Origin of the sequence: Microbacterium mcarthurae, from assembly GCF_046064585.1 — a bacterium.
Taxonomy (GTDB): domain Bacteria; phylum Actinomycetota; class Actinomycetes; order Actinomycetales; family Microbacteriaceae; genus Microbacterium; species Microbacterium mcarthurae.
In genome coordinates this window covers 230,686-287,055 of record NZ_JAROCE010000002.1, presented here as the reverse complement: position 1 = coordinate 287,055, position 56,370 = coordinate 230,686, and the positions used below count along the sequence as shown (strand labels likewise).

The 56,370-nt window shown below is 71.0% G+C and carries 58 protein-coding genes (2 of these 58 cut by a window edge); 19 read left to right on the top strand and 39 right to left on the bottom strand.

Features of this window, described 5'->3' with window-relative positions:
- Window positions 1–667 carry the 3' portion of a hypothetical protein gene (locus tag P5G46_RS07960; RefSeq protein ID WP_239275522.1) on the top strand. Its footprint begins 29 nt before the window's first position, so the window shows 667 of its 696 coding nt (coding positions 30–696); the start codon falls outside the window, past its left edge; the stop codon is at window positions 665–667.
- Between the two features lie 92 nt (window positions 668–759).
- Here P5G46_RS07960 and P5G46_RS07955 read toward each other — a convergent pair whose 3' ends face one another.
- The 4 genes from P5G46_RS07955 to P5G46_RS07940 form a co-directional block, all read right to left on the bottom strand.
- Window positions 760–1,887, bottom strand: coding sequence for an ABC transporter permease (locus tag P5G46_RS07955; RefSeq protein ID WP_239275524.1), 1,128 nt, complete (start codon window positions 1,885–1,887; stop codon window positions 760–762).
- The gene (locus P5G46_RS07950; RefSeq protein WP_239275526.1) at window positions 1,884–2,768 is read right to left on the bottom strand and encodes an ABC transporter ATP-binding protein; all 885 of its coding nucleotides are present in this window, start codon (window positions 2,766–2,768) and stop codon (window positions 1,884–1,886) included. The genes P5G46_RS07955 and P5G46_RS07950 overlap by 4 nt, the downstream gene beginning before the upstream one ends.
- A 157-nt stretch (window positions 2,769–2,925) precedes the next feature.
- Entirely contained in the window at window positions 2,926–3,612 is a 687-nt protein-coding gene (locus P5G46_RS07945; RefSeq protein WP_375095086.1) for a response regulator, read from the bottom strand.
- Complete coding sequence (locus P5G46_RS07940) at window positions 3,605–4,876, bottom strand: sensor histidine kinase (RefSeq protein WP_239275530.1); 1,272 nt, start codon at window positions 4,874–4,876, stop codon at window positions 3,605–3,607. The genes P5G46_RS07945 and P5G46_RS07940 overlap by 8 nt, the downstream gene beginning before the upstream one ends.
- Window positions 4,877–5,019: 143 nt before the next feature.
- On the opposite strand from P5G46_RS07940, the gene P5G46_RS07935 reads away from it, so the two are divergent.
- On the top strand, window positions 5,020–5,592 hold the full coding sequence (locus P5G46_RS07935) for an NADPH-dependent FMN reductase (RefSeq protein ID WP_239275532.1): 573 nt from the start codon (window positions 5,020–5,022) through the stop codon (window positions 5,590–5,592).
- A 258-nt stretch (window positions 5,593–5,850) separates the two neighbouring features.
- Here the strand turns inward: P5G46_RS07935 and P5G46_RS07930 are convergent, their stop codons facing one another.
- On the bottom strand, window positions 5,851–6,696 hold the full coding sequence (locus P5G46_RS07930) for an exodeoxyribonuclease III (protein ID WP_408905410.1): 846 nt from the start codon (window positions 6,694–6,696) through the stop codon (window positions 5,851–5,853).
- A 79-nt stretch (window positions 6,697–6,775) separates the two neighbouring features.
- Between P5G46_RS07930 and pyrE the strand changes: the two genes are divergently transcribed.
- Window positions 6,776–7,354, top strand: coding sequence for an orotate phosphoribosyltransferase (gene pyrE / locus P5G46_RS07925; protein WP_239275540.1), 579 nt, complete (start codon window positions 6,776–6,778; stop codon window positions 7,352–7,354).
- Window positions 7,355–7,535: 181 nt separating this feature from the next.
- Here the strand turns inward: pyrE and P5G46_RS07920 are convergent, their stop codons facing one another.
- From P5G46_RS07920 to P5G46_RS07905, 4 genes are all read right to left on the bottom strand, one after another.
- Window positions 7,536–7,676, bottom strand: a complete 141-nt coding sequence (locus P5G46_RS07920; RefSeq protein WP_239275542.1) for a hypothetical protein — start codon at window positions 7,674–7,676, stop codon at window positions 7,536–7,538.
- A 17-nt stretch (window positions 7,677–7,693) separates the two neighbouring features.
- Entirely contained in the window at window positions 7,694–8,266 is a 573-nt protein-coding gene (locus tag P5G46_RS07915; RefSeq protein WP_239275544.1) for a YdeI/OmpD-associated family protein, read from the bottom strand.
- Window position 8,267: 1 nt separating this feature from the next.
- On the bottom strand, window positions 8,268–9,098 hold the full coding sequence (locus P5G46_RS07910) for an HAD-IIA family hydrolase (RefSeq protein ID WP_239275546.1): 831 nt from the start codon (window positions 9,096–9,098) through the stop codon (window positions 8,268–8,270).
- Window positions 9,099–9,191: 93 nt separating this feature from the next.
- On the bottom strand, window positions 9,192–9,362 hold the full coding sequence (locus P5G46_RS07905; RefSeq protein ID WP_239275548.1) for a CsbD family protein: 171 nt from the start codon (window positions 9,360–9,362) through the stop codon (window positions 9,192–9,194).
- 190 nt (window positions 9,363–9,552) lie between these two features.
- Between P5G46_RS07905 and P5G46_RS07900 the strand changes: the two genes are divergently transcribed.
- A complete protein-coding gene (locus tag P5G46_RS07900; RefSeq protein WP_375095089.1) occupies window positions 9,553–10,500 on the top strand; it encodes an SDR family NAD(P)-dependent oxidoreductase in 948 nt (315 codons plus the stop codon).
- Between the two features lie 41 nt (window positions 10,501–10,541).
- The gene (locus P5G46_RS07895; RefSeq protein WP_375095090.1) at window positions 10,542–13,037 is read left to right on the top strand and encodes an HAD-IC family P-type ATPase; all 2,496 of its coding nucleotides are present in this window, start codon (window positions 10,542–10,544) and stop codon (window positions 13,035–13,037) included.
- On the opposite strand, the gene P5G46_RS07890 is transcribed toward P5G46_RS07895, so the two are convergent.
- From P5G46_RS07890 to P5G46_RS07875, 4 genes are all read right to left on the bottom strand, one after another.
- Window positions 12,986–13,417, bottom strand: coding sequence for a hypothetical protein (locus P5G46_RS07890; RefSeq protein WP_239275554.1), 432 nt, complete (start codon window positions 13,415–13,417; stop codon window positions 12,986–12,988). The two genes, P5G46_RS07895 and P5G46_RS07890, sit on opposite strands and share 52 nt — an antisense overlap.
- Window positions 13,418–13,513: 96 nt before the next feature.
- Complete coding sequence (locus P5G46_RS07885; protein WP_239275556.1) at window positions 13,514–14,149, bottom strand: metal-dependent transcriptional regulator; 636 nt, start codon at window positions 14,147–14,149, stop codon at window positions 13,514–13,516.
- Window positions 14,150–14,158: 9 nt separating this feature from the next.
- Window positions 14,159–15,436, bottom strand: coding sequence for an Nramp family divalent metal transporter (locus P5G46_RS07880; protein ID WP_375095091.1), 1,278 nt, complete (start codon window positions 15,434–15,436; stop codon window positions 14,159–14,161).
- A gap of 146 nt (window positions 15,437–15,582) precedes the next feature.
- On the bottom strand, window positions 15,583–16,635 hold the full coding sequence (locus P5G46_RS07875; protein ID WP_239275560.1) for a TerC family protein: 1,053 nt from the start codon (window positions 16,633–16,635) through the stop codon (window positions 15,583–15,585).
- Window positions 16,636–16,914: 279 nt separating this feature from the next.
- Here P5G46_RS07875 and P5G46_RS07870 point away from each other — a divergent pair, with 279 nt between their 5' ends.
- A complete protein-coding gene (locus P5G46_RS07870) occupies window positions 16,915–17,541 on the top strand; it encodes a TrmH family RNA methyltransferase (protein ID WP_239275701.1) in 627 nt (208 codons plus the stop codon).
- On the opposite strand, the gene P5G46_RS07865 is transcribed toward P5G46_RS07870, so the two are convergent.
- From P5G46_RS07865 to P5G46_RS07855, 3 genes are all read right to left on the bottom strand, one after another.
- Window positions 17,494–17,835, bottom strand: a complete 342-nt coding sequence (locus P5G46_RS07865; protein WP_408905409.1) for a hypothetical protein — start codon at window positions 17,833–17,835, stop codon at window positions 17,494–17,496. The two genes, P5G46_RS07870 and P5G46_RS07865, sit on opposite strands and share 48 nt — an antisense overlap.
- A 51-nt stretch (window positions 17,836–17,886) precedes the next feature.
- Window positions 17,887–18,429, bottom strand: coding sequence for a hypothetical protein (locus tag P5G46_RS07860; protein WP_408905408.1), 543 nt, complete (start codon window positions 18,427–18,429; stop codon window positions 17,887–17,889).
- Window positions 18,430–18,494: 65 nt separating this feature from the next.
- Window positions 18,495–19,820 (bottom strand): MATE family efflux transporter, encoded by a 1,326-nt coding sequence (locus tag P5G46_RS07855; RefSeq protein WP_408905407.1) that lies wholly within the window; start codon window positions 19,818–19,820, stop codon window positions 18,495–18,497.
- A gap of 100 nt (window positions 19,821–19,920) precedes the next feature.
- Between P5G46_RS07855 and P5G46_RS07850 the strand changes: the two genes are divergently transcribed.
- The 4 genes from P5G46_RS07850 (at window position 19,921) to P5G46_RS07835 (ending at window position 24,223) form a co-directional block, all read left to right on the top strand.
- Window positions 19,921–21,894, top strand: coding sequence for a M13 family metallopeptidase (locus tag P5G46_RS07850; RefSeq protein ID WP_239275568.1), 1,974 nt, complete (start codon window positions 19,921–19,923; stop codon window positions 21,892–21,894).
- 48 nt (window positions 21,895–21,942) lie between these two features.
- Window positions 21,943–22,905 carry a serine hydrolase gene (locus P5G46_RS07845; protein ID WP_275438037.1) on the top strand — a complete coding sequence of 321 codons (963 nt, stop codon included), beginning with the start codon at window positions 21,943–21,945 and terminating at the stop codon, window positions 22,903–22,905.
- A gap of 140 nt (window positions 22,906–23,045) precedes the next feature.
- On the top strand, window positions 23,046–23,321 hold the full coding sequence (locus tag P5G46_RS07840; protein ID WP_239275571.1) for a hypothetical protein: 276 nt from the start codon (window positions 23,046–23,048) through the stop codon (window positions 23,319–23,321).
- A 14-nt stretch (window positions 23,322–23,335) separates the two neighbouring features.
- Window positions 23,336–24,223, top strand: coding sequence for an FHA domain-containing protein (locus tag P5G46_RS07835; RefSeq protein ID WP_375095094.1), 888 nt, complete (start codon window positions 23,336–23,338; stop codon window positions 24,221–24,223).
- Window positions 24,224–24,319: 96 nt separating this feature from the next.
- Here P5G46_RS07835 and purU read toward each other — a convergent pair whose 3' ends face one another.
- Window positions 24,320–25,207 (bottom strand): formyltetrahydrofolate deformylase, encoded by an 888-nt coding sequence (purU, locus tag P5G46_RS07830; RefSeq protein WP_408905406.1) that lies wholly within the window; start codon window positions 25,205–25,207, stop codon window positions 24,320–24,322.
- Between the two features lie 193 nt (window positions 25,208–25,400).
- Between purU and P5G46_RS07825 the strand changes: the two genes are divergently transcribed.
- Entirely contained in the window at window positions 25,401–26,711 is a 1,311-nt protein-coding gene (locus P5G46_RS07825) for an MFS transporter (protein WP_408905620.1), read from the top strand.
- 145 nt (window positions 26,712–26,856) lie between these two features.
- The gene (locus P5G46_RS07820) at window positions 26,857–27,543 is read left to right on the top strand and encodes a GNAT family N-acetyltransferase (RefSeq protein WP_408905405.1); all 687 of its coding nucleotides are present in this window, start codon (window positions 26,857–26,859) and stop codon (window positions 27,541–27,543) included.
- A gap of 2 nt (window positions 27,544–27,545) precedes the next feature.
- Here the strand turns inward: P5G46_RS07820 and P5G46_RS07815 are convergent, their stop codons facing one another.
- Window positions 27,546–27,755, bottom strand: coding sequence for a multidrug transporter (locus tag P5G46_RS07815; protein WP_408905404.1), 210 nt, complete (start codon window positions 27,753–27,755; stop codon window positions 27,546–27,548).
- 7 nt (window positions 27,756–27,762) lie between these two features.
- Entirely contained in the window at window positions 27,763–28,569 is an 807-nt protein-coding gene (locus P5G46_RS07810) for an SDR family oxidoreductase (RefSeq protein ID WP_239275583.1), read from the bottom strand.
- 717 nt (window positions 28,570–29,286) lie between these two features.
- Between P5G46_RS07810 and menC the strand changes: the two genes are divergently transcribed.
- The 4 genes from menC to P5G46_RS07790 all read left to right on the top strand — a co-directional run bounded on the left by menC (window position 29,287) and on the right by P5G46_RS07790 (window position 34,662).
- Window positions 29,287–30,420: an o-succinylbenzoate synthase gene (gene menC, locus P5G46_RS07805; RefSeq protein WP_408905403.1), complete on the top strand. Its 1,134-nt coding sequence runs from the start codon at window positions 29,287–29,289 to the stop codon at window positions 30,418–30,420.
- Window positions 30,421–30,497: 77 nt separating this feature from the next.
- Window positions 30,498–31,886 (top strand): glycine--tRNA ligase, encoded by a 1,389-nt coding sequence (locus P5G46_RS07800; RefSeq protein WP_408905402.1) that lies wholly within the window; start codon window positions 30,498–30,500, stop codon window positions 31,884–31,886.
- Window positions 31,887–31,939: 53 nt separating this feature from the next.
- Window positions 31,940–32,974, top strand: coding sequence for an agmatine deiminase family protein (locus tag P5G46_RS07795; RefSeq protein WP_239275587.1), 1,035 nt, complete (start codon window positions 31,940–31,942; stop codon window positions 32,972–32,974).
- Window positions 32,971–34,662, top strand: a complete 1,692-nt coding sequence (locus P5G46_RS07790) for an amidase (RefSeq protein ID WP_408905401.1) — start codon at window positions 32,971–32,973, stop codon at window positions 34,660–34,662. Before P5G46_RS07795 ends, P5G46_RS07790 begins: the two co-directional genes overlap by 4 nt.
- A gap of 93 nt (window positions 34,663–34,755) precedes the next feature.
- On the opposite strand, the gene P5G46_RS07785 is transcribed toward P5G46_RS07790, so the two are convergent.
- The 20 genes from P5G46_RS07785 to P5G46_RS07690 all read right to left on the bottom strand — a co-directional run bounded on the left by P5G46_RS07785 (window position 34,756) and on the right by P5G46_RS07690 (window position 53,463).
- A complete protein-coding gene (locus tag P5G46_RS07785; protein ID WP_239275591.1) occupies window positions 34,756–35,118 on the bottom strand; it encodes a hypothetical protein in 363 nt (120 codons plus the stop codon).
- On the bottom strand, window positions 35,108–39,196 hold the full coding sequence (eccCa, locus tag P5G46_RS07780; RefSeq protein ID WP_408905400.1) for a type VII secretion protein EccCa: 4,089 nt from the start codon (window positions 39,194–39,196) through the stop codon (window positions 35,108–35,110). Before eccCa ends, P5G46_RS07785 begins: the two co-directional genes overlap by 11 nt.
- Complete coding sequence (locus P5G46_RS07775; RefSeq protein WP_239275595.1) at window positions 39,193–39,987, bottom strand: P-loop NTPase family protein; 795 nt, start codon at window positions 39,985–39,987, stop codon at window positions 39,193–39,195. Before P5G46_RS07775 ends, eccCa begins: the two co-directional genes overlap by 4 nt.
- Window positions 39,984–41,321 carry a ubiquitin family protein gene (locus tag P5G46_RS07770; RefSeq protein WP_239275597.1) on the bottom strand — a complete coding sequence of 446 codons (1,338 nt, stop codon included), beginning with the start codon at window positions 41,319–41,321 and terminating at the stop codon, window positions 39,984–39,986. The genes P5G46_RS07775 and P5G46_RS07770 overlap by 4 nt, the downstream gene beginning before the upstream one ends.
- A complete protein-coding gene (locus tag P5G46_RS07765; protein WP_239275599.1) occupies window positions 41,318–41,578 on the bottom strand; it encodes a hypothetical protein in 261 nt (86 codons plus the stop codon). The genes P5G46_RS07770 and P5G46_RS07765 overlap by 4 nt, the downstream gene beginning before the upstream one ends.
- Complete coding sequence (locus tag P5G46_RS07760) at window positions 41,578–42,651, bottom strand: DUF6177 family protein (protein WP_375095095.1); 1,074 nt, start codon at window positions 42,649–42,651, stop codon at window positions 41,578–41,580. The genes P5G46_RS07765 and P5G46_RS07760 overlap by 1 nt, the downstream gene beginning before the upstream one ends.
- Window positions 42,648–43,418 (bottom strand): FHA domain-containing protein, encoded by a 771-nt coding sequence (locus tag P5G46_RS07755; RefSeq protein ID WP_239275603.1) that lies wholly within the window; start codon window positions 43,416–43,418, stop codon window positions 42,648–42,650. Before P5G46_RS07755 ends, P5G46_RS07760 begins: the two co-directional genes overlap by 4 nt.
- Window positions 43,419–43,521: 103 nt before the next feature.
- On the bottom strand, window positions 43,522–43,695 hold the full coding sequence (locus P5G46_RS07750) for a hypothetical protein (protein WP_408905399.1): 174 nt from the start codon (window positions 43,693–43,695) through the stop codon (window positions 43,522–43,524).
- A 539-nt stretch (window positions 43,696–44,234) separates the two neighbouring features.
- Entirely contained in the window at window positions 44,235–44,378 is a 144-nt protein-coding gene (locus P5G46_RS07745; protein ID WP_239275607.1) for a hypothetical protein, read from the bottom strand.
- A 433-nt stretch (window positions 44,379–44,811) separates the two neighbouring features.
- A complete protein-coding gene (locus tag P5G46_RS07740; protein ID WP_239275609.1) occupies window positions 44,812–45,162 on the bottom strand; it encodes a hypothetical protein in 351 nt (116 codons plus the stop codon).
- 13 nt (window positions 45,163–45,175) lie between these two features.
- Window positions 45,176–45,817 (bottom strand): SseB family protein, encoded by a 642-nt coding sequence (locus P5G46_RS07735; protein ID WP_239275611.1) that lies wholly within the window; start codon window positions 45,815–45,817, stop codon window positions 45,176–45,178.
- Window positions 45,818–45,822: 5 nt separating this feature from the next.
- The gene (locus P5G46_RS07730; protein ID WP_408905398.1) at window positions 45,823–46,671 is read right to left on the bottom strand and encodes a hypothetical protein; all 849 of its coding nucleotides are present in this window, start codon (window positions 46,669–46,671) and stop codon (window positions 45,823–45,825) included.
- A 5-nt stretch (window positions 46,672–46,676) separates the two neighbouring features.
- Complete coding sequence (locus tag P5G46_RS07725) at window positions 46,677–47,168, bottom strand: hypothetical protein (protein WP_239275614.1); 492 nt, start codon at window positions 47,166–47,168, stop codon at window positions 46,677–46,679.
- The gene (locus P5G46_RS07720) at window positions 47,168–50,005 is read right to left on the bottom strand and encodes a hypothetical protein (RefSeq protein WP_408905397.1); all 2,838 of its coding nucleotides are present in this window, start codon (window positions 50,003–50,005) and stop codon (window positions 47,168–47,170) included. Before P5G46_RS07720 ends, P5G46_RS07725 begins: the two co-directional genes overlap by 1 nt.
- Window positions 50,005–50,349, bottom strand: a complete 345-nt coding sequence (locus P5G46_RS07715) for a DUF6507 family protein (RefSeq protein WP_239275618.1) — start codon at window positions 50,347–50,349, stop codon at window positions 50,005–50,007. The genes P5G46_RS07720 and P5G46_RS07715 overlap by 1 nt, the downstream gene beginning before the upstream one ends.
- A 103-nt stretch (window positions 50,350–50,452) precedes the next feature.
- Window positions 50,453–50,764 (bottom strand): pore-forming ESAT-6 family protein, encoded by a 312-nt coding sequence (locus P5G46_RS07710; protein WP_228161668.1) that lies wholly within the window; start codon window positions 50,762–50,764, stop codon window positions 50,453–50,455.
- A 20-nt stretch (window positions 50,765–50,784) separates the two neighbouring features.
- The gene (locus tag P5G46_RS07705) at window positions 50,785–51,117 is read right to left on the bottom strand and encodes a hypothetical protein (protein ID WP_408905396.1); all 333 of its coding nucleotides are present in this window, start codon (window positions 51,115–51,117) and stop codon (window positions 50,785–50,787) included.
- A 122-nt stretch (window positions 51,118–51,239) separates the two neighbouring features.
- Window positions 51,240–51,812, bottom strand: coding sequence for an HhH-GPD-type base excision DNA repair protein (locus tag P5G46_RS07700; RefSeq protein WP_239275622.1), 573 nt, complete (start codon window positions 51,810–51,812; stop codon window positions 51,240–51,242).
- A gap of 19 nt (window positions 51,813–51,831) precedes the next feature.
- Window positions 51,832–52,113 carry a hypothetical protein gene (locus P5G46_RS07695; RefSeq protein ID WP_239275624.1) on the bottom strand — a complete coding sequence of 94 codons (282 nt, stop codon included), beginning with the start codon at window positions 52,111–52,113 and terminating at the stop codon, window positions 51,832–51,834.
- Between the two features lie 24 nt (window positions 52,114–52,137).
- Window positions 52,138–53,463, bottom strand: coding sequence for a glutamyl-tRNA reductase (locus P5G46_RS07690; protein WP_239275626.1), 1,326 nt, complete (start codon window positions 53,461–53,463; stop codon window positions 52,138–52,140).
- A gap of 100 nt (window positions 53,464–53,563) precedes the next feature.
- Between P5G46_RS07690 and hemE the strand changes: the two genes are divergently transcribed.
- The 3 genes from hemE to P5G46_RS07675 form a co-directional block, all read left to right on the top strand.
- On the top strand, window positions 53,564–54,601 hold the full coding sequence (gene hemE, locus P5G46_RS07685) for a uroporphyrinogen decarboxylase (RefSeq protein ID WP_408905395.1): 1,038 nt from the start codon (window positions 53,564–53,566) through the stop codon (window positions 54,599–54,601).
- Window positions 54,598–56,106 (top strand): protoporphyrinogen/coproporphyrinogen oxidase, encoded by a 1,509-nt coding sequence (locus P5G46_RS07680; RefSeq protein ID WP_408905394.1) that lies wholly within the window; start codon window positions 54,598–54,600, stop codon window positions 56,104–56,106. Before hemE ends, P5G46_RS07680 begins: the two co-directional genes overlap by 4 nt.
- 116 nt (window positions 56,107–56,222) lie before the next feature.
- A protein-coding gene (locus P5G46_RS07675; protein WP_408905393.1) for a hypothetical protein crosses the window boundary here: on the top strand, window positions 56,223–56,370 show its 5' end (the start). Its footprint extends 254 nt past the window's final position; the window shows 148 of its 402 coding nt (coding positions 1–148); the start codon lies at window positions 56,223–56,225; the stop codon falls past the right edge of the window.

The following is a 56,370-nucleotide window of genomic DNA, read 5'->3' as shown; positions in this document are numbered from 1 at the left end:
CCTGCGCGAGCGCGTCTACGGCGACACCGGAGCACCGGCCACCCCGGGTGAGATCGCGCGCCTGGCCGAGCTGGAGGAGATGGTCCGAGCGCGGCGGACCCCGGACCGGGTCGCCCCGCCCGCTGCCACCGCACCGGACCCGACCGCGGAACCCGAGGACGAGCCGGACACCCCCGCGCCCCGCCATCACCGCGGAGTTGTCGTCCTCGCGGCGCTCGCGGGAGCGGGCGTCCTGCTCGGGGCGGGCTTCGCCGCCGGTGTCGCCTCGCCCGCCTTCCTCGCCGCCTCGCCGACGCCGTCTCCCACCTCGTCGGAGCCCTACCCGGAGCTGGTCCTGCCGCAGACCGACGACGACGTGATCTCCGCGAGCCTCATCGACGACAGCGGTATCGATCGCGCCACCACCCGTTACATCGCGGTCATGCGGGGCTTCCGCGTGTTCCTGGCTCAACCCGAACGCGGAGACGGCGTCTGCGTCGTCACGTTCATCGTCGTGAACGACCAGCCCTGGTCGGCGGGGTGCACGACCGGGAGCCCCTTCGACGACGGTGCCGTCTTCGGCATCGACCAGCACTTGAGCATCGCGCTCGGCGACACGTCGCGGATGTCGATCCGGGGGACGCCGGTGCGCCTGTCCGACTCGGTGACGGCCTACGTCACCGAGTGAGCGACCCCGCGGCCCTCACGGAACGACACGAGAAGCGGGATGGATGCCAGAAGCCGTGGCATCCATCCCGCCGGTGACCGGGCCCGAGCCGGTCAGCCCCGCAGCGCCTCCGCCAGCTTGACGCGGGCCCCCATGCGCAGCAGGGAGTTCTGGTAGATCCGGGCCGCGATGGCGATCGCCGCGACGCACGAGGCGATGAGGATCAGGAGCGACAGCACGGGCTCCCACCACTGCGCGTCGCCCAGGTACATCCGCAGCGGCATCCCGACCGGGGCCGAGAACGGCACGTACGACATGATCGTCAGAACGACGGGGTTGTCGTTGAAGAAGATCACGAGGAAGTACGGCGCCATGACGAGCATCGTGATGGGCGTTGTGGTGGCCCCGATGTCCTCCTGGCGCGAAACCATCGCCGCGGCCGCCGCGAACAGGGATGCCAGCAGCACGAAGCCGAAGAGGAAGAAGATCGCGAACCACGCGATCGGGGCGCCGAGCGCCCCGAGCACTCCGATCTGATCCGTCACGGCCAGACCCACCACCGCCACCGCTGCCAGGAGAAGGATCTGCGCCATCGCGAGGATCGTGTTGCCGAGCACCTTGCCGGCCAGCAGCGCCCGCACCGGGATCGCCGAGATCAGGATCTCCACGACGCGGGTCTGCTTCTCCTCGACGACGCTCTGGGCGATCGTGCCGCCGAACGTGCTCGCGGCGATGAGGAAGACCACGCCGAAACCGAGCGCGATGAAGTAGCGGAGCACGTCGGCGGCACCGGCGCCGGGTTCGAGCGACTCCACGGGGGGCGTCTCACTCAGCATCTGCAGCAGAGTGCCCGGCACCCCGTCCTTCACCACGACGGTGTAGTCGAACGCGGGGTTCGACGACCCCGATACCAGGGCGGCATCCACGGTGTCGTCTTCGACGAGGGCTCGCGCGGCGTCGTCGGAATCGGCGACCGTCGCTTCGATGCCCTCGAGACCCGAGAGCGCCGACTGCGTCTGGCTCGTCACGGCGACCGGGATGCCGCTGCCGACCGCATCGCGTGCGGCGAAACCGCCCCACAGGACCGACGCCAGCGCGGCGACGACGAGGATCGCGGTCGAGATGACGAAGGCTTTGCTGCGCAGCTTGGAGCCGATCTCGCGCTCGGCGACGAGCCACACGCTCTGCAGCTCGCCGGGCGCGCCGGGCGTCGACCGGCGCGGCGTCGTTACGGTGCTCACTGGATGACCTCCTTGAAGATGTCCGCGAGAGTCGGACGCTGCGGCGCGAAGCTGGCGACGTCGCCGCGGGCGACGGCCGCCCGCAGCACGGCCTGTGCCGTGTCGTCGTCGGCGGCGTCGAAGACGGCGTATCCGCCGTCGAAGTCCCTTACCGTGATTCCGGGCTGTTCGCGCAACCAGCCGGCATCCCCACCCGAGAGCAGCTCGTAGCGGTGCGTCGCGTGCTCGGCGCGGAGGGCCTCACGGCTACCGGCCGCACGGATCGTGCCACCCGCGATGATGACGAGGTCGTCGCACAGACGCTCCACGACGTCGAGCTGGTGCGAGGAGAACAGCACGGCGGTGCCGGTGGACGCCTTCTCCTGCAGGACGCCGGCGACGACGTCGACCGCGAGCGGGTCCAGACCCGAGAACGGCTCGTCGAGGATGAGCACATCGGGCTCGTGGACGAGTGCGGCGGCGATCTGCGCGCGCTGCTGGTTGCCGAGCGACAGGGTCTCGACGAGGTCTCCCAGGCGCTCACCGAGGCCGAGCCGCTCGAGGAGCGCCGTGGCCTTGGCCGTGGCTTCGGCCTTGCCGAAGCCGTGCAGCCGCGCGAGGTAGGCGATGTGCTCGACGACCTTCATCTTCGGGTACAGGCCGCGCTCCTCGGGCATGTAGCCGAAGCGTCGCCGGTCGGCGGCGGTCAGGGCCGCGCCGTCGATCGCGACGGTGCCGGCGTCCTTGGCGAGCACGCCCAGCGCGATGCGCATGGTCGTCGTCTTCCCGGCGCCGTTCCCGCCGACGAAGCCGGTGAGCCGGCCGGGGGCCACGGTGAAGCTCACGTCGTCGAGCACACGGCGACCGCCGTAGCTCTTGGTGATGCCGTCCAGTTCGAGCACGGTCCACCCCTTTCTGGTGATGGCTCCACGCTACGGATGGCGCGCGGCAGCGGCATCCGCCTCGGGGAGGGTTTGCGCTCCTCCCCCGTGCGGGGGAGACGTCTAAAGCGGACGCGACGCGGGAGGACCGGCGCCCGGGTCGCGGCAGGTGGGGGACCTACGTCAGGCCGTGGCGGTGGGCGAGCACGACCGCCTGCACGCGGTCGCGCGCCCCAAGCTTCTGCAGCACGTTCGACACATGCGTCTTCACCGTGGCCTCGCCGATGTAGAGGCGCGCGGCGATCTCGGCGTTGCTGAGCGCCTGCGCGACGAGGCGGAGCACTTCGGCTTCGCGTTCGGTGAGAGGCTCGGCCAACCCGAGAGGCTCGGCCGTGGCCGCGCGCGGGGCGGGTGTGGATGCCACCGCCTCGGCGCCGGCACCCGCGAACCGCGCGATCACCCGACGCGTGACCTCGGGCGCGAGCAGCGCGTCGCCCGCTCCGACCACCCGCACGGCGGCCACCAGCTCCTCGGGACCGGCGTTCTTCAACAGGAAACCGCTGGCCCCCGCCGCGAGCGCGTCGAACAGGTAGTCGTCGCGGTCGAACGTCGTGACGATGAGGACGGCGGCGTGCGAAGCGGGGTCGGCGACGATGCGGCGCGTCGCCTCGAGACCGTCCATATCGGGCATCTGCACGTCCATGCAGATCACGTCCGGCTGCAGCTCCGCGGCCGCGCTGATGGCCTCGACGCCCGTGCCCGCTTCTCCGACGACCGTGATGTCGGCCTCGAGGGACAGGATCGTCCGGAAGCCAGCCCGCATCATCGCGTGGTCGTCGACGAGTAGCACCCGCAGTTCAGACATGCGAGACCCCCGCGTCCACCAGGGGCACGCGGACCCGTACGAGATACCCTCCGCGCGCCCGCGGCCCTATCTCGATGCTGCCGCCCGAGACCGCGGCGCGTTCGCGCATGCCCCGCTGGCCCAGCCCCGGCGCGGCGGAGCCGCCGCGGCCGGTGTTGGTGACTTCGAGTTCGACGCTGGTGTCGTCGTAACGCACGCGCACGTCGGCGGTCGCGTCAGGTCCCGCGTGGCGGCGGGCGTTCGTGAGCGCCTCCTGAGCGATACGGAACAGATTCACCTGCACGAGCGGTGGCGGCTCCACGGGCGGGTCGCCGATGACGGCGAACGTCGTCGGCAGCCCCGCGGCCGACGCCTCCGCGACGAGCGACGGGATGGATGCCAAGCCGTGCGTGGTCGGGGCGGTGTCGGTGCCGGGTACGTCTCCCTCGATGGCATCCGGGGTCCGCAGGGTTTCGAGGAGGTGGCGGAGCTCGCGCAGCGACGTGCGCGCGGACTCCTCGACACCGCTGAGCACCTCGCGTGCTTTATCGGCGTCGCGGTCCATGACGGAACGGGCGACGCCGGCCTGCACACCCATGAGCGACACGTGATGGGCGACGACGTCGTGCAACTCACGGGCGATGCGGACGCGGTCGAGGGCCACCGCCTGTGCGGCCGTGATCTCGCGCTCGGCCTCGAGCTCGGCGGTGCGTTCCTCGAGGGCCGCGCGCTGCATCCGCTGCTGATGCGAGCGCTCGCCGAAGTAGTACGCGCCTCCGAAGAAAAGGGCATTGAGTCCGAGCGCCAGCAACTGTGACGCAACGAAGGGCGAGAACGCGCCCGTCCGGGAGGGGAACCCCTCGGGCACTTGATCCACGGGCACCGTCGCGTCCTGGAACATCGTCACGAACAGCCAGGCGAACATCGCGAGGGTGATGGCCACGCGGACGATCGTCGCCCGGCGTCGGTCGGTCGACCACGCCCCCACGGTGTAGATCGCGATGAAGATGGCGATGTTGCCCGCGTACACCTCGGGGATGCGCAGCGTCACGGCGAAGAAGTACGCCAGCGACACGATCACCGCCACGACCGACGGCCACCGGCGGCGGAACGCGAGCGGGACCGACAGGACGGCGACGTACACGACGGCGAGCACGAACTCGGACTGGCGGTCGCCGTAGATTCCGGCGACGGAGGACAGCACCGCGCTCAGCAGACCGCCGACGAAGAGCACAGCCGCGAGCACGATGTCGTTGCGCCACTGCGCTCGCGAGAGGTTCGGCATCCTTCCACGTTATGGGCACGCCCGGCGTTCGGCATCCCCCTCCGGGCGGAGTCAACCCCCGGGGGGAATAGGGCCGAGGAAGAAAAGCTTGCAAGTGAATGCACCGGGCGTTTCCCGCCCTCGTCGTCCCAGAGAGGAACATCGTGACCGAGTACACGATCGGCTACATCGTCGGAAGCATCTCCAGCACCTCGATCAACCGCCGTTTGGCGAAGGCGCTCGAGAAGGTGGCGCCCGAGGGCGTGACCCTGAAGGAGATCCCGATCAAGGAGCTGCCGTTCTACTCGCCCGACTACGACGGCAACTTCCCCCCGGTCGCGCAGGAGTTCAAGAGCGCGATCGAGGACGCCGACGGCGTCATCATCGTCACCCCCGAGTACAGCCGCTCGATCCCCGGCGTCCTCAAGAACGCCCTCGACTGGTCCGCCCGCCCGTACGGTGAGGCCTCGTTCAACGACAAGCCCACCGCCGTCGTCGGCACCTCGCAGGGCGGAATCGCCACCGCGGCCGGGCAGCAGCACCTGCGCTCGGTGCTCCTGCACTACAACGCTCTCGTTCTCGGTCAGCCCGAGGGCTACATCCAGTCCACGCCCGGTCTGTTCGAGGACGACGGCACTGTCACCGACGAGTCGACCGCGGCGTTCCTCCGCTCGATCATCGAGGCGCTCGTGACGCTGGTGCGACGCACGGCACCCGCCGAGGTTCCCGCGGCCTGACGCTGCGCCTTCCCGGTTTGGGGCGCGTTTCGCGTTCTGGGGCGTGTTTTTCACGCCCCACAGCGCAGGACGCGCCCCAAACGCGGGGCCCGAACGACCGCGTCGGGTCAACCGCCGAGCGCGTCGGCCGGCAGCAGGGCCGGATGCCAGGGACACGGCGACCGCGGCGATCACCCGTCGTGCGGGCCGAAGCCACGATCGTCGGCCCGACGGCTTCTCGCTGCGACCTCTCAGCGCAGGGGCACGAACCCCATGCCGTCAGCCGAAGATCATCGGGAGGTCGTCGTCGACTTCCCCACGCGAGAGGTCGAGGTCGGCGACGACGGGGACGTGGTCGCTCGGCGCCTCGCCCTTGCGTTCGTTGCGGTGGATCTCGGCGCCCTGGACGGCATCGGCGAACGCCGGAGAGCCGAGGATGAAGTCGATGCGCAGCCCCTCGTTACGCGGGAAGCGCAGCTGCTTGTAGTCCCAGTAGGTGTATCCGGTGGGGACCAGCGGGCGCACGACATCGGCGAGTCCGGCGGATTCGAACGCCGTGAAGGCGGCGCGCTCGGGCGGCGAGACGTGCGTGGTCACGCCCTCGATGACCGTGGGGTCGCCGTTGTCGGCATCCGTCGGGGCGATGTTGAAGTCACCGGTCAGGGCGAGCGGAAGGCGGGGATCCGCCGCGAGAGTGTCTTCCGTGTGGCGACGCAAGGCGTCGAGCCAGTCGAGCTTGTAGCGGTAGTGCGGGTCGTCGAGCCCGCGGCCGTTCGGGACGTACAGGCTCCACACGCGCACACCGTTGATCGTCGCGCCGATCGCGCGCGCCTCTTTCGGCAGGTCGGGGCCTTCCTTGCCCTTCTCGAACCCGGGCATGCCGGGGAAGCCGATCTCGACGTCTTCTATCGGCTCACGGCTGGCGATCGCGACGCCGTTCCACTGGTTCAGCCCGTGCGCGACGACGTGGTACCCCGCGTCCTCGAACTCCGCATACGGGAACTGCTCCGTCTTGCACTTGATCTCCTGCATCGCCAGCACGTCGATGTGCTCGCGCACGGCGAATTCGACGGTGCGGGCGACGCGGGCGCGGATGGAGTTGACGTTCCAGGTGGCCAGGCGCATGGCATCCAGCCTACTTTCGGCCGCCGACACCGCCGTCCCTCCCGGGGTGTCCCGCTGCCGGCGCAATAGACTCGTCGCCGTGACCGCCGCCTCCACGCCCGAGCTCGAAGCCGACCGCCAGGCCCTCATCGGCCTGATCTCCGACGAGGCGGTGTTCCACGGCGACTTCACGCTCTCGAGCGGGAAGAAGGCGACGTACTACGTCGACATGCGCAAGCTCACCCTCGATCACCGCGCCGCCCCCGCGATCGGGCGGCTGGTCCTCGACCTGGTGAAGGACCTCGACGGCGTGGTCGCCGTCGGCGGACTCACGCTCGGTGCCGACCCCATCGCCAACGCCGTCATGCACGAGTCGGTGCACGCGGGCCGCCCGCTCGATGCGTTCGTCGTGCGTAAGGAGCCCAAGGACCATGGTCGCGGACGCCAGATCGAAGGCGCCGACGTGAAGGGGAAGCGCGTCGTCGTCGTGGAGGACACGTCGACGACAGGCCAGTCGGCTCTCAAGGCCGTCGAGGCCCTCCGCCGTGAAGGTGCCGAGGTCGTCGCGGTCGCCGTCATCGTCGACCGGAAGACGGGAGCGCAGGCCGCGATCGAGGCCGAAGGCCTGCAGTGGCTGGCATCCATCGACCTTGACGACCTCGGACTGCAGCCGCAGTAACTCCTCGCGGCAGTTCCGAGAACAGGCGATTCGCTGAGAACAGGCCGTGTCGGCTCCGATCGTCCTGTTCTCGTGGTGTTCCCTGTTTTCGCGATACGGGTCGGATGCCGCCATCGGGCAACGTGGTTAGTCACCGTTCTCGCGATGAGGGCCGGATGCCACCCGCCCGGCCGTGCCGGGGTCAGTCGGTGCCGTCGCCGGGGCCGTCGAACGGGTCGCGGCCGCCGTTGCGCCGAGAGCGTCGCCACTGCACGAGGAACGCTACGAGCGTTCCGGCGGTGATGAGAAACGCCGTGAGAAGCCAGAGTGTGCGGTCGTCCATGCGGGGGTCCTCGAGGGTCAGGGGCGCTTACCGGCGGCGGCGTCGGCCACGATCTTCGCGATGCGCGCCTCGCGCGTCTGCGGTCGCACCGCCATCGCGATCTGGGTCAGTCCGAATTTGCGGCTCGAGGGGGGAAACGCGTCCCAGTTGGCGCGTGCGGCCGGAACGGCGTCGAGAGCCGCGGTGAGTTCCGGTGGCTCGATGCCCGCCTCGGGCCCGTCGAGCACCTCCCAGGCGCCGTTGGCGCGGGCGACCTCGAGGGCGCGGATGCCGGCTGGGCGGAGCCGACCCTCGGCCTCGAGCCGGGCGATGCGGGCCTTGTTGGTCGCGGCCCACCCGCTCGTCGGGCGCCGGGGCGCGAACCACAACCCCGAGCTGACCTCGTCGAACACGCGCACCGGTCCGTCGATCCAGCCGAAGCACAGCGCCTCGCAGATGGCGTCTTCGTAGGCGACGTAACGCCCGGCGTCGGAACCTCGGCCGCGCAGCAGCCACGCGCCCTTCGACACGGTGTGGTTCTCTTCGAGCCAGCGGCCCCATTCGGCAGCGTCGACCGCCGCGACCTTCACCCCGTCGTCGAGCGCACCCACGTCACAGGCCTTCCGCGAGACCCTCTTCGCCGTCGGCGAGGTCGGTCTCGACGGGCTCGTCGCGCACGAGCTCGGCGACGGAGGAGAGGATCTCGTCCGGACGGAAGGGGTACTTCTCGATCTCACGCTGATCGCTGATGCCGGTCATCACGAGCACGGTGTGCAGCCCGGCCTCGATGCCGGCCACGATGTCGGTGTCCATGCGGTCGCCGATCATGCCGGTGTTCTCGGAGTGCGCTCCGATCCGGTTCAGAGCCGAGCGGAACATCATGGGGTTCGGTTTCCCCACGATGTAGGGCTCCTTGTTGGTCGCCTTGGTGATGAGCGCGGCGATCGCCCCGGTCGCGGGCAGGACCCCTTCGGTCGACGGGCCCGTGGCATCCGGATTCGTCGCGATGAAGCGCGCGCCGTCGCGGATGAACCGGATCGCCTTCGTGATGGCCTCGAAGGAGTAGTTGCGCGTCTCGCCGACGACGACGTAATCGGGAGCCGTCTCGGTCATGATGAAGCCCGCCTCGTGCAGGGCGGTGGTCAGACCCGCCTCACCGATGACGAATGCGGAGCCGCCGGGCATCTGCGACCGCAGGAAGTCGGCGGTCGCCAGGGCCGAGGTCCAGATCGAGGACTCGGGTACGACCAGCCCCGAGGCCCTCAGCCGGGCGCTGAGATCGCGCGGCGTGAAGATCGAGTTGTTGGTGAGCACGAGGAACGGCGTGCCCTCCGCCCGCCACTGCGCGAGCAGCTCGGAGGCGCCGGGAATCGGCGTGTTCTCATGAACGAGCACGCCGTCCATGTCGGTGAGCCAGCACTCGATGTCGCCCCGGGTTCGCATGGGCTCAGCCTATCCCCGGGGGCCGACACGGCCACGAGGAAGACCAGGAGAGCGGGCCGCGGCCTGCGGAGCCGCGGCCCGCTTCGCGCGTGCTTACTTGAACGCGTCCTTGACGTTCTCGCCGGCCTTCTTCGCATCGGCCTTGGCCTGGTCGGCCTTGCCCTCGGCGACGAGCTTGTCGTTGTCGGTGGCGTTGCCGATCGCTTCCTTCGCCTTGCCCGTGATGTCCTGGGCGGCGTTCTTGATCTTGTCGTCGAGACCCATGATCTGTTTCCTCTCGTGAATGCAGACGTCGCGCCGGGCGGTGTCGCCGTGGCGGCGTCGGTGTTCTCATCTCTCAGACGCGTGTCGAACGCCTTTCGTCACGCCGCCGCGCGAAAAACTTCACGAGATCGATATTCCGCATCGGGAATGCGCCCGTGACGGCGGAGAGCGATCTCGTTAGGGTCGTAGAGTGGCGCGCGACGAGTGGGACCCCCGGAACCTCCCCGACCTCTCCGGGAGGTCGTACCTGGTGACCGGGGCCACTCGGGGGCTGGGGTACTTCTCCTGCGAACAGCTCGCCGGTGCCGGCGCTCACGTGTTCCTGACCGGACGCAACCCGAACCGCCTCGTGACCGCCAAAGCAGCGGTCAAGCGGACGCATCCGGATGCCTCGGTCGAGACGCTCCTGCTCGACACCAGCAACCTCGGGTCGGTGCGCGCGGCCGCCGCGACCGTCCGTGCGCGCGGTCGTCTGCACGGACTCCTGATGAACGCGGGGATCGTGCACCCGCCGAAGACGCGGGAGCTCGCCGGCGGTCACGAGAAAGTCTTCGCCACCAACGTCCTCGGCCACTTCGCCTTGGCCGGCGAACTGCTCAAGCCCCTGGCCTCGGCGCGCGGCCGCATGGTGTGGGTGGGCAGTATGTCGACGTCGATCTGGACGCACGTGCCCACAGACCCGGAACTCCGTGAGGGCTACACCCCGTGGCGGGCGTACGTGCAATCCAAGGCCGCCACGACGGCCCTGGCCCTCGAGGCGGATCGGCGCCTTCGCGCGCACAGCGTTCCGGTCGAGAGCCTCGTCGCGCACCCGGGCTACTCCACGAGCGGGAGGACCCGCGGCATCCGGGGCGTCAACGAGCCGACGCGTCTCACGCGTTTCGTCGACAACCTCCAGGCCCCGTTCACCCAGTCCAAGGACGAGGGGGCCTGGGCACTCGTGCGGGCGCTGGTCGACCCCCTCGCCGAGGGCGGATCGATGTACGGCCCGGCGCTCGTGGCGCGCGGTGTCCCTCGCTCGGCGACGCCCGCGCGTCGGACGCGCGACAGTGCTCTCGGGGCCGACCTATGGCGCGCGTGCGAGACCGGGACGCACGTCCGGTGGCCGTTCGAGAGGGTGCGCCGCACGGCATCCTGAACCGCCCGGGCGATGTCGCGATCTCCCCCTACAGTGATCGCATGGACCAGACGATCGTCCACGGGCTCGACGCCGACGATGCGCGCGGGCTGTCGGCCGCCGCCGTCGCCGAGCGGGTCGCCGCGGGGCAGACGAACGCCTTCACCGCCGACAGCAGCCGTTCGGCGTGGAACATCGTCCGCGCCAACGTCTTCACGCTGTTCAACGGCATCGTCGGTGCCTGCTTCCTCGTGCTGCTCCTCCTCGGCCGCTGGCAGGACGCGCTGTTCGGCGTCGCCGCGTTGTCGAACGCCGTCATCGGGTGCGTGCAGGAGTTCCGCGCGAAGGCCGCGCTCGACCGCCTCGCGCTGCTGAACGCTCCGCGGGCGCGCGTGCGGCGCGACGGCGTCGACGCCGAGATCGCTCCCGCCGACGTCGTCCGCGACGATCTGCTCGTCCTGCGCGCGGGCGATCAGGTGCCCGCCGACGCGGTCGTCGTCGATTCCCGGGCGCTGCAGACTGATGAGTCGATGCTGACGGGCGAATCGGATGCCGTCGACAAGAGGCCGGGCGACGAGGCGCTGTCGGGGTCGATCGTCGTCGCGGGCGAGGGGACGGCCCGCGCCACCCGCGTCGGGGCCGAGTCGTACGCCAACGCCTTCGCCAGCGAGGCCAAGAGGTTCCAGCTCGTCTCGAGCGAACTGCGCACGTCCATCGACCGCGTGCTGCGCTGGGTCGGATGGGGGATCGGGCCGATCGGGCTGCTCGTCCTGAACGCGCAGATGATGGTCGCCGGGGGATGGGTGCAGGCGTGGGAGCAGCGCACGTGGTCGCAGGCGGTGGTGAACACGATCGCCGCGCTCACCGCGATGATCCCGCTCGGTCTCGTGCTCATGACGTCGATCGCGTTCGCGGTCGGTGCGGCGCGCCTGGCGCGCAAGAAAGTCCTCGTCAACGAGCTGCCCGCCGTCGAGGGCCTCGCGCGGGTCGACGTCATCTGCCTCGACAAGACCGGGACGCTGACGGCCGGCGAGATCCGTTTCGATGCCGCGCTCGAGCTGCAGTCCATCGGCGGCTGGCGCGATGCCCTGGCCTGGTACGGCGCCGCGGACGACGCGAACGCGACCGCCCAGTGCCTGCGTGACCCTTTCCCCGTCACCGCCCCGCTGACGGCGGCACAGCGCATCCCGTTCTCCTCCGCGCGCAAGTGGAGCGCGGTCTCGTTCACGGGGGCGCCCGGCGGCACCTGGGTGCTCGGAGCTCCCGAGATGGTGTTCGGCGACACCGCGGCGGATGCCACGAGCGAGCTCGGCGCAGCCGTGACGCGTTTGGCGTCATCGGGGCGTCGCACGCTGGTGCTCGCCCATGCCGCCGCCGCTCTCGACGACACCGACGTCGCGGCGGAGCGCTTTCCGGAGGGTGCGGTCCCGGTCGCCGTGCTGACCTTCGTGGAGGCGGTGCGCCCGGATGCCGCGGAGGCGCTCGCCTACTTCCGGGCGCAGGGTGTGGCCGTGCGCGTCATCTCGGGCGACAACCCCCGCACCGTCGCCGCGATCGCGCGCGAGGTCGGGCTCGACGTCGACGAGGGGTACGACGCGCGCGGCCTGCCGGACGACGACGACGCCCTGGGCCGCGTCCTCGAGGAGTACACGGTGTTCGGCCGTGTCACGCCCGACCAGAAGAAGCGCATGGTGACGGCCCTGCAGGCGCGCGGACACGTGGTGGCCATGACCGGCGACGGCGTCAACGACGCCCTGGCCATCAAGACCGCCGACATCGGCATCGCCATGAACTCCGGCGCGGCGGCCACGAAGGCGGTCGCCCGGCTCGTGCTGCTCGACGGACGGTTCTCGCATCTCCCCTCGGTCGTCGCCGAGGGGCGCCAGGTCATCGCCAACATCGAGCGCGTCTCGATGCTGTTCCTCACCAAGACGGCCTACGCGACCGGGCTCGCCGTGCTGTTCGGCGCACTCGTCATGGAGTTCCCGTTCCTGCCGCGGCAGTTGTCGATCACCGACGGCCTCACGATCGGCATCCCGGCATTCTTCCTCGCGCTGCTGCCGAACACGCAGCGTTACGTGCCCGGATTCCTCCGGCGATCGCTGAGTTTCGCGATTCCGGCCGGGCTCGTCATCGCGATCGCGCTGACCCTGTACACGCGCGCCGCGATGGCGCTCGGGTTGAGTGTCGAGCAGTTGCGTACGGGCGCGACGATCATCCTCGCGATCGTCGCCATCTGGGTGCTCACGGTGCTCTCGCGGCCGGTGACGCGCGTCAAGGTCCTCGTGATCGGCGCGATGTTCGTCGCTCTGACGGCGATCTTCACGATCCCCGCGCTCGGGGAGTTCTTCCAGCTGCGCGATCCGGGCGAGGAGGGTGCCTGGCTCGTCACCGGTGTCGTCATCTCGGCCGTCGGGGCGATCGAGATCGTGCGATTCGTGCACCGCCGGTTCGTGCGTCGCACGCTGCGGGCGGCCGATGCGACGGCGCGGAGCGGCCCGTCGTCTCAGGCGATCGGCGATGGATCCGACGCGGCCGGGGCGGTGCGAGCGAAGTAGCGTCGCGCCGCCGGGGGGATCCAGACGGCGGCGATGACGACGACCGCCGCGAGCAGGGCCACCGCGATCGTGGGGTCGAGCTCGGTCAGCGCGACCGCCAGAATCTGCAGGACCACGAGGAGCGTCAGGTAGGCGGTCAGGAGGTTCCGCGCGAGGCGACTGCCGCGTGCGAGCGACGACCCTCCGGCGACCGTGAGCAGACCCAGCAGGATGGTCGCGGCCCCGACGAGCGATACGGCGAGAACGTCCGTGGCATCCACCTCGTATCGGGCGAGGAGCACCAGCACGCCGAGAGCGGTGTTCGCGAGCCCGCCGACGTAGACGAGGACCACCGCGACGGTGACGGGGAGGGGTCGGCGGAGATCGACGGTGGGGGTCATGGCTGCCTCATGCTCGGCGGCTCGCGGGAGCCGATGGGGGCCAGCGTAACGGCCGCGTCCAGAGCGGGGGAAGGCGACCGCGCGCGGAATCCCGGCTCAGCGCGTGAGCCAGACCGAGCCGCCCGCACCGTCGGGCAGCGTCACCTCGACGCCGTCCGCGCGCACCACGTCGCGCGAGACGACCTCGAGCTCGTGGCCGACGTCGATGCGCCGGTCGACCAGGGCGCGCAGCAGCGCGGGATCGCGGTCGCTCACTCGCAGCACGCGACCCGAATGACCGGATGCCGCATCGGCGAGGAGCACGAAGGGTTCGCGGTGCACCGCGCCGGTGGCATCCGGGATCGCATCACCGTGGGGGTCGAACCGGGGGCGTCCGAGTCGCTCGTCGATGCCCTCCAGGAGTCGGTCGCTGAGCGAATGCTCGAGCAGGTCGGCCTCGTCGTGCACCTCGTCCCACGTGTAGCGGAACTCACGCACGAGCCACGTCTCGATGAGTCGGTGACGGCGGATGACCGAGGCGGCCCGACGCTGGCCGGCAGCGGTGAGCGACACGGGACCGTAGGGCCGGTGGCTGACGAGCCCCTGTGCCGCGAGCTTCTTGACCATCTCGGTGACGCTCGAGGGGGCGAGGCCGAGCACCGCGGCCAGCTGCGACGGCGTGATCGGGTCGTCCTGCCACTCCGTGTGGTGGTAGATGGCCTTGAGATAGTCGTCGGCCACGGGCGATTCCACGCGTTCAGCCTAACCGCCGGTGAACACCAGCCACAGGAGAACGGCATTCAGCGAGATGAGGAACACCGACGCCGCCACGCCCGCCGCGGTCGTCACCGCGCGGTTGCGATAGGTGCCCAGGACGTCCCGTCGGGCCGTGAGCGCCACGAGTGGCACGAGAGCGAAGGGGATGCCGAATGACAGGACGACTTGGCTCAGGACCAGGGCGAGCGTGGGGTCGATGCCGAGGCCGAGGATGAGGAGCGCGGGGACCAGGGTGACCAGGCGCCGCGCGAGCAGCGGCACCCGGATCCGAAGGAGACCGTGCATGATCTCGGCACCCGCGTACGCGCCCACCGAGGTCGAGGCCAGGCCGCTGGCCAGCAGACCCACCGCGAACAGCGTCGCAACCAACGGTCCGAGGCCGTCGCGAAGAGCCGCGTAGGCGCCCTCGAGGCTGTCGGTGCCGCTGACGCCCGTGAGATTCGCCGCGGCCAGCAGGAGGATCGCGAGATTGACCGTGCCGGCGACGGCGAGCGCGATCGTGACATCCCATCGCGTGGCCCGGAGCAGTCGCGGGGTCGACAGGCCGCGCGCGGCCTCGAGGTTCTCGGGCGTGCTCGGCTGCGGCGGCGCGAAGCGGTCGCGGCTCAGGGCCGAGTGCGCGTAGATGGCGTGCGGCATGATCGTGGCGCCGAGGATCGATGCGGCCAAGAGGACCGACGTTGCGCCTTCGAACTGCGGAACGAGTCCCGAGACCACGCCGCCGGGATCGGGCGGGGCCAGGAACAGCCCGGCGGTGAACCCGACCGCGATGATCAGGAGCAGGCCGATCAGGACCGTCTCGAAGGCACGGGCGCCCCGCCGCGATTGCACCACGAGCAAGCCCATCGAGACGACCCCGGTGATCGCGCCACCCCACAGCAGCGGGATGCCGAACAGCAGATGCAGTGCGACGGCGCCGCCGATGACCTCGGCGACATCGGTGGCCATCGCCACGAGTTCGGCTTGCAGCCAGTACGCCCTCCGCGCCCAGGGCCGCCGGATGCGCCTGCCCAGCACCTGGGGGAGGCTTTCGCCCGTGACGATCCCGAGCTTGGCCGAGAGGTACTGGATCAGCCACGCCATGACGTTGCCGAGCACGACGACCCACACCAGCAGGTACCCGAACACGGCGCCGGCGGTCATGTTGCTCGCGACGTTCCCCGGGTCGAGGTAGGCCACCCCGGCGACCATCGCCGGGCCCAGCAACCACAGTGCGCGCCCGGTGCTGCGGCGAGGCGGGGCGACCTCGAGAGTTTTCGGCATGCCGAAACCCTACCGATTTTTCGGCGGGCCGAAAAGCGCTGACGTCCGGCCGCGCGTGGGGGTGGACATGACCCCAATCGCGGACGGACGTCACGACCCGGTCGACCCGCCCAGGGCAAGGGGACGGGCGGGCCGACCGGGCGGTCTCAGCGGTGATCGGTGCCTGTGCCGCGGCTGCCCTCGGAAGCTGCGACTCGGCGTCGACGGAACACGGGCTCGACCGCCGCCATCTCCTCGTCGGTCGCGACCCGGAACGACCCGGCCGCCGCGGTCGTCACCTCGCGGCGACCCTGCCCGCGCGTGGCTCGGAGGCTCGCGACGATCGAGACGGTGATGATGCTCGCCACCACCGCCAGGCTCACGGTCGTCGGGATGTAGAGCACGTCCAGGAGCAGCATCTTGATCCCGACCCAGATGAGCACGAACGCGAGCCCCACCTTCAGGTACACGAACCGGTGGATGAGGTCGGCGAGGAGGAAGTACATCGCCCGGAGTCCGAGGATGGCGAAGGCGTTGGCGGTGAAGACGAGGAACGGCTCCGACGTCACCGCGAAGATCGCCGGGATGGAGTCGACCGCGAACACGATGTCGGTGATCTCCACCAGCACGAGCACGGCCAGCAGGGGCGTAGCCACGACGACGCCGGCTTTGCGGACCAGGAACTTCTGCCCGTGATAGGCGTCGGTCATGGGAACGAACCGCCGGAACACCGCGAGGACGCGGGAACGCTCGGGATGCACGTGCTCGTTCCGGGAGCGGAACATGCGCCACCCGGTGTAGATCAGGAACGCGGCGAACACGTACAGCACCCACGAGAAGTTCTCGATGAGGGCCGCGCCGGCGGCGATGAAGATGCCACGGAAGACCAGCGCACCCAGAACACCGAGGAACAGCACGCGGTGCTGGTACTCGCGGGGCACGCTGAACGCGGCGAAGATGATCGCCCAGACGAACACGTTGTCCACGGCCAGCGACTTCTCGATCAGGTAGCCGGCGAAGTACTGCTGCCCGAACTCCGCGCCCCACACCGTCCACACGAGGACGCCGAAGGCCACACCGAGCGCGACCCAGACGACAGACCACGCCGCCGCCTCACGGACGGCGATGACGTGTGCCTTCCGATGCGCCACCAGGTCGATGACGAGCATCGCCAGGATGACGCCCAGAACGGCGAACCACGCCCACAGCGGAACACTCATGAAAAAAACCTCCACGAAATCGTGAAGGTCTCATCGGCCTGCGGCCGCCTCGCACCGGAACTCCCTCGAGTTCGTATTGACGATGCGAAGCCGGGATTACTCCCCTTCGAGAGGGATTGCACCACGACGCACGCGGCCATGTCAACGCGCGCGCCACGACGTGGAGGAGGGTCACAGCTACCGGACGGATAGCCTGAACGGGTGACCCCGGCCGACGCGACTCCCGCACATCCGGGCGCGACCCCGAACGGCGCAGAAGACGCAACGTCGGACACCTCGATCCCGGTCGAGGCTTCCCCCGCACCCCTGCACGGCGTCGGGCCGTGGCCCGGCGGACCGGAAGCGTGGCCCGATGATCCGCGTTACGACCGGGAGCTGTTGGCCGAGGGTGACCGTCGCAACGTCGTCGACGCCTACCGCTACTGGACCATGGAAGCGATCGTCGCCGATCTCGACGCGCGGCGGCATCCCTTCCATGTCGCTATCGAGAACTGGCAGCACGATCTCAACATCGGATCGATCGTTCGCAGCGCCAATGCGTTCCTCGCGGCAGAGGTGCACATCATCGGGAAGCGGCGCTGGAATCGACGCGGAGCGATGGTGACCGACCGCTACCAGCACGTCCGTCATCACGAGGATGTCGCGGCCTTCGCCGCGTGGGCGCGCGGAGAGGGGCTGCCGGTTCTCGCGATCGACAACGTCGACGGGTCGGTGCCGGTGGATCGGGCCGAGCTGCCCCGGGCCTGCGTCCTGCTCTTCGGTCAGGAAGGTCCCGGGCTCTCCGCCGAGGCGCTCGCCGCGGCGACCGGTGTGGTCGAGATCACCCAGTACGGTTCGACGCGCTCGATCAATGCGGCGTCAGCGGCCGCGGTCGTCATGTACGAGTGGTGCCGGCGCTGGGCTTGACCCGAGCTGCTCGAAACGGGCCACGCGCTCCGGGCACTCGTCGACCGCCGGCGAGCCGTGGACGCGGCCCGTTCGCAGCAGCAGGAGCGCCGCCCCGAAAAGAACGGCGGCGCTGACGATGACGGACCCCCCGAGGACGACGCCCGAGAACGGCCTCGTCCGGTAGACGAACGCCGAGGTGGTGGCATCCCACTCCTGGTACTCGACGAAATAGAAGCCGCCCGCGCAGAAAATGACCATCGCCACGATCAGCGCGGCCGTCACGATCAGCGTCGCCGCCATATGCCCCCGCATGCGAACCAGGATAGGGATGCCGGGTGTCGGGCGTGTGACGATTCGGGGAACTTACGACCCGGCGCGCGGATGCACCTCGTAAGCGAACACCGCATCGGTGGTCGAGTCGACGCGGAGTGCGGCGGCGGCCGTGGCATCCCACCGGATGGTCGTCGGCGCGGCCCCGGTCGCCCCGGGGGTGCCGCAGGCGACGTCGATCGCCGTTCCCGCGGCTCCGTCGATCTCGACCACGAGCGGTGCTCCGGTGTCGCTCTGGCAGGCGACGACGACGTCCCACGACCCACCGACCGGGTCGAGGTCGACGCTCGCGCCGGCGGGTCCGACGCTTCCGGTCCCGCGCGCGACGGCGGGGCTGCCGCCCCGGCCGTTCTCGGGCAGCGCGGTCGCCGCCCACTGCTCGAGCTCGGTCGCGTCGTCGGGGAGCGTCGCCTCGGGCGCGGGGGCCGAGGGCGTACTCGGGGGCAGGGATGCCGTCGGCGAGGGGGACGCGTCGGACGGCGCGGCCGCACCGGTCGAGGTGCACCCCGCGAGAACGAGCGCCGCCGAGAAGAGCAGAGCGGGAAGGGCCACGCGGGCCGAGGACGTCGACCTCATGCCGGCACGGTACGCGCGGCTCCTGGGAGTCGCGTGGACATCGGTGGGGCGGCCGCGCGACACGGTCAGGCGCCGGCCGTCATCCACGAGCGGCCGCGCACGCGCAGCCCGAGAGTGGCGGCACGCGCCAGCATGTACACGCCGAAGAAGGCTCCCGCGAGCCACGCCAGACCCCCCGCCCCTCCGCCCGCGAGCAGCGCGACGAGGACGAGCGCCGGAATGTACGGCACGAGGTTCAGCACACCCGCGATCGCGAGGTAACGCGCGTCGCCGGCGCCGATGAGGACGCCGTCGAGCACGAACACGAACGACGCCAGCGGCTGCGCGACGGCCAGGACGAGGAGCGCCGGTTGAATGAGGGCGGCGATCTCGGGATCACCCGTGAAGACGAGCCCGAGGACCCCGGATGCCGCGGCCACCAGGGCTCCGACGGCGACGCCGAACCACAGACCCCACGCCACCGTGCGAGAGAGGACGTGTCGAGCGCCGGTGGTGTCACCCGCGCCGAGCGACTTGCCCACGAGCGCTTGCGCTGCGATCGCGAGGGCGTCGAGCGCGAAGGCCGCGGTGGAGAAGATGGTGAAGGCGATCTGCCAGCCCGCGAGCTCGGCCGAGCCGAGCCCGGTCGCCACCGCGACGGTGGCGAGAAACGCCGCTCGCAGGCTCAGAGTGCGCAGGAACAGCCAGCCACCAGAGCGGGCCGTTCCGCGGAGCCCGCCCACTTCGGGGCGCAAGGATGCCGCGTGCCGCCGCGCCAGGCGAGTGGCGATCACGACGTACGCGCCCACCATGCCCCACTGCGCGACGACGGTGCCCACCGCCGAGCCGGCGATGCCCCAGCCGAAGCCGTAGATGAACAGCGCGTTGAGCACCGCGTTAACGCCGAAGCCGACCCCGGCGATCCACAGGGGCGTCACGGTGTCCTGCATGCCGCGCAGGAGCCCGGTCGCGGCGAAGACCACGAGCATCGCCGGGAGTCCCCACATCGAGATCGACAGATACACGCGGGCGTTCTCGGCGACGTCGGGGGCAGCCCCGAACACGTCGACCAGCGCGGGGGTCGCCAGGACTCCGACGAGGGCCAGCACCGCGCCGATTGTGAGCGCGAACCACATGCCGTCGATGCCGACCGACACCGCCCGCCCGAACTCGCCGGCCCCGTACCGCCGAGCGACCGCGGGGGTCGTGGCGTAGGCGAGGAACACCATGAGTCCGACGACGGTGTGCAGCACCGCGCTCGCGATGCCCAGCCCGGCCAGCGGTCCCACGCCGAGGTGGCCCACCATGGCGCCGTCGACGATGAGGAACAACGGCTCGGCGACGAGCGCACCCAGCGCGGGGACGGCCAATCGCACGATCGCGCGGTTGAGGTTCGCTGGTGCGGTGGTCACCGTCCGAGCCTACGGTGGACCCCCGACACCGGCCGGGGTGCTGCGGGCGCCAGGACGTCGCGCAGAGCCGGCACCGAGCGGGGGCCTTTATTCTGTCTCCATGACCGAGACCCCCCGCTCCGGTCTCGCGCTCGAAGAACTGAGCGACGAGATCCGCCCCCAGGACGACCTGTTCCGCCACGTGAACGGCCGCTGGCTGGAGCGCACAGAGATCCCCGAAGACAAAGCACGGTGGGGCAGCTTCCACCTCATCGCCGAACAGGCCGAGAAGGACGTGCGCACCATCGTGGAGGAGTCGCAGCAGGCCGAGCCGGGCACCGAGGCCCGCAAGATCGGTGACCTGTTCGCGAGCTTCATGGACACCGCGCGCATCGAGGAGTCGGGGGCGGCGCCGCTGTCCGACCAGCTCGCCCGCGTCGATGCCGTGACCGACGTCCCCGCGTTCCTCGAGCTCGTCGGCGAGCTCGAGCGCGACGGCGTGAGCGGCCTCCTGACCCTGTTCGTCGAGCCCGATCCGGGCGACCCGACCCGGTACGTCCCCGTGATCTACCAGGGCGGCCTGTCGCTCCCCGACGAGAGCTACTACCGCCTCGACAATTTCGCCGACACCCGGGCCGCGTACCGCGCGCACATCGAGCGCATGTTCGCCCTCGCCGGGGTCGCCGAGCCCGCGGCATCCGCCGACCGCGTCTTCGCGCTCGAGACCGAGCTCGCGACACACCACTGGTCGCGTGAAGACAGTCGCGACGCGGTGAAGACCTACAACCTGCGCACGTGGGACGAGATGGTCGGCCTCGCCGGTATCGACCTGGCGCCCTGGCGGGCGGGGGTGGCGCCGGGCCACGAGGGCGCGTTCGCCGAGGTCGTCGTGTACCAGCCGAGCTTCGTCGAGGCGCTGGGCGCACTGCTCGTCGAGGAACGCCTCGAGGACTGGAAGGCGTGGCTGCGGTTCGCCGTCGTGCACTCCGCCGCCGCGTTCCTCTCGGAGGAGTTCGTGGCCGAGAACTTCGCCTTCTACGGCACGCAGCTCACCGGTGTGCCGGTCAACCGGGAGCGGTGGAAGCGCGGCGTGGGCCTGGTCGAAGCCGCGCTCGGCGAGGCCGTCGGAAAGGTGTACGTCGAGCGCCACTTCCCGCCGGCGGCGAAGGATGCCATGGACGTCCTCGTGCAGAACCTCATCGAGGCGTACCGCGAGTCCATCCAGTCGCTGGAGTGGATGACACCCGAGACGCGCGAGCGGGCTCTCGCCAAGCTCGACGCGTTCACGCCGAAGATCGGCTACCCGGTGCGGTGGAAGGACTACTCCGCGCTCGAGATCGACGCGGCCGACCTCGTCGGCAACGTGCGGCGCGCGCATGTCTGGGAGCACGACCGGCAGCTCGCGAAGGTCGGGCAGCCGATCGACCGCGACGAGTGGTACATGACCCCGCAGACGGTCAACGCCTACTACAACCCGCTCATGAACGAGATCGTGTTCCCCGCGGCGATCCTGCAGTACCCCTTCTTCGACGCCGAGCGCGACGCCGCCGCGAACTACGGCGGCATCGGCGCGGTCATCGGCCACGAGATCGGGCACGGATTCGACGACCAGGGCAGCCGGTTCGACGGCGACGGGTCGCTCCGCGACTGGTGGACGGATGCCGACCGCGCGGCGTTCGAGGAGCGCACCAAGGCGCTCATCGCCCAGTACGAGGCGCTCGTCCCGCAGGGGCTGAGCGAGGAGCACCACGTCAACGGCGCGCTCACCATCGGCGAGAACATCGGCGACCTCGGGGGCCTCGGCATCGCACTCCGCGCGTACCGGCTGTCGCTCGGCGAGGACGAGCCGGCCGACGGTCCCGTGGTCGACGGGTACAGCGGCATCCAGAGGCTCCTCCTGAGCTGGGCGCAGATCTGGCAGCAGAAGGGCCGGGATGCCGAGACCATCCGGCTCCTGACGATCGACCCGCACTCGCCGAACGAGTTCCGCTGCAACCAGATCGTGCGTAACATCGACGCGTTCTACGACGCGTTCGAGGTCACCGAGGGCGACGCCCTGTGGCTCGATGCGGACCAGCGCGTCACCATCTGGTGAGACGGCGTTTGTTGCTCTTCTGACCCGGAAGGAGCCACGCTCGTGGGCATGCCACCGGTTCCCGAGCCTGCCGCACCCGAGCCCGTCGGAGGGCCCGTGGAGTCGTCACGACGCGACGCCCCGGCCCTCCGCGGCTCGGCACGCAAGGGGCCGCGACGCCTGCCCCGGCGGGCGGCGGCGGGACGGCGGTCGTTCACGACGACGCTCCGCGCGCTCGATGAGCTCGCGGCATCCGGGGCGAAGGTGTCGGTGCGCATCGACGATCTCGACGGCGGTTCCGCGGTGCTGGAGGGCGACGACTTCATCACGCTGCCGGTGGCCGGGCTCGGTGTGGTCCCGTTGCTGATCGAGGTCGCCGCGGCGATCGAGGCGGGGCGGGTCGACGCGCTCGAGATCGTCGACCGCGCCACCGTGCACTCCGCGTCGGCGGGCGGCGTGTGGCAGCACCTCAAGGCTCCCGCGCTGCCGCTGGCCGACGCGGCGGTGCTCGCGGCCTCGGCCGGCGACGCTCTGGCCGCCAACGCGCTGCTGCAGCGCGTGGGGCTACCGGCGGTCCGTTCGCGCATCGAAGAGCTGGGCCTGCGGCGCACCGCGCTGCTCGACCGGTTCCGTGACGACCGCGGCCCCGACGACGCGCCGCACGTCGCACTGTCGACTGCGCGCGAGATGGCGGCGGTCTTCGCGGGGCTCGTCAACTCGACGGTGGTGTCGGCGGGAGTCAGCGCCCAGGTGGCCGAGTGGCTGAGCCTCAATCACGACCTCTCGCTCGTGGCATCCGCCACCGGTCTGGATCCCTTCGCGCACGAGAACGACCGGCACGGGCTGCTGTTCGTCAACAAGACGGGGCGTTCCGAGGGCGTGCGTGCCGAAGCCGGTGTGCTCGGCGGTCCGCGAGCCGGCGTCGCCTACGCCCTGATCGTGAACTTCGACGACCTCTCGATCGCGCACCGGCTCCGTGCGCACGATGCGTTCCGCGTCCTGGGCGTGGAGCTGATGGAGTACGTGTTCTGACGGCCGTCCGTCGGGGTCGGCGACTCGGGGACGGGGGTGGTGCAGCGTTATGCCGCAACGGGCGCGGGAACGCAATCCCTCGTTTCGCAATGCGGCCCGGTGGGACGCTGGTGCCCCGAACACCAGAAAGGACTGGGACGATGTCCGACACCACCGCATCCACCGACCCGTTCGCCAACTCCGCCGGACCCGAAGGCCACTCGATCACCGACTGGACCGACCTCGGTCGCGAGATGTGGTCGTACCTGACCGGCCGCGGTGCCGCGGTCAACTACTCCTTCGTGGACATGACCATCGAGGTTCCGCGCGACATCGGCCCCGACGCGCCGCGTGCCACGTGGAAGCTCAACGGCACCCTCCGGGTCACCACGAGCGACGACACCGCGCCGGGCTCCGACCCGTACCGCGGCAACTGAGGGCGGGCGCCGCCATGGTGCGCCTCGACATCGACCTCGCCTTCTCGGAGCAGAAGACGGGGCCGGATGCCGCGCTCCCGCCGTTCGAGGGCACGATCACCGCCGCGGGGACGGAGGTGCGCGTCAAGATCAGTGATCCGTCGCGCCTCCCCGGCAACGGTCGCCGGTCGCTCGCCGAGCTGTCGACGGTGGCCGATGCGCTCGCCAAGCGCGGGATCTCGGTGTGCCTGGAGGGACCGGATGGTCCGATCCTGCACCTCGGCGACGTCAAGAGCAGCCTGTTGCAGCGGGTCGTCACGGGCTCACCGCACATCCGGCTCGGATCGGTCGCGGCGCTGGCGCCGCTGCTCACGCGCCGCAAGGACGGGCAGGCCCTGACGGTGCCGGTGCCGCCCGGCACCCCGCTGCCGCTCGTGCCCACCGTCAACCGTCTCGTGCGGCGCCGCATCACGACGACGCACTACACACCGGGCTCCGGGCGTCCCCGGCTGATCTTCGCGATCGGTTCCGCCAGCTGGGACGGGAAGCCCCCGCGCGAGTTCGATCTGCTGCCGACCAAGACGGTGATCGGTTCGGGCGACGAGGCCGATCTGCGTTTGCCCGGACTCGCCCCGGTGCACGCGGAGATCCGCCACGAGGGCGACGACGAGTACGTCCTGTACGGCTTCGACGTCGTCGGTGGCGGTGGAGCTGCCGCCGAAGGCCGCCGCGGCAATGGACGCATCCTGCGCACCGGCGCGCGAATCGAGCTCGGCGATTGGCGCCTGGCGTACTTCCGCGCCGAGTGGGCGGACCACGGACGGCCGTACGGCGGGCGTGTGGGCGGGGAGTTCGCCCGTCAGCGCAAGCAGCCACCCCGCGGCGGGACGGGGCCGCTGGCCGCGGCATCCGATCCGGACTGAGGGGCCCCGACCCTCATTACGCGAGACTTCATCGCGCCGACAACCGCGCCGCACACGGCGGGGCAGACGTCAGCGCGATGGAGTCTCGCGAGCGAATCACGCCGTGAAGACGATCGTGTGGTTGCCGTGGCGGATGATGCGGTCCTCGGCGTGCCACAGGACGGCGCGCGACAGCACCTGACGCTCGACGTCGGCGCCGCGACGGGCCAGCTCGGCGGCCGAGTCGGCGTGCGTCACGCGGATCGTGTCCTGCTCGATGATCGGCCCCTCGTCGAGGTCGCTCGTGACGTAGTGCGAGGTCGCGCCGATGAGCTTGACGCCCCGCTCCTTGGCCTTCTTGTACGGCTCGGCACCGATGAAGGCCGGCAGGAACGAGTGGTGGATGTTGATCACCGGCACCCCGATCTTCTCGAGGAAGTCGGGCGAGAGGATCTGCATGTAGCGCGCGAGCACGACGAAGTCGACGTTGCCGACGAGCAGTTCCAGGATGCGAGCCTCGGATGCCGACTTGTCGGGGCCCGGCGTCGACGGGACGTGGAAGAACGGAACGCCGAACGAGCGCACGTCCTCGGCGGAGGTGGTGTGGTTCGACACGACCATGGGCACGCTGACCGGGAGGTCGCCGCGGCGGTGGCGCCACAGCAGATCGAGCAGGCAGTGGTCCTGCTTCGACGCGAGGATCGCCATGCGCTTGGGCGTGGACAGGTCGGTGAGCTTCCACTCCAGGTCGAAGCCGTCGCCGAGCGTGCGGTCGAGGTCGGCCTCGATCTCGGGAAGGGATGCCGCGAGGTCGGGCCGGTGGAACACGACCCGCTGGAAGTAGGCCCCGCCCCGCGTTCCGTCGGAGTACTGGTCGAACGCGACGATGTTGCCGCCCTGACGCGCGATGAGCGACGAGACCGCGGCGATGATGCCGGGGGTGTCGCTTCCGTGCACGATGAGGCACGCGTGATCGGGCTGCAGGTGGGGACTCACGGAGACCATCGGACCATTCTGCCGTGCCCGGCGGACCTCCTCGGACACATGCGCCGCGCGGTTCGTGGCGCGGGGCACGGCCCGGAGCGCGGTCGGGAGCCCGGCGGTCACGTGGGGACGATGCCGGCGCGTGGTGTCGGTGCCCACGGCTAGCCTTGTGGATGCCGCTCTCCGTGGCATCCGTCCCCGTTCTCCCCCAGGAATCACCGTGACCACTGCCCTCGATCGCCCCGGTTGGCGAACGTGGACCCTGTGGGCCGTCGGGGTTCTGGCGTACGTGGTCTCGATCATCAACCGCACGTCGCTGTCGGCGGTGGGAGTGGATGCCGCGACCCGGTTCCAGGCGGACGCATCGGCGCTGTCGATGTTCGCGGTGATTCAGCTTTTCGTCTACGGCGCGATGCAGATCCCGGTGGGTCTGCTCCTCGACCGCTACGGCGCGCGCCCCATGATCGCGATCGGCATGGTGCTGATGGCGGCGGGCCAGCTGGTCATGGCGTTCGCCGACGCGGTGGGGATCGGCATCCTGGCGCGCGTGCTCATCGGGGCGGGCGACGCGATGATCTTTCCGAGCGTGCTGCGTGTGATCGCCACCTGGTTCCCGGCGCAGCGCGCGCCGGTGCTCGTGCAGTTGACGGGGATCATCGGTCAGCTGGGCCAGATCGTGGCCGTCGTGCCGCTGGCGGCTCTGCTGCACGCCACCAGCTGGAGCGTCGCCTTCGGCAGCGTCGCGGGGCTCGGTGTGCTCTTCGCGGTGCTGACCTACGCGATCATCCGGAACCGGCCGCCGGAGCGGCGGGCCGACCCCGTCGACACCTCCGTCGACACCGAGACCGGCGCGATCCGCATCGTCACCTCGTCGGCCGACCTCCGGCAGGGGTTCCGCGAGTCGTGGTCGCACCCCGGCACGAGGCTCGGGTTCTGGTCGCACTTCACCACACCGTTCGCGGGTACGGCGTTCATGCTGCTGTGGGGTTTCCCGTTCCTGACAGCGGGCGAAGGGCTGGAGCCGGCCACGGCATCGGCGATCATGACACTGTTCGTGTTCTTCGGCATCCTCAGCGGTCCGGTCATCGGGGCGCTGTCCAGTCGGCATCCGCGGCGTCGCTCGCGCTGGCTCGTACTCCCGACCGTGGGGTTCCAGGCGATCGTGTGGATCGTCGTGATCGCGTGGCCCGGACCCGCCCCCTTGTGGCTGCTGATCGTTCTGATGTTCGCGCTGGCGACCGGCGGTCCGGCATCCATGATCGCCTTCGACCACGCTCGGACGTTCACGCCGAGCCACCGCCTGAGCACCGCCACCGGAATCGTCAACGGCGGCGGGTTCCTGGCCGCGCTGCTGGCGATCCTGTTCATCGGTGTCGCCATGGACGTCCAGGGCGCCGGCACCCCCGAGACGTACTCCCTGGATGCCTTCCGCTGGGCGTTCCTCACGCAGGTGCCGCTGTGGCTGGTCGGGAGCATCGGGATCGTCGTGGAGCGCGCCCGCACCATCCGCCACGTCGGCGGCTAGTCGCCGCGCCGCGCGGTGGTGCGAGTCCCACTTCGCGCAGCGCCGGCAGGGCGGGGCTGCACGAATGGGGACATGCGGGGTGCTCGCGTGACACGGCGGCGCTTCGAGCGAGGAGTGCCTCCGAAGTGGATGCCAGACTCGACGCGTGAGTGAGATCGACATCCGCCCGCTGGACACCCTCGACGGCATCCTCGCGGGGGCGCAGCTGTTCGATGAAGTGTGGGTCGGTGATCGTGCGACCATGCCGGCGAACATCCTGCGGGCACTCGAGCACTCGGGGAACTACGTCGTCGGGCTGTACGACGGCGATCGGATGATCGGGGCGTCCGCGGCCTTCTTCGGCCCGCCCGCCGACCGCACGATGCACTCGCACATCACCGGCATCCTGCCCGGTCACCAGGGACGAGGTCTCGGACGCCAGTTGAAGGCGCACCAGCGCGAGTGGGCGCTCGAACGGGGAGTCGGACGCATCACGTGGACGTTCGATCCGCTCATCCGCCGGAATGCCCACTTCAACCTCGCCGTGCTCGGCGCAAGCGCCACCGCGTACCTCGTCAACCACTACGGCGAGATGCCGGACGACGTCAATCGCGGCGACGAGTCCGACCGGCTGCTGGTGTCATGGGCGCTGGCCGAGCCGCCCGCACCCACGCCGACCGGCGACGCCGTTCGCGCGGTCGTGGACCTCCCCGACGACATCGAGACCTTGCGTCGCACCGACCCGGCGGCCGCCGCCGAGTGGCGCTCCCGCGTGCGTCATGCGCTGCGGGGACACCTGGCATCCGGTCTGCGGATCGGTGGCGTCGATCGGCGAGGGTATCTGCTCGTGTGAGGTCAGCCGTCCGAGACGGGAACGTCCTCCTCGGCGGCAGGGTCGCCCTGGCCGGGGCCCGGGCGCACCGCCGCGTCGTCGCGCACGTCGATGCGGGTGACGCCGTCGCGCTTCGTGACGTCGAAGCGGGGTGCCGCGTCGGCTTCCGTGGACTTTGGGGCGCTCGTCAACTGGTCGTGACGGTTCTCTTCGAAGCTCTTTTCGTCGCTCATCGCGTCCTCACTGTCCGGCCGAACGCCACGCGTCCGACTCCATGTGCGATCCCGCCTGCGGGCCCATCTGCAGCATCCCGCCGTCGACGACCCAGCTCGCCCCGGTGACGTACGAGCCCGAGGGCGACGCGAGGAACCGGATGACGTCGGCGATCTCGTCGGGCTTGCCGGGGCGGCCGAGCGGGATGCCGGGGCGGTGGGTGCGGTCGGCATCTTCGGGCGCCATGTCGTTGATGGGCGTGGCGATCTCGCCCGGTGCGACGGCGTTGGCGGTGATGCCGTACTGCCCGAGCTCAAGGGCCATGGTCTTGATCAGCCCGCCGAGGCCGTGCTTCGCGGCGACGTACGGCGCCGACCCGACGCGCGGCTGGTGCTCGTGCACGCTCGACACGGCGATGAGGCGGCCGCCGTTGCCCGCCGTCACCATGCGCTTGGCCGCGGCGTGAAGGGCGAGGAACGCTCCGTCGAGGTTCAGCGCGATGTCGGTGCGCCAGGTGTCGAGGTCGAGGTCGAGGAAGGGGCCGCCGATGCCGCCGCCGGCGTTGTTGACGAAGACATCGAGGCCGCCGAGCTCATCGGCCATGGCGGTGACCGCGCCGGGCACCGACTCGAAGTCGGTCGCATCGAACTGCGCGACGATCGCGCGGCCGCCGCGGGCCCGCACGCCCTCGGCCGTCTCCTCGGCGCCGTCTTTATCGGAGTGGTACGTGATGGCGACGTCCATGCCGGCCTCGGCGAGCGCGAGCGCGGTGGCCGCGCCGATACCCGAGTCCGAACCGGTGACGATCGCGTGGCGGGGAGTGAAGTCGCTCATGCCCGCGACGCTACGCGCGCGCGGCCCGGTGTCGAGCGGCCTTGCCAGGCGACGCGCGAGGCGTTACGGCGGCACAACTCCTGCAGAACGGCGGGGTCGTGGCATCCGGGTTCTGTGTGGGGGTGGGTGTGCCGGAGTTGTGCGGCGGGGCGGGGGCGCGAGGGAGTCGGCGGGGGGAGGCGCTGTGCGCCGCGGCTGTCGCGGCACAACTCGTGCAGAACGGCGGGGTTGTGGCATCCGGGTTCTGTGTGGGGCTGGGTGTGCCGGAGTTGTGCGGCGGGGCGGGGCGCGACGGCGGAGTCGGCGGGGGAGAGCCCGTGGATGCCGTGAGTCGCGGCTCTTCGCTGGCACAACTCCTGCAGAACGGCGGGGTCGTGGCATCCGGGTTCCGCGTCGGGGTGGGTGTGCCGGAGTTGTGCGGCGGGTCGGGGCGCGAGGGGGGGAGTCGGCGGGGGGAGGCGCGGCTGTCGCGGGCACAACTCCGGCAGAACGGCGGGGTTGTGGCATCCGGGTTCCGCGTCGGGCTGGGTATGCCGGAGTTGTGCGGCGGGTCGGGGGCGCGAGGGATGAGGTGGCGGGGGGAGGCGCTGTGGGTCGCGGCTGTCGCGGCACAACTCCTGCAGAACGGCGGGGTCGTGGCATCCGGGTTCCGCGTCGGGGTCGGTGTGCCGGAGTTGTGCGGCCGGTCGGGGGCGCGACGCCGGATACCCTGCCCTCATGCCGCCCCGTACTTCCGCTGCTCCCGTGAGCCTGGATGCCGTCGAGCTCCGCGTTCTGCACATGCCGCTGGTCTCGCCGTTCACGACGTCGTTCGGTACCGAGACGGTGCGCGAGGTCATCGTCGTGCGTGCGGAGACGGCGGACGGCGTCGGGTGGGGCGAGGTCGTCACGTCGGCGGAGCCGTCGTACTCCAGCGAATACACGCACGGTGCGTGGGATGTGCTCACGCGCTTCCTCGCGCCGGCCCTGCTCGAACGCCGCACGCTCGCGCCCGAGGAGGTCGCCGGCATCCTGGCCCCGGTCGTCGGTCACCGCATGGCCAAGGCGGGCATCGAACTCGCCGTGATCGATGCGGCGCTGCGCGCCGAGGGGCGCAGCTTCGGGCAGTACCTCGGCGCCGAGAAGGACCGCGTGCCGTCGGGCGTCTCGGTCGGGATCCAGCGCGACCCGGCCGCGCTCGTCGACACCGTCGGCGGGTACCTCGACGAGGGCTACGTGCGCATCAAGATCAAGATCAAGCCGGGTCGCGACGTCGACGACACCGCCGCCGTGCGCGCGGCGTTCGGCGGCATCCCTCTGCAAGTGGATGCCAACTCCGCCTACACCCTCGCCGACGCCGAGACGCTGCAACGGCTCGACGCGTTCGACCTGCTCCTCATCGAGCAGCCGCTGCAGGAGGACGATCTCGTCGACCACGCGGCGCTCGCGAAGCGCCTGCGCACCCCCGTGTGTCTGGACGAGTCGATTGTGTCGGACAAGGCCGCGGCCGACGCCCTGCAGCTCGGGGCGGCGGCGCTCATCAACATCAAGGCCGGACGCGTCGGCGGCTACCTCGAGGCGCTCACGATCCACGACCGGTGCCGGGTCGCCGGGATCCCCGTGTGGTGCGGCGGCATGCTCGAGACCGGCATCGGGCGGGCCGCCAACGCCGCTCTCGCGGCTCTCCCCGGGTTCACGCTGCCGGGCGACATCTCGGCATCCGCCCGCTTCTACGACCGCGACATCGTCACCGAGCCCGCCGTTCTCGAGGACGGGCACGTGCGCGTCCCCACCGGTCCCGGCCTCGGCGTCGACATCGACGAGGCGGCGCTCGACGCATTCACCGTGCGGCGGGAACGCCTCTCACGGTGAGGGGTGGCGTGGCTCGATAAACTGGATGCCGCGCACTCGCGCTCGCACCCACAGCTTTCCCGACCATTGGAGCCACCGTGGCCGAACAGTCCCGCCTCGACAAGGTCATCTCGCTCGCTCGACACCGCGGGTTCGTGTTCCAGGCCGGTGAGATCTACGGCGGTTCGCGTTCGGCGTGGGACTACGGCCCCCTCGGCACCGAACTCAAGGAGAACATCCGCCGGCAGTGGTGGCAGACGTTCGTGCGCGGCCGCGGCGACATGGTGGGCCTGGACTCCAGCATCATCCTGCCCAAGCGCGTGTGGGAGGCTTCGGGTCACGTCGCGACGTTCACCGACCCGCTGGTCGAGTGCCTGCACTGCCACAAGCGCTTCCGCGCCGACAACCTCATCGAGGACTTCGAGGCCCGCAAGGGCCGCAAGGCCGAGAACGGCCTCGCCGACGTTCCCTGCCCCAACTGCGGCACGAAGGGGCAGTACACCGAGCCGAAGTCGTTCTCGGGCCTGGTCAAGACCTACCTCGGTGTCGTCGACGACGAGTCGGGCCTGCACTTCCTGCGCCCCGAGACCGCGCAGGGCATCTTCGTGAACTTCTCCAACGTGCTCACGGCATCCCGTCGCAAGCCCCCGTTCGGTGTCGGCCAGGTCGGCAAGGCGTTCCGCAACGAGATCACCCCCGGAAACTTCATCTTCCGCACGCGCGAGTTCGAGCAGATGGAGATCGAGTACTTCACGCCCCCGGCCGAGGCACAGGAGTGGTTCGAGCACTGGGTCGAGGCGTGCTGGAACTGGTTCGTCGACCTCGGCATCGACCCCGCGAACATGAAGCGTTTCGACGTTCCCGAGGAAGACCGCGCGCACTACTCGGCCGGCACCATCGACGTCGAGTACCGCTTCGGCTTCCCGGGCAAGGAGTGGGGCGAGCTCATGGGCGTCGCCAACCGCACCGACTACGACCTGAAGAGCCACTCGGATGCCTCGGGCTCGAGCCTCACCTACTTCGACCAGGCCTCGGGTGAGAAGTACACCCCGTACGTCATCGAGCCGTCGTTCGGTCTGACGCGCGCGATGATGGCGTTCCTCGTCGACGCGTACCGCGAAGAGGACGTGCCCAACGCCAAGGGCGGCACCGACACCCGCACGGTGCTGAAGCTCGACCCGCGGCTCGCGCCCGTGAAGGCCGCCGTGCTTCCGCTGTCGCGCAACGAGCGTCTGTCGCCGCTTGCCCGCGAGGTCGCGGACACGCTGCGCTCGGCCGGCTGGAACGTCGACTTCGACGACGCCGGCGCGATCGGCCGCCGCTACCGCCGCCAGGACGAGATCGGCACGCCGTACTGCGTCACGATCGACTTCGACTCGCTCGACGACAACGCCGTGACCGTCCGCGACCGCGACACCATGGGCCAGGAGCGCATCCCCCTCGACGCGCTCCACGGTTACCTGGCCGAGCGGCTGCGCGGCGCCTGAGGCCGGAGCCGCACCATCGGCTGGTCGACGTCGCCGACGTTTCGGGAGGACCCATGACCTGGCGTATGCCGAGCGAGACCGCTCCGCACACTCGCACGTGGATGGCGTTCCCGAGCGAGGGCCCGACCCTCGGAGGAACGGATGCCGAGCGCGAAGCGGGCTACGCGGCCTGGGCCGCGGTCGCCCACGCCGTCGCGGCGTTCGAGCCGGTCTCGATGCTCGTCGACCCGAGCGAGCTGACCCGTGCCCGCCGGATGCTCGGCGGGGGAATCGAGATCGTCGAGGCTCCGGTCGACGAGTTCTGGATGCGCGACTCCGGTCCGACCTTCGTCGTCGACCCCGAGCGGCCGGGGGTCCTCGGCGCCGTCGACTGGGTCTTCAACGGCTGGGGCGACCATGACTGGGCCGTGTGGCAGAAGGCCGCGCAGCACGGCCGGATCGTCGCCGAGGCCGCCGGTGCCGAGCTGACCCCGTCGCTGCTCGTCAACGAGGGTGGCGGCATCCACGTCGACGGCGAGGGGACCGTGCTGCTGACCGAGACGGTGCAGCTCGATCCGCGCCGCAACCCCTACGCCGACCGCGCGCGCGTCGAGGCCGAGATGCTCCGCACGATCGGCGCGACGCACGCGGTGTGGCTGCCGCGCGGCCTCACCCGCGATTACGGCGACTTCGGGACGAGCGGCCACGTCGACATCGTCGCGACGCTGCCCTCTCCCGGTGTCGTACTCCTCCACGACCAGCAGAACCCCGCGCATCCCGACCACGCAGTGACGCGCGAGCTGCGGGCCTTCTTCGAGACGCAGACGGATGCCACGGGCCGCCGGTTCACGATCCGCGACCTGCCCGCACCCGCCACCGTGCGCGACGCCGACGGCGACACCGACTGGAGCTACGTCAACCACCTCGTCGTCAACGGCGGAGTCATCGCCTGCGGCTTCGGCGAGGAGGAAGCGGATGCCACGGCCCGCGGCATCCTCGAGGAGGTGTACCCGGGTCGCCGGGTCGTGACGGTCGACGCCCGCGAGATCTTCGCGCGGGGCGGCGGCATCCACTGCATCACGCAGCAGCAGCCGGCGGTGACCGCGTGATCGATGTGGTCGAGGCCTCCATCGCCGATCTCGCCGCCGCGCTCGCCGAGGGCCGCACCACCGCCGTCGAGCTCGTCGAGGCGCACCTCGCGCGCATCGACGCGTACGACGGTCCCGACACCGCGACGAAGCTCAACGCCGTCGTGGTCCGCAATCCCGACGCGCTCGTCGAGGCCGCGGAGTCGGATGCCCGTCGCGCGGCCGGCCAGGCGCGGGGGCTGCTCGACGGCATCCCGTACACCGCGAAAGACAGCTACATGGTGCGGGGCCTCACCGTCGCCGCCGGGAGCCCCGCGTTCGCCGACCTCGTCGCGGCGGACGATGCGTTCACGATCGCCCGGCTGCGCGAGGCGGGGGCCATCTGCCTGGGGCTGACGAACATGCCCCCGATGGCCAACGGCGGTATGCAGCGCGGGCTGTACGGACGCGCCGAGAGCCCCTACAACGCCGAGTACCTGACGTCGGCGTTCGCGTCGGGGTCGTCGAACGGCTCGGGAACGGCGACCGCCTCGTCGTTCGGCGTGTTCGGCCTGGGCGAGGAGACGTGGTCGAGCGGCCGCGCCCCGGCGGCCTGCAACGGCCTGTGCGCGTACACCCCGTCGCGCGGCATGATCTCGGTGCGCGGCAACTGGCCGCTCGTACCGACCATGGACGTGGTCGTGCCGCACACCCGCTCGATGGCCGACCTGCTCGCGGTGCTCGACGTCATCGTCGCCGACGATTCCGAGACGCGCGGCGACTTCTGGCGCGCGCAGCCGTGGATCCAGCTGCCGGCCGCGTCGGACGTGCGGCCGCCGTCGTTCGCCGAGCTTGCCGGCCGACCTTCGCTGCGGGGCAAGCGCATCGGCATCCCGCGCATGTTCGTCGGCACCGACCCGCTCGCGGGCACGGGCCCCCGTGGCGTCGGCGGGCCGACCGGCGAGCGGATCGTGCCGCGCCCGTCGCTGCTCGACCGGTGGGCGGTCGCGCGGGCCGACCTCGAGGCGGCGGGCGCGATCGTGGTCGACTGCGATTTCCCGCTCGTGAGCAACTACGAGGGTGATCGTCCGGGAGCGCCGACGATCCGGACGCGGGGTCTGGTGTCGGAGGAGTTCCTCCACCGCGAGATCGTCGATCTGTCGGCGTGGGCGTGGGATGACTTCCTGCGCGCGAACGGACACCCCGGTCTGGCGTCGGTGGACGGTGCGGCGATCTTCCCGCACCCCGAGGGTGCGCTGCCCGACCGGTACACGGGCTTCGACGACGACATCGCCGAGTACCCCGCGCACGTCCGCGCGCACCCGGTGTCGTCGTTCACCGAGATCCCGCATCTGGCCGAAGGGCTCGAGGGTCTGGAAGAGACCCGCCGCCGCGATCTGGAGGAGTGGATGGATACCAACGGCCTCGCCGCCGTGGTCTTCCCGACGCTCAGCGATGTGGCGCCCGCCGACGCCGACGTGAAAGCGGCGTCGGCCGACATCGCGTGGCGCAACGGCGTCTGGGTGGCGACGGGCAACCTCGCGATCCGCCACTGCGGCGTGCCGACGGTGACGGTGCCCCTGGGGACGCTGCCGGACATCGGGATGCCGACGGGCCTGACGTTCGCGGGACGCGCGTACGACGACGCGGCGCTGTTGTCGATGGCCGCGGCGTTCGAGGCGCTGCGCCCGCGGCGGACGCCACCGCCGCGGACGCCGACGCTGGAGTAAAGGGGGGGCGGGCCGGGGCGCGATCCGTGCAGCGGGGCGGACAACGCGCGCCCCGGTGCACGGATGGTGCCCGGTGCCGGCCGAAGCCGGGTGTCAGCCCAGGTGCGCGGCCACCCCGCCCCGGGCGGCAGCCGCGGCGTCGATGAGCCGCACGCCGATGACGCCCTCGGGCTCCCACGTCACGAAGCAGTCCGTCGACCACCGGGCGTCGGCGGCCACTTCCACGGCGCCGTAGACGCGGGCGAGTTCCGCGGCCGGCGGGGTCAGCCGCGGCCGGAGCGCGGTCAGCACGACCCGTTCCGCCATGACCACCTGGGCTGCGGCACCGTCGTCGACGGGACGGATCTCGACGGGCGTCGCGGCGAGTTCCTCAGGCGTGAGCACGGTGGAGACCGCCTCGGCGAGCGCGTCGATGTCGATCGGTTCGCGCGTGAACGCGACGCTGCTACGGGGCACGGTTGTCTCTCCTTCGTCGGGTCAGGGGCAGCTCCTCGCCATCCGAGGACGCTGCGGGAGCGGGCGCCGGGGTGGGAAGCGCCTCCCGCGTCGTCTCGTCCACGGCATCCGCCTCATCGGCGTCCATCGCGGGCACGGCCTCCGCCGGCGCCCCCACCGCTGACGCGTTCTGGGTGTCGCCCTCGACCGCGACGAAGTTCGCCACCTGCACGAGGGTCGGACGCTCGCCGCGACGGGCGAGACGGCCGCGGCCGGCGATCATCGGCTCGGCGTAGAGCTTCGGCAGCAGCGCGCCCTCGGAACGGTCGCCGGACATGATCAGCGCGGTCCCGCCGGTGTCGCGGATGCCCTGCAGCGCCACGTCGAACATCGCCCGCGACGCCCCCGCGACGGGGCGGCTGACCACGACGTTCAGGCGTAGGTCACGTGCCGACGCCAGGTACGGCAGCAGCGGGCGCAGCGGTTCGGTGCCGCCGGCGGCGAGGATGTCGAAGTCGTCGGCGATCACGAGGATCCGGGGGCCGGCATCGCGATCGTTCGCGCGCTTCTCGAGCTCGACCGCGATCGACTCGGCCAACAGCCGCGCCTGCCGACCCGACGACGCGTGACCGCCGAGGTAGGCATCCGGGACCTCGGATGCCAGCTCGCCGCGCGCATCCATCAGGGCGACGACGAGCTCCTCGGCGGAGTGCCGGTCGATCGCGCCCTGCACGATGCCGCGGAGCAGGGTCGTCTTGCCGCAGCGACTGTCGCCGAGGACGAGCAGGTGCGGGTCGCGCGTGACGAGGTCGAGGGACACGGGCTGCATTGTGTCCTGGCGCAGGCCCAGGGGCACGGCATCCGGTTCGTCGATCGCGTCGGGCAGCTCGGACGGCGACAGCACCTCGGGCAGCAGACGGATGGGCGCCGCGCCCTGACCGCCCCAGCGGGCGGCGCTCTCGCGCGCGAGCTGCTCGAGAGCTTCGCCGGTGTCGCCGTCGTCGACCTCTTCGAGCAGCGGCAGCGCGACCTGCGCGAACAGCTTCTCGTCGGTGAGCACGCGGCCGGGCTCGTCCGCCCGGAGCGTCTGCGAGAGCTTGCGCGCGATCTGCGAGTCGGCCGGGTCGTTGAGCTTGAGCTCGAGACGCGTGCCGATGAGTCCCTGCAGGTTCATGCGCAGTTCGTTCCAGCGCGACAGGGCGACGACGACGTGGATGCCGAAGCTGCCGCCGCGTTCGAGCAGCTGCGCGAGCGGGGTCTCGAGGTCTTCGAAGTCCTGGCGCAGGGCCCCGAGCCCGTCGACGAGCAGCACGACGTCGGCGCTCGGCAGGTCGGGCAGGCGTCCGTCGGCGTGCTGGCGGCGCATGTCGGCGAGGGAGTCGAGACCGTGATCGCGGAACACCCGCTCACGGACGGCGAGCATGCCGGTGAGCTCTTCGAGCAGACGCGTGAGACGCTCCCGACTGCCGCGCGTGGCGACGCCACCGACGTGAGGGAACGGCTCGATACGGGCGAGACCACCACCGGTGAGGTCCATGCCGTAGATGCTCACCTGGCGCGGCGAGTGCGTGAACGACAGCGACGCGGCGAGCGTGCGCAGGAACATCGACCGGCCCGACTGAGGTGCGCCGGTGATCGACACGTGACCGCCCGAGCGGGTGAGGTCCAGCATCCACGGCGACTGCGTCTGCTTCGACGGGTCGTCGACGAGACCCATCGGCGCGCGGAGCGTCCCGGCGCCGTCGGCCTGCGGCAGCACGCCGCCGAGCGTCAGCACGGGCGGGAGCGGCGGCAGCCACACCGGTCGCGTGCGGGCGATGCCGCGCGCGAGACGCGACGTCGCCGCCTGCACGAGGGTCCGGCCCGTGGTCGGGGTCTCGGGTTCGGCGCTGTCGATCTGCTCGGTCTCGGGCGTCTCGTCGGGCAGGTCGTACGCGGGCAGCCGCAGCACGGGCGGGGCGTCGTCGTGCCGCGGACCGGATTCGACCGGGTCGGGCACGGGGCCCGACACGTACCCCGCGCGGAACCTCGTGTAGACCGACGTGTCGACCTTGAGGTAGCCGAAGCCGGGGATCGCCGGCAGGTGGAACGCGTCGGGGGTGTCGAGCACCACGGCCGACTCCGACTCCGAGAAGGTGCGCAGGCCGATCCGGTACGACAGGTACGTGTCGAGGCCGCGCAGGCGTCCGCCTTCGATGCGCTGGCTCGACAGCAGCAGGTGCACGCCGATCGAGCGGCCGATGCGTCCGATCGTCAGCAGCAGCTCGACGAAGTCGGGCTCCGCCGTGAGCAGTTCGCCGAACTCGTCGATCACCAGGAACAGGTGCGGCAGCGCGGGCAGCTCGGGGCGATCGCGCCGCATCTGCCGGTAGTGACCGATGGATGCCGCGTTCCCGGCATCCTTCAACAGGCGCTGGCGGCGTACGACCTCGCCCTGGATGCTCGCGCGGGCGCGCTCGGTCAGCTGCGGGTCGTCGGCGAGGTTGTCGATGATGCCCGCGACGTGCGGGAGGCGCGAGAACGGTGCGAACGCCGCGCCGCCCTTGTAGTCGACGAGGATCATGCTCAGGTCGTCGGGGGAGTGCGTCAGCGCCAGGCCCAGGATGAGCGTGCGCAGCAGCTCGCTCTTTCCCGAGCCGGTCGCGCCGATGCAGATGCCGTGCGGCCCCATGCCGAGCTGTGCGGACTCCTTCAGGTCGAGCAGCACCGGACCGCCCTGGTCGTCGACGCCGATCGGCACACGCAGGAACTCCGCGGCGCTGCGCGTGCGCCACGCGGCGGAGGTGTCGATGGCATCCACGTCGGCGACACCCAGGAGCTGCGTCACATCGGGGGCGAGGGCCGTCCCGGTGTCCTGCGCCGAGGTGCGCGTGAGACGCAACCCCGCCAGAGGACGGGCGACCACGTCGAGCGCGGCGGGAGTGACGGGGTCGATCCGGATGCCGGTGATCGCCGCCTCACCTGCACCGGGCGTCTCGATGGTCGCGGTACCGGCGTCGACCGTGACACGGACGGCGACCGAGGTCGGCTCCTTGAGGCGGTCGTCGACCAGGTGCACGACGGTGACCCCCAGTGCGGTGAGGTCGAGAGCGGCATCCAGACGGGGCACCGGAGACGCGGCGTGATCGGCCTCATCGACGAAGATCACGAGACGCCCCGGCTTGGTCTTGCGCCCCGCACGGCGGGAGGCGGCGGCGGTCGCCACGCGGTCGCGCAGCTCGTCGCGCAGTAGGGACAGCAGCTCGGGCAGGCTCGGCGCGACGCGCCGCGCCATGACGGCGCCGGCGGGCGGGGTGTCGCCGGAGAGGTGGGGCAGCAGGTCGAGTCCGTGCCAGTCGTCGCGCTGCGCGGGAGCGATGGCTGCGGCGATGTGAACGTCGTCGGGCGAGTGGAACGCCGCGATCTGCGCCGCGAGCGCCCGTGCGACGCGCAGAGTGTCGGGCCGTGCGCCGACGATCGACACCTGCCCGCCGCGCTCGAGGTCGACGGTCGCCGGCATCCCCTGCGCGACCCCGGCGAGGCGCACCATGCGCTCGGCGGACTCCCGCATCACCGGGTCGAACGGCTGCACCGGGTTCTGCTCGGGCGGCAGCGCCACCTCGACCGCGCGCAGGTCGCCCGTGCCGATGCGGACGCGGAGGAAATCGGCATCCCCCGGTCGCCGTTCCCAGCGCCGGGCGGGGTCGGACGCGATCTCGACGAGCGCGCCGGGCGAGGGGTGCAGGGCCAGAGCGGCGGTGCGCTGGGCGTCGGCGGTCTGCCGGACCGCCTCGCGCGTCTCCTCGAGGTAGTCGAGGTAGCGCTCGCGCTGCACGCGGCGCTGCCGGGCGGCGTTGCCGCGCTGCGTGAGCGCCATGCCGAGGCCGCCGACGAGTGCGACGACGAGGATGACAGCGCCCACCACGACCATGATCGGGTTGTTGCGCAGCAGCACGATCATCGTGATCGACGAGAGGCTGCCCACGATCGGCAGCAGCGACTGCAGCGGGAACCCCGTCGCGCCTTCGCCGATCGGCGGCGGGGGCGCGAGGACGACATCGGGTGCGGGTTCGACGGCCTCGCTGATCCGCGCGGGGCGGTGGACGATGCGGACGGTCATGCGGTCCTCCCCGTCGCGGCGACGAGGGCGGCCGCCAGACGCACCACGGCCAGCTGCGTGGCCGACCGCCGGGGGTGGCCGCCGGCGGCGAGGCCCGAATCGAACGGCACCGCGACGACGGTGTGCTCGGCACCCGCGGACAGGGCGCGGGCCACCCCGTCGCCCTCGTGGGCGTGATCCACCAGCCCCAGCACGACCGACGGGGACTCCGGTAACCCGGTGATCGCTTCGACGACCGAGCGGGCGTGCTCGGCCGGAGAGCGGCGCGCGTCCGCCACCAGGCACACCACGTCGCACAGCGCGGCGCACGCGGCGAGGTCGACGAGCGGATGCCGCGCCCCGAAGTCCGTGACCGACACGTCGAAGAAGCGGGTGATCGGCGCGGCCTCGCCGAGCCAGGCGCCCACCGCGTCGTCGGCGTCGCGCGGGCGTAGGGCCACCACGCCCTCCCGCACCTCGAGGCCCGTCAGCGCCTCGGCCGTGGTGCGCGCCGCGGCGCGGGTGTCGTCGGGCGGCACCGGTTCGGCGCCGAGGCGCGCGGCGAGCCCGGGCGTACCCGCGGAGACGTCGACCGCGAGCACCGGTTCGCTGCGGCGCGCGGCGATCGCGCGGACGACCTGGTGGGCGACGGTGCTCGTGCCCGCGCCCGGCGACAACGACACGACCCCGACGCGGCGGGTGGTCGACAGGCCGCCGCGGATCGCGGCATCCCACGAGGTGAGTTCGGCACGCGCGTTCGCGCCGCTGCCGAACACCGCGGTCGACAGGGCCCGCACGTCGAGCACAGTCACGATCCGCCGCCGAACATGCCGAGCAGCTCGGCGTAGATGCCGAGCGCGCCCACCAGCAACGGGATCAGCGACACCACGGCGAGCGTCTCGACGATGTTGCCGAGCCCGCGCAGACGCGCGCGCACGTGCGGACGTGGACGCACCAGGACCATCGTCGCGATGAGCGCGGCCACGACGACGGCCACCCCCGCACCGACCCAGCCGAGGCCCCCGACCAGCAGCACCGTCAGTGCGGCGGCGGCGATCACGCCCGCCGCGGCCCACAGCAGCCAGCCCTGCCACCGCAAGGGGAACGCCCGGGTGCGCAGCGCTGCGACGAGGAAGAACGCGAGGGCGAGCAGTTCGGTCCAGATCGTCCCGGAGAGGGCGAGCGCGACCCCGGTGACGCCGAGGACGGATGCCACGGCCGCCACGCTCCACGTCAGGGCGGCGTACGCCTCGTCGATCGCGGCGAAGGCGCGAGGACGGGCGGGGGGTGCCCCGTCGGCCGCGCGCTGGTCGAGGTCGGTCAAGCCCGCGGAGGAGAGGGCGATCCAGGGCAGCGGACCGGTGGCGAACGCGGCGACGACGCCGGTGATGGTCGAGGCCGCGACGGCATCCACGCCCGCCAGCAGAAGACCCAGGAGCAGCGACGAGAGGACGGCGCCCAGCGCCCCGCCGGACGCGGCTCCGCGGCGGCGATGCGCGACCCCGACCCCGAGCAGGGCGACGGTCGACGCCGTGGCGAGGGCGGCGGCGATCCCCGCGAGCAGAGCCGAGGGACCGGATGCCAGTGCGCCCGCGGTCGCACTGCCCACCGGGAGGGCGAGGCCGGCCGCCGCCGCCGACACGCACGTCGAGAGGCGACGGAGGCCGCCGAGCCCCAGACCCGTCGCGATCGCCGCGAGGACCACGGCGGCCCCGAGCAGCGCGAAGGCCGCGAGCGTCGGTGACGACCACGGCGACAGCCAGCCGGCGATCGCGAAGGCTGCGGCGATCCCCGTGCCCCCCGCGATCGTGCGCGCGCGGTCGTCCCACCGGTCGGGGCGCGCGTCGTGCGCATCCGCCGCGGCGTCGGTCACGTCGATCACGACGGGCGGCGGGGGCGCGGCATCCAGGCGGACCAGGCGGACCAGGGTGCCGTCGGCGAGATCGAGCTGCTGCGGCGTGAGCGCGATGTCGATCTGTTCGCCGTCGGGCGCGATGACGGCGAGCGGGCGCGCCACCGTGCCCGCCGTCTCGCCGAGGAGGTCGAGCAGGCGGGGGATCGCGGCGCCCACGGGTTCGCCGCTCGGGACGACGACCTCGGCGCGGCGTTCGGAACCCGCGACGGTCAGACGGGTGTAGATGGTCACGGGGTCACGGCTCCGGTGGGGGTCTGGACGGTCGAATTCGCCTGTTCGGCGCGCTCGGTCAGCAGCTGCGAGACGAAGGAGACGCCGACGCAGGCGGCGCACGCGATGGCGGCGACCACGATCGAGCCCATCAACCGCTTCCCGTGGTCGTTGACGGTGCGGCGCTCGCCGATGTGGCCGTACACGAGCGCCGAACCCAGGCGCATGCGCTGGATCTTGGCCTGTTCGATGAGAACGGTGTCCCGCTGGTCGGGCATCAGCGCACTCCTTCCGTGGCGCGCAGCTGCGCGCGCACGTGCGGGGCGAGGTTGAGCAGCTCGCCGAGACGCTCGGGGTCGAGCGTGGCGAGGACGTCGTTCAGGCGCCCCCACCCGCCGCCGTCCACCGAGCCGAGAGGCAGTAGCACACCGGGGAGCCGCGGGCTGCCGACCGTGGTGCCGCCGACTTCGTCGATCCAGCGTTTCGCGTCGATGCCGAGCGCGCGGATGCCCACGGGCCCGATGAGCAGCGCCAGGGGTTCGGGCTGGGGGGATGCCGTGGCCCGACGCGCCAGATCCGGGGCACCGATCGCGGCGAAGGCGATGCCGATGAGCGGCAGGCCGACGGTCGCCGCGCGGGACAGGAGCTCGCGAGCCTCCGCGGTCGCGGTGGCGCCGGACTCGCGGCCGACGCCGGGCACCGCGGCCCACACGCGCGTCGTCTCTTCCAGACCCTCGCTCGTGCGACCGACCTGAACGGTGGAGAGGACCGCGCGTTCGCCGCCGCCCACGGCGATCCAATGACTGTCGAGCGGGATCCGCCGCCGCGATCGCTCGGTGAGGTCGTCGCGGTCCCAGGGCGCGAGCAGCGGTTCGACCGCGCCGAACGCCGCCGGCTCTGCCCCGCTGAACAGGGCGACCGCGGCCTCGGCGACACCGCCGAGCCGCACGGGACGCGTGACTCGGTGCCGCGTCGAGACGGTCGCCACGACCTGCAGAGTGGATGCCACCTGCGCCCGGACGAAGAGGGGGTGCACGTTCTCGGCCGTCGGCGGTTCCGGGGTCAGCGCGTCGGCGGGCGCGTCGATGCGGGCGCCCGTGCGCGCGTCGTAGAAGCCGTCGTTCCGCGTGCGCACGACCCAGTGGCCCTGCACGGCGGACAGCACCTGCGCGAGTGGCTGCGTCATGCGCGAGAACTCACTCGAGACGATGATCGGCCGCAGCCCCTGGCTCGCCGTCTTGTGCAGGAAGTCGCTCATCGCCGTCGTCAGCGCGACGATCGGTGCGCGCGTCTCGGTTCCGGCCCAGCCGGGGCCGGCCGCGTCGAGGAGGGGGTGTGCGACGGTGCTCATGCGGCATCCCGGACGGTCAGAGTGCGGTCACCGATCTCGAGGACGACATCGGTGGGCACGGGCGTGCGTTGGTGGGGGAGAAGCGGAGTGGAGGCGCCGGCGCCGCGGACGAAGGTGCCGTTCGTCGAGCCGAGGTCGGTGACCCACACCTGCCGACCGTCCCACTCCAGGCGGACGTGCGACTTCGACAGCGTGCGTGACATATCGGCCCAGCGGTACACCTCGGCCGGGGCATCGGCCGGTGCCGAGGGATCGCGGCCGAGCACGAGAGCGGTGTCGAGCGTGAGGCGCTCACCCGAGTCGAGCAGCAGCGTCGGCACCATGCCGCGGCGTGCGCGGCTCGGCGTCGCGGCGACGGCCTCGGGGAACTGGAAGGCTGCGATCGCGGGGGCGAACGGGTCGCGACCCCGGCGCAGGTCGAACATCCCGAGCTTCCCGGAGACCAGTGCCGTGAGCGCCGATGCGCCCGCGGCGGCGCCGGTGGTGAGGCGCACGATGCGGGCATCGACGGTGGCGGTTCCGAGCGTGCGGCCGCTGCGACCCAGCAACCACACGGCGACGATGAGCAGTGCGAGCGCCGCGATCACGAGAAGCCAGCCGACAGCGGGCGGGCCGGCGACGATGACGATGATCCCGGCCGCGAGTAGCGCCACGGGCATGACGATGTCGAGCGCCACGGCCCCGACGATCTGGCCCCCGCGGGCGCGCTCGGTGAAGACCAGCGGATCGACGTCGGCCAGGCGCAACGAATCGTGCGTGCTCGTCATCGGGCCCCCTCCCTCGACCTTCCACCCTATGCGGGACGTTCCGACGGCGCCCGTTCGGCCCGTCCCTTGCGTGGATAACCCGCGGGGCGGCAGAATTACCGGCTCACCGGCGGGTCAGGGGCGTGTACTCGCGCCGTGCGACCATCGCGAAGATCTCGCTGGCCGCGGCATCCGAGATCTCCTCGAGGTCGGAATCCAGCGGAAAGCGGATCGCGCGGTCGAGCATGCGCCGCGTGTCCGGATGCCAGGTGTCGACGTCGACGAGCATCTCGTCCACCGGCCCGTTTGGGGTCGGACGACCCCGGAACAGCCGCGCCGGGACGAGTCGCCCGTCGATGCGCGTACACCGTGCAGGCAGTGAGCGGGACCGTTCTGTCCCAAACGCCGAGGCGCGGTTGAGACCACTCGGGAGACGCCGGCTCGACGTACGACGTGAGATCGACCTGATCGTCACGGATGTCCGCGGCGTACTCGGTGTCTTCGAAGACGGCCCTCGTGCCGAAGAAGCGACTGGACGGATGCCACTCCTTGACCGGCGGTTGCCCTTGGAGCGCGGTCCACCCGTGAGCAGCCCCCGGTACACAGCGAGGACCTCCTGTTCGCCCGCGTCCGTGATCCGCCAAAGTTCGGCACCCGGGAATAGCGGGTCGTGGTCATGTTCCAGACCGGGACGATCTCATCGCCAACGGGTCGCAGGAACCCGAGCGGGTACGACGGCCACGGCCGCTCCACCTGCGGCGGCACCGTGAGGGTTGCGCACAGAGGGACTTCGAATCGCACGACATCGACGTGTCCGGAGCCACCGGACGGCCATCCTTAGGCCTCCTGCAGCGCGCTGGCCGTGCGCAGGTTCTTCGCGTCACCTGCGCGCACGACGGAGCCGCTGACCTGCGAGTACCCGCGTTCGCGGATCATTGCGGACATACCGGGATGCAGCAGCTTCTGCAGGACAGTTCTCATGTGCTCACCATAGGAAGACGTTTGGTTTGCACGCGCACATCTTCTACCTCATCCGGGGATGTGAGCGCGGACCACCCGTCATTCTGGTTGCCAGACAACCCTGCGGACACAGCAGCATCCGGTTCGTTGCCGGCATACCAGACTGTGACCATTCCGCGTTGGAGACCTCGCTTCACGCGCGGACCGACGGATACGGGCACGCCGTGCCACGTTCCGCTCACCTCTTGCGAGAAACGCGCGGTCACGGCGCGCCGGGGAAGTTTGACCCAAGGATCATCGGGATCCGCGTTGATCTCGGTCGCGTCGGGGAAGTCTTCGGAGGCGGGGGGCCGGTCCGTCCGCAGGCGCAGGTAGTCGTCCCCTCCGGAATGCCATGGGTACCGTTTGCCTCGGTACTCGAACAACGTTTCGCTCACTGGCAGCATTGATTCCTTCACCCCACCGGGATCCACTCACCGCGTCGCCAGACGGCGAAGAGTCGTTGCGTTCCGTCGTCCAATACTTCCCACATCTCCGCGCCGTCGCGCATGTTCACCTGCTTCGCACGGTACTCGGGAATGATGTCACCGCCGGTCTTCAGGAAGCCGTTGCCTGTGAACGGCGCACTGTAATGGTCAACCGAGCCGTCACCGCCCATCGAACTGTGCAGCTGCGAGTTGACGGAACCCGGCGTATCGATGTCCTGCTGGAATCGGAGGACGAACGCGGACTGATCGCCGCGGAGGAAGTTCGTGTCGGGATAGTCGAGCCGCAGCGACCGGAAGAAGTCCGCGGGCGTCGTCATGTGGGAGGGGCGGTCAGCGGCGCCGCAGCGGGACGTAGCTGCGGCGCGCGACCATGTCGAAGACGTCCTGCGCGGCTTCGGGGGAGATCTCCTCGATGTCGGCGTCCAGGGGGAAGCGGATGGCCTTGTCGACAGTTCCGTGCCGGTCGTCGGTCCAGGAGTCGACGTCGAGGAGACGCTCGTCGACCGGTCCCTCCGGAGTGGAGCGGCGACGGAAGACCGACACCGGGACGACCTGCCCGTCCACCATCTGCTCACGGATGAAATAGCGCGTGGACGGTGCCGCTGACACCTGGCGGAGGGCAGTCAAAGCCGACGGCGGGATCTCCATCGTGCCCGCGGCCCCTGGGTTCACGACGAGGCCGACTTCGGGGGCAGCGCCGCTGATGAGGAGTCGGCCCGGCATCAGCAGCGCGTTGCGGCCCTTGCCCAATTCTGCCGGCACCTGGTCCGTCGCGGTGAACACGGCGAGGAAGTTCGCGTCGTCGCGATGAACGACGAGGGGCTGGAACGTCGTCGGGTCGGGCGTTCCGTCGACGAGAACGACCAATTCGGCTTCCAGCAGGGCCGGTGCCAGCCGCTCCGAGGGCAGCTCCCCGGACCGCACCGACCTCATGGTGACTTCGAGGTCGTTCTCGGGTCGAAGCCCTGTCATTCGACTCAGGCCCTGCTCGGGACGAGTTCCTCGCCGCGGACATCCATCAATTCATCCAGGGCGGCCGTCACCTCGTAGACGCCGGCATCGGTCCGCTCGAGACCGGCCCGCTCGGCGAGGGTCGCATCGCGTCCGAGGTAGACAAGCCGGGCGACCGCGCGGGTTCCGTCGTGCCATCGCCGGACGATCTGAAACGGAAGGTCCCCGAACCGGGCGGTGAGCCTCAGCGTATAGGGCTGCTCGACCTCAGAGGCTTCGACGACTCGCGCCCAGAGACCGCGTTCCGTGAGTTTGGCATCCTTGCTCCGCGTGTACGACGCGAGGACGACCCGCCCGTTCTCCAGCTGGTCGGCGAGCACCGCCTCGCCGTTCCATCGGACGAATCGTCCGCACACGTCGGACGGCAATGCCTGTCCCTGTCCTGGCTGCCAACCCGAGGCGACGTTCGCGTAGACCGAGAGGAACTCCTCACGACCATCCACATGGATCCGCCACAGTTCGGAGCCCGGGGGGACACGCGTCGGTTCCACCCACCACAGGGGCACGATTCCCTTCGCCGTGGGCGCGAAGCCGGTGCCGGTGAAGGGAGCGGGCTCGACAAAACCGGCGCCGCCCTCGCCGGTCGCGGGGATGAAGCTGAGAGACTCAGCACTCGGGAACCGGAGGATGTCAACGAAGGTGGATCCCGCGAACAAGGGGTCGGATGCCGCGTAGCCGTGCGCTTCGAGGAGGTCGGACGGCGTCCGTGCCCAGGCGGTGTCGGCCTGGCGCGCCACGAAACCGGTCAGCAAGTCGTCGCCCTGTGTCCACAAGCGCAGACGCCCCGGCGTCACGATCTTCTGAAAGATGTCCATGGCATTCATTCTGTCGGGGAGGACGTTGCGTCGCGTCGGCGAATGACGGGGGTGCCTAGCCTAGTCGCGGTCTCTCGGTAGTCGGTCAGTTCAGCGAAGGGAACCAGCAGCGAGATCCCACCGTTGCTCGTGCGGTCGTCGTGTACCTCAGCGCGCGGAAGAGCGGCGATCGCGTCGCGCTCGGGACCGGCGTCGAAGAACAGCATGGCCAGATACCCGGCGTGTCCGAACGGCAGCGGGGCGCGCAGGGGCGTCATGTCCTCGCTCCACGTGGACACCACAGGGATCCAGTGCCCGAGGTAAAGCCCTTCGGAGGTCACCTGTTCGACCGCCAGGACGTCCCGCGGGGCGATTTGCCGATGGCCGGTGCCCTCGTGGTCGTAGATGAAGAACTCGGTAGGGGTGTCGTCCTGCGCGATCTGAAAGGTGGACGCGTACCACCCGTCGGTGGTCTCGATCCACGTGCCCGTATCCCGGACAGTGCGAGGAGCGTTCATCAGAACCGAACCCATCCTTGAGACGTTAGGACGGCGTACGGAATCTCCTCGCCGGTGGGGGTGATCTTGTACACCTCGGTGCCGGGGCCGATGTTGATCCGGTTCGGGAAATGATACTCAGGGATGATTTGAACGCTGCCGTCTCCCACGAAGCCGTGGCCCAGGAACGGGTTGGCGGGCCCCAGGGGATCCATCTTCGCGGGGCGGTAGTACGGCTGGCCCGTGTTGTCGAAGAGGTAACCCGCGAGGTTCCCCGCGTCTGCGGACGGCACCCGCAGATCCGCGTTGCTCGGAAGGGTGAAGCGCACGGCGTACGTGTCGCCCGTCGGCGCGGTGAACTGGGCGGGAACGGTCCGGCCCGGGCCGTAGTCGAGGCCGAACCCACGCGCGATCTCATCTGGAGTGGTCAGCCCGGTCGCGTCGGAGGCGCGCGCGACGAAGCCACCCACCGTGTCCTGCCTCCCGTAGGTACGGTTCAGGAGATTGTCGACGTCGGTCTGGCCGAGGATCTTCTGCATTATCTCGCCGGGCTGCGGTTGCGGGATACTCTCGCGTACGTCGAGGACGATCCGGATCTCGTCCGGGGTGAGGGAGTCGAGCGGGCGCCCGTGCACGAGGTCGTGCAGCTGATCCGGGGTGAGCCCGTGCCGCGCGGCACCTGCGTCGATCAGTGACTGTGAACTAGGGAGCTGCGCGACCTGGTTGTGTGACATGTGGGGCTGGAACGGATCACCGTTCGGCATCCGCGGCACGTTGCCCGCCGGGGGCTGTCCGCCACCGTTCGTCGCACCGCCCGACGAAGAGCCATCCTGGCCCGCGGCGGTGTCGTCGTCGGAGCGGCCCGGGGTAGTTCCGTCCTCCGCACGGCCGCCGGTGACGGCGTCGTCGCCGCGGGTCGCACCGCCCACGGCGTCGTCGCCGCGTCCGGCGCTTCCGTCGTCGCCGCGTCCCGCGCTGCCAGCGTCGTCGCCACGGCCCACGCCGCTCACGTCGTCGCCGCCGCGGCCCACGCCGCCGTTCCCGGTATCGGAGCCACCACGTCCGCCGCTCTCGCCGCCGGCGTGGTCGCTGCCGCCGCCGGGCCCGGTCGAGGGCTCGCGCACGACCGTCGACTCGCCCGCTCCGCCCGTTTCCGTCCGAACCGGAGCGTCCTCGACGATCGAGTTCACCGGACCGGGGCCGGTCTCGCCGCGGACGCCGCCGGCCGAGACCAGCTCGGGCTCGCGCACGGGCGCCGTGACACCGGCATCCGCTTCGCCGTCGGTGCGCACGGGCACGTCGCCACCCCGCACGCCGTCGAAAGATCCGGCGGGCATCTCGATGCGACCCGAGGGGATGGCATCCGTCGGCGGGAACTCGTACACGGGGACGCCGTCCTCGACGCGCGCCGTCACGGTGTCGAGATTCACCCCGGCGTCGTCGAGCGCGCGCAGTGCCGAAGCGGCATCGTCGGCGACGAACGGCATGTCGGGGGCGTTCAGGTGGAAGCCGTCGGTGGCGTTCGAACCGAGGCGACCGATGATGCCGTCGAGACTGTTCAGCCCCGCACCGCCGAGGCGCATCGCGCCGTTCATCGCGAGGGCTGCGGGATCGACGAAGTCCACGACCTTGGCCATCTTCGACACCACGGATGCCGCCGTCGACGCGGTCTTCACACCGGCCACGGCCGCGCCGCCGACGGGAATCAGCGCGGTGCCGACGTTGAAGACCGACTCGCCGAGCGCGGTGCCCGGATCGTCCTGCCACTTGTCCCACGCGATGAGAGCCTTGCCGGTGTTCAGGGCGGCCTCGTCGGCGCTCGCCTTGAAGTCACGAATCTCTTGGGGCAGGAAGCCGCCGATTCCGGTCGACTCGAGAAGGCTGTCGCTCCAGAAGAGGGGGCCGAGCAGCGGCGAGTTCGCCAGACCGGAGAACCCGATCATTCCGAGGTTGCCCCACGCCGCCCCGTACGCGTCGCCGGAGAAGAACTCACCCGTCTCGGGGTTGTAGCCGAGCACGAGCGTGCCGAGGCCCTGCACGGTGCCCCAGATGCCGCCGACGGCGATGCCCTCCCACAGGAAGTCCTTGAAGACGAACTTCGCCGTCGCCTCGCCACAGCCCTCGGTGCGCTCGACCTCGGCGCCCCACGGCATCTCGGTGCCCTCGGGGATCTCGGCGATGCCGTAGCCCAGCGCGTCGTCCTCGGATGTCGCAGCGTGCAACGGTGCGGCCCCGTAGAGCGCCCGAATGCGGTTGGCGCACGCGCGCTCCGCTTCCCACAGCTTGATCTGCTGCGCGTTGACCGCGGACAGCAGTTCGTTGTTGCGGTCGACGTGCTCCTGCGACTCGTGCCACTCCTTGGTGACCGTGCGGTACATCTCCGGCGCCGCAGCGCTCGACGACGTCGTTGTCGACGAGCCCCACGAACCCTGGTACGTGGGCGTTGCGGTCGCGCCGCCGTACGGCGACTGCGCGGCCGTCCACGCCGGGTTGATCTCGCGCACCTGCACGCCGCCCTGGACGGAGTCCACGAAAGCTTTCGCCTGGGCGCGCAGCGAATCCAGCTCCGCCTTGATCGGGCGCACATCTGCGGCAAAGGCGGTGAGCGCGGCCGACACCTCGGCGAGGTTGTCGCTGACCTGCGTCGCCTGCGACGACACCGGCGCCATCAAACCCAAGAGGGTGGGCGACTCCGGGGCCTCGTACACCCCGGCCATGCCCTGCCACTTGAAATGCACGTTGGAGCCGTGCTCGGACACCTGACCCGAGACGGTGCTGATCGTGCGAGCGTTCTCTTCGATGGCATCCGGGTTGATGTCGGCACCCGGAATGGCCTCGTAGTTGATCGGATCCGGCATCACATCACCCCATGCGGAAGAGAGGGCGGGTACACCGCGTGGACGGCCGCGGTCTGCGCGTTCGCCGCCATCTCGGTGTCGCCCGCGATGTACGCTTCGGTGGCCGTCACGACGCCCTGCGCGGCCGCCCCGATACGGCCGCTCATCCCCTGGATGCGCGGGCCCTCTTCCTGCTGGAAGTAGGCCTGCACCGCCTCGGAGATCGCGCCCGACTGGGTCGCGGTCACGGCTCCTTCGAGAGCGGGACTCAGCGTGTTCAGCGCGGCGCCGAGGGCCTCGGCATCCACGTTGACGTCTTGCAGCACGGCAACCACACCGGACGGCTCGATACGCCAGCTCGTCATCGACAGCACCCCTTCATATCTCGACGATCACGCGCGACGCACCCCACGCGCGCGGAACCGACGGTGCCGGGCGCTCGTCGCGCCCGGCACCGTGTGGTGATCGTCAGCCGATCGATTCCACCGCCGCGCGAGCCTTGCTCAGCGCGGTCTGGGCGGACTCGTCGTTGCGCTCCAGCGACGAACGGAGCGTCTGGATGATGCCGCGCACCTCGGCGGCGGCGTTCTTCCAGCGAACCTCTTTGCCGCGGTAGTCCTCGGACACACCGTCGGCGGAGTAGTCGGCCATCGCGGCCTGCACGTCGCGGTCGCGCTGGTCGATCAGCGACTCGAGCTGCGCGGCGACGCGGTTGAAGTTGTCCTGAGCGTTCTGCGAGGCCGCGATCGAGTAGTCGCGGCGGTCTCCCTGGTTCACCATGAGTCAGTCCTCTCCGATTCTCAGCGGCCACCGAAGCGCGCGGCGTCGAACGACGATCCGGCTTCGAGGCTCGTGGTCTGATCGACCATGGACGACTCGCCCTCCTGGAAGGAGCGGTCCATGCCCGAGATACCGCCGAGCACGCCGTCGAGGGCGAGCTTCAGCTCGGCCGAGATCGCGTCGGTACGCGACTTGAACCGGTCGAACGCGGCACGACCCGCGCCCTGGAACTGTCCTTCGAGCGGTTCGGCCGCCTCGAATAGCTGGCGCACCAGCAGTGACAGCTCATCACTCGAACCCGAGGTGGCCTTCCCCAGCACACCCAGAGTGTCGGAACCCATTGCGAACTTCACGAGAGCCCACCCTTCGATCGCGAATACACGTGCAACGAACCCTGAAACACTAACCACGGCTCCGGGGGCGCGGAAGAAAGATGAGAGAACTCTCCTTTTTCTCTCACATGGTGTAGGAGGGGTCAGCCGCCCGCCCTGGCGGCCGCTTTCGCAGCCTTCTTGTACTCGCGCACCTTCGTCAGCGACTCCGGGCTCGTGATGTCGGCGACCGAGCGGAACGCGCCCTCGTCGCCGTAAGGGGAAGACGCCTTCCGCCAACCGTCTCCGGTGTAGCCGTACTGCTTGCCCAGGAGGGCGAGGAAGATCTTCGCCTTCTGCTCGCCAAAGCCGGGAAGCGCCTTGAGCCGCTTCAGCACGGTCGCGCCGTCGGGGTCGTCCCGTGTCCAAAGCTCGGCGGCATCCCCGCCCCAATCCGTCTCGATCGCCGAGCACAGGGCCTGCACGCGTTTCGCCATCGACCCGGGGAAGCGGTGCACCGCCGGCGTCTGCGAGAACGCCGCGGTGAAGGCCTCGGGGTCCTCGTGCGCGAGGGTCGTGGCATCCATCGCTCCCACGCGCTGCTGGATCTTCAGCGGTCCCGCGAACGCGGTCTCCATCGCCACCTGCTGGTCGAGCAGCATGCCGATCAACAGTGCGAGGGGGTTCGTCGAGAGCAGGTCGTCGGCGGCGGGATCGTCGGTGATGCGCAGACTCATCTGCCCATTCTCGCGCGGGTCACGCGGGTTCGGCGATCCACTTCCGGGCGAACGGCACGGCGTCCAACGACGCCAGATCGGACGTGATCTCGCTCAGCTGGGCTTCGAAGTCCTCGACGCTGCCGGCGGGGAGGCGCTTCACGAGCGAGCCGTCGCCGCGCCGGATGACGACTTCGCTCACCGACGGCGCGTCGCGCCCGGCATCCAGCAGGCCCATCGCCACCGTGGCCGCCCACCGAAGGCCGTTTCGTCGGCGATCCTCGCCCGCGACCCGATAGACCTCGGATGCCGGGGTGCCCACGTCTTCGCCCTGCCGTCGGCGCCGTCAGCCTGCGTCGGCGATGCGTGCGGCAGAGGACTCGGGGTCGGACACCTCGATGCCGAACAGCGCCGACAGCGCGTCGACGTACTCGTCGGCGCGGCCGGTCTCGGCGAGCTCGTGCGCGCGGGTGGTCGGGGTGTGCAGAAGCACGCCGACGAGGTGCCGCAGCGCCTGTTCGGTCTGACCACCCTCGTCGCCGCGCGCGCGGACACGGGCGACCTCGGCGTCGAGCACACCGAAGACGTGCGCGCGAAGGGCGACGACGGCGGGCGTGATGTTCTTGCGCTCGCCCACCGAGGCGAAGCGGCGCGCGGCGTCGCGGACCAGGTCGCGCGCGGCATCCGTCGCCTGCAGCTCTTCCAGAGGGGCGTGGAGGCGAATGGTCTCGAGGTCGAGGAGGTCGACGCCCGGCACGGTGGCCACGTCGGGGTCGACGTTGCGCGGAAGCCCGAGGTCGATGACGAGGCGGCGGCCGGCATGGTCGACGGGGCAGCCGACGGACGCGGGTGCGGCGGCTTCGGCGGCGGTGCGCCCGGCGGCGAAGGTCGCGGCGCTGACGACGTGGTTCTCGCTCGTGGTGCACGTGATGATGAGGTCGGCGTGCGCGACCGCGGTGGGGAAGGTCTCGGCCGAGACGGCACGCAGCCCGTGCTTCGCGGCGAACTTCGCGGCACGCCCCGAGGGGGAGTGGACCGCGATGTCTTCGGCACCCTGATCGCGGAGAGCGGCGACGGTCGCGGCGGCATACGCGCCGGTGCCCACCAGCAGCACGCGCTGCGTCGACCAGTCGGCGATGCGGCTGTCGGCCAGCTCGAGACCGAGGCGGACAAGCGAGCGGCCGGCGCGTCCGATCGCCGTGGCGTTCTTCACTCCGCGCTGTGCTTCCGACGCGCGCTGGAATAGCCGCTCGAGCTCTCCGGAGGTGGTGCCCAACTGCCGGGACTCGGTGAGCGCACGACGCACCTGGCCGGCGATCTCGCCCTCGCCCACGACGACGGATTCCAGACCGGATGCCACCGAGAACAGGTGCTCTGCGACGTCGCCGCCGCCGAGCACCGTGTAGGAGCCCTCGAGCTCGCTCGCGGGCACGCCCGTCGCCGCCTCGATGGCGCTCAGCGTGGCTTCCACACCCACCGCGACGGCGGCCGTCACGGGCTCGTCCATGTCGACGTAAGCCTCGAAGCGGTTGCACGTGGCGACGACGACCGCTCCCTGCACGCACTCGTCGTGCGCGGCGATCAGGGGGGCGACGGGGGTGGTGGGTACGCTGAGCCGCTCGAGGAGATCGAAGGACGCGGTCTTGTGACTCGCGCTGACACAAAGCAGCACGCTCATATTCTACGCCCGGCCCCTGCGAGGTATTCCGGGCCGCCTCTCGACATCGAGGCATCCCTCTTCCCCCGCGGACGCGAGTGGAAGGATGGATGCCATGGCCACCCCTGACGCGCCCCTCCTCCGCGCCCTTCGCGGCGACCGTCCCGAGCGGCAGCCGGTGTGGTTCATGCGGCAGGCCGGGCGCTCGCTGCCCGAGTACCGCGAGCTGCGCGTAGGTACCCGCATGCTCGACGCGTGCCTCACCCCCGACCTCGCGGCCGAGATCACGTTGCAGCCGATCCGCCGCCACAGCGTGGATGCCGCCATCTTCTTCAGTGACATCGTGGTGCCCTTGCGGCTGGCCGGCGTCGCGGTCGAGATCGAGCCGGGCCGCGGGCCGGTGTTCGCCGACCCGGTGCGCACGGCCGCCGATGTCGAGCGAGTGACCTCGATCGACCCGGCCGACGTCGCCGGAGCCGCCGAGCCGATCCGTGACGCGGTGCGTCTGGTCACGGCCGAACTCGGCGACGGCGTCCCCCTCATCGGCTTCGCCGGCGCCCCGTTCACGCTCGCGGCGTACCTCGTCGAGGGCGGTCCGTCGAAGGAGCATCTGCGGGCGCGCGGAATGATGTACGCCGACCCGACGTCGTGGCATCGGCTGGCCGGATGGCTGGCCGAGGTGTCGCGGGCGTTCCTGCAGGCCCAGATCGATGCGGGCGCTCAGGCCGTGCAGCTCTTCGACTCGTGGGCCGGTTCGCTCTCGCGCGCGACGTTCCTGGAGCACGTCGCTCCCCATTCGCGGGCGGCGCTCGAGGGTGTCGAGGTGCCGCGCATCCACTTCGGCGTCGGAACGGGTCCGTTCCTCGCCGACATGCGCCTCGGCGGCATCGCCGACGCCGTGGGCGTGGACTGGCGGATGCCGCTGGACGAGGCCGCGGCCATCGTCGGTCCCGACACCACACTGCAGGGCAATATCGACCCCGCTCTGCTGGGCGCACCGTGGCCGGTGCTGGCGGCGCACATCGACGACATCCTCGCCCGCGGGCGCGCGGCGCGCGCCCACGTGCTTAATCTCGGTCACGGCGTCCCGCCCGACACCGACCCCGCGGTGCTGACCCGCATCGTCGCGCACGCCCACGGGGAGGCGGAATGAGCGACCCCCTGGAGCGGCTCGCGGAGCACGCTCACGAGAGCCGCGTCATCGTGGCGGGGGGCGGTGTCTCCGGGCTGGTGGCCGCGCTGGAGTGCGCCAAGGTGGGCATGCAGGTGACCGTGCTCGAGGCCTCCGGGGTGTTCGGCGGCGTCGTACGGTCGGCCGAGGTCGGTGGGCTCACGCTCGACGTCGGGGCCGAAAGCTATGCGACGCGCGGGGGAGCGGTGCGCGAGCTTCTCGACGAGCTCGGGCTGGCGGATGAGATCGTGGCGCCGAACCGGGCGGGAGCCTGGGTCGCGGGAGTCCCGGGCGTGGGGGCGGCCCCACTGCCGAAGGGCGGGATCCTCGGCATCCCCGACAACCCGTGGGCCCCGGATGTGCGACGCGTGATCGGCTGGGCGGGAGCGTGGCGCGCGTACGTCGACCGCGTGCGCCCCCCGCTGACGATCGGACACGAGCGCAGCCTCGGCGCGCTCGTGCGCTCGCGGATGGGCGCTCGCGTGCTGGACCGGCTCGTCGCGCCCGTCACGAGCGGCGTCTACTCGGCTCGTCCCGACGACATCGACGTCGACCTCGCCGCACCGGGACTCAACGCCGCTCTCACCCGCATGGGCTCGCTGGGCGGCGCGGTCGCCGAGCTCCGTGCGGCGCGCTCGACGGGCACTCCGTCCGACGCCCCGGCATCCGATGTCCCGCCCACGGTGGCGGCGCCGCGCGCCGCAGCACCGGGCGGCGCGGTCGAGGGCATCGCCGGCGGGATGTGGCGCCTGGTGGAGGCGCTCGTCGCTCGCCTGCGAGACCTCGGGGTCGAGCTGCGCACCGACGTCGCGGTCGAGGAGCTCACGCCCGCGGGCTCGGGCTGGAGCGTCCGGACCTCCGCCGACGAGAGCCCGCTCTCGGCCGACGCGGTCATCGTCGCCCTCCCCGAACGGCAGGCGCGGGCGCTCCTTCGGCCCGTCGTCCCGGCCCTCGACACCGCCGAGCCGGCTGCTCCCGTGGTCGAAGTGGTGACCCTCGTCGTCCACGCTCCCGCGCTCGATGCTGCGCCGCGCGGAACCGGTGTCCTCACCGTCCCGGGCAGCCACGTGGCCAAGGCCCTCACGCACTCCACCGCGAAGTGGGAGTGGGTGCGGGATGCCACCGAGCCCGGCATCCATGTCATCCGCCTGTCGTTCGGAGCGCAGGGCGAGGAGCCGGCCACCGCAGCGCTCGACGACGACGCCGCCGCGTCGCTCGCCCTGTCCGAGGCGGCCGCCCTGCTCGGGGTGCCTCTCGATCGGTCTGCGTTGCGGGCATCGCACCGCGTCCGGTACGTGCAGTCGCAGCCCGGCGCCGCGATGGGACGCGCGGCGCAGACGGCCGCCGCGCGCGGCGCAGTGCGGGCCGTGCGCGGGCTCGGGGCCACCGGGGCGTGGCTGTCGGGAACGGGTCTCGCGCAGGTGATTCCCGACGCACGCGCGGAGGCGGATCGGGTGCGCAGCGCCACCCTCTGGCGCCGGGACTGACGGCCGAAGGCCCGATGGTCGAGGGATGTCCCGTGGATGTCAAGGGCGGATGCCGGAACGGGAATACATCGCTATCGTGAGACTCGACCAGCACTGATCGAGCGTGAGGAGACCCCATGAGGGGCAAAGCAGCACTCGTCGTCGGACTCGTGGCGGGCTACGTGCTCGGCGCGCGCGCAGGCCGCGAGCGGTACGAGCAGATCAAGGCGCAGGCCGGGAAGGTCTGGGACCAGCCCGTCGTCCAGGGGCAGGTCGAGAAGGTGA

Excerpts from the sequence above, each read along its gene's own strand:
- P5G46_RS07945 (WP_375095086.1), bottom strand. The coding sequence starts at position 3,612 with ATGTCTGAACTGCGGGTGCTACTCGTCGACGACCACGCGATGATGCGG.
- P5G46_RS07920 (WP_239275542.1), bottom strand. The coding sequence starts at position 7,676 with ATGGACGACCGCACACTCTGGCTTCTCACGGCGTTTCTCATCACCGCC.
- P5G46_RS07865 (WP_408905409.1), bottom strand. The coding sequence starts at position 17,835 with ATGCGGGGGCATATGGCGGCGACGCTGATCGTGACGGCCGCGCTGATC.
- P5G46_RS07730 (WP_408905398.1), bottom strand. The coding sequence starts at position 46,671 with ATGGACATCTTTCAGAAGATCGTGACGCCGGGGCGTCTGCGCTTGTGG.
- P5G46_RS07845 (WP_275438037.1), top strand. The coding sequence starts at position 21,943 with ATGCCACCGGTTCCCGAGCCTGCCGCACCCGAGCCCGTCGGAGGGCCC.
- hemE (WP_408905395.1), top strand. The coding sequence starts at position 53,564 with ATGGCCACCCCTGACGCGCCCCTCCTCCGCGCCCTTCGCGGCGACCGT.
- P5G46_RS07710 (WP_228161668.1), bottom strand. The coding sequence starts at position 50,764 with ATGGTGAACCAGGGAGACCGCCGCGACTACTCGATCGCGGCCTCGCAG.
- P5G46_RS07810 (WP_239275583.1), bottom strand. The coding sequence starts at position 28,569 with ATGAGCGACTTCACTCCCCGCCACGCGATCGTCACCGGTTCGGACTCG.
- P5G46_RS07725 (WP_239275614.1), bottom strand. The coding sequence starts at position 47,168 with ATGAACGCTCCTCGCACTGTCCGGGATACGGGCACGTGGATCGAGACC.
- P5G46_RS07680 (WP_408905394.1), top strand. The coding sequence starts at position 54,598 with ATGAGCGACCCCCTGGAGCGGCTCGCGGAGCACGCTCACGAGAGCCGC.
- P5G46_RS07835 (WP_375095094.1), top strand. The coding sequence starts at position 23,336 with ATGGTGCGCCTCGACATCGACCTCGCCTTCTCGGAGCAGAAGACGGGG.
- purU (WP_408905406.1), bottom strand. The coding sequence starts at position 25,207 with ATGGTCTCCGTGAGTCCCCACCTGCAGCCCGATCACGCGTGCCTCATC.
- menC (WP_408905403.1), top strand. The coding sequence starts at position 29,287 with ATGCCGCCCCGTACTTCCGCTGCTCCCGTGAGCCTGGATGCCGTCGAG.
- P5G46_RS07850 (WP_239275568.1), top strand. The coding sequence starts at position 19,921 with ATGACCGAGACCCCCCGCTCCGGTCTCGCGCTCGAAGAACTGAGCGAC.
- P5G46_RS07815 (WP_408905404.1), bottom strand. The coding sequence starts at position 27,755 with ATGAGCGACGAAAAGAGCTTCGAAGAGAACCGTCACGACCAGTTGACG.
- P5G46_RS07745 (WP_239275607.1), bottom strand. The coding sequence starts at position 44,378 with ATGAGAACTGTCCTGCAGAAGCTGCTGCATCCCGGTATGTCCGCAATG.
- P5G46_RS07895 (WP_375095090.1), top strand. The coding sequence starts at position 10,542 with ATGGACCAGACGATCGTCCACGGGCTCGACGCCGACGATGCGCGCGGG.
- P5G46_RS07940 (WP_239275530.1), bottom strand. The coding sequence starts at position 4,876 with ATGCCGAACCTCTCGCGAGCGCAGTGGCGCAACGACATCGTGCTCGCG.
- P5G46_RS07890 (WP_239275554.1), bottom strand. The coding sequence starts at position 13,417 with ATGACCCCCACCGTCGATCTCCGCCGACCCCTCCCCGTCACCGTCGCG.
- eccCa (WP_408905400.1), bottom strand. The coding sequence starts at position 39,196 with ATGACCGTCCGCATCGTCCACCGCCCCGCGCGGATCAGCGAGGCCGTC.
- P5G46_RS07840 (WP_239275571.1), top strand. The coding sequence starts at position 23,046 with ATGTCCGACACCACCGCATCCACCGACCCGTTCGCCAACTCCGCCGGA.
- P5G46_RS07700 (WP_239275622.1), bottom strand. The coding sequence starts at position 51,812 with ATGAGTCTGCGCATCACCGACGATCCCGCCGCCGACGACCTGCTCTCG.
- P5G46_RS07860 (WP_408905408.1), bottom strand. The coding sequence starts at position 18,429 with ATGAGGTCGACGTCCTCGGCCCGCGTGGCCCTTCCCGCTCTGCTCTTC.
- P5G46_RS07930 (WP_408905410.1), bottom strand. The coding sequence starts at position 6,696 with ATGCGCCTGGCCACCTGGAACGTCAACTCCATCCGCGCCCGCGTCGCC.
- P5G46_RS07875 (WP_239275560.1), bottom strand. The coding sequence starts at position 16,635 with ATGAGTGTTCCGCTGTGGGCGTGGTTCGCCGTTCTGGGCGTCATCCTG.
- P5G46_RS07755 (WP_239275603.1), bottom strand. The coding sequence starts at position 43,418 with ATGACGAGCACGCACGATTCGTTGCGCCTGGCCGACGTCGATCCGCTG.
- P5G46_RS07720 (WP_408905397.1), bottom strand. The coding sequence starts at position 50,005 with ATGCCGGATCCGATCAACTACGAGGCCATTCCGGGTGCCGACATCAAC.
- P5G46_RS07740 (WP_239275609.1), bottom strand. The coding sequence starts at position 45,162 with ATGACGACGCCCGCGGACTTCTTCCGGTCGCTGCGGCTCGACTATCCC.
- P5G46_RS07795 (WP_239275587.1), top strand. The coding sequence starts at position 31,940 with ATGACCTGGCGTATGCCGAGCGAGACCGCTCCGCACACTCGCACGTGG.
- P5G46_RS07715 (WP_239275618.1), bottom strand. The coding sequence starts at position 50,349 with ATGACGAGCTGGCGTATCGAGCCGTCCGGTGTGGTTGCCGTGCTGCAA.
- P5G46_RS07905 (WP_239275548.1), bottom strand. The coding sequence starts at position 9,362 with ATGGGTCTCGACGACAAGATCAAGAACGCCGCCCAGGACATCACGGGC.
- P5G46_RS07760 (WP_375095095.1), bottom strand. The coding sequence starts at position 42,651 with ATGAGCACCGTCGCACACCCCCTCCTCGACGCGGCCGGCCCCGGCTGG.
- P5G46_RS07910 (WP_239275546.1), bottom strand. The coding sequence starts at position 9,098 with ATGCGAACCCGGGGCGACATCGAGTGCTGGCTCACCGACATGGACGGC.
- P5G46_RS07880 (WP_375095091.1), bottom strand. The coding sequence starts at position 15,436 with ATGCCGAAAACTCTCGAGGTCGCCCCGCCTCGCCGCAGCACCGGGCGC.
- P5G46_RS07735 (WP_239275611.1), bottom strand. The coding sequence starts at position 45,817 with ATGACAGGGCTTCGACCCGAGAACGACCTCGAAGTCACCATGAGGTCG.
- P5G46_RS07765 (WP_239275599.1), bottom strand. The coding sequence starts at position 41,578 with ATGCCCGACCAGCGGGACACCGTTCTCATCGAACAGGCCAAGATCCAG.